The 57,146-nt window shown below is 71.3% G+C and carries 46 protein-coding genes, 2 pseudogenes and 1 riboswitch (1 of these 49 running past the window's edge); of the genes and pseudogenes, 22 read left to right on the top strand and 26 right to left on the bottom strand.

The features are described from left to right. On the bottom strand, positions 1–477 hold the 5' portion of the coding sequence (locus ACPPVO_RS06315) for an N-acetyltransferase family protein (protein ID WP_426510314.1). 18 nt of this gene lie to the left of the window's left edge; only the first 477 of its 495 coding nucleotides appear in the window; its start codon is at positions 475–477; its stop codon lies off the left edge, out of view. 12 nt (positions 478–489) lie between these two features. On the opposite strand from ACPPVO_RS06315, the gene ACPPVO_RS06310 reads away from it, so the two are divergent. Both ACPPVO_RS06310 and ACPPVO_RS06305 read left to right on the top strand, forming a co-directional pair. Beyond that, entirely contained in the window at positions 490–1,224 is a 735-nt protein-coding gene (locus ACPPVO_RS06310; protein ID WP_426510313.1) for a M50 family metallopeptidase, read from the top strand. 124 nt (positions 1,225–1,348) lie between these two features. Next, on the top strand, positions 1,349–1,984 hold the full coding sequence (locus tag ACPPVO_RS06305) for a hypothetical protein (protein WP_360381113.1): 636 nt from the start codon (positions 1,349–1,351) through the stop codon (positions 1,982–1,984). A gap of 126 nt (positions 1,985–2,110) precedes the next feature. Here ACPPVO_RS06305 and ACPPVO_RS06300 read toward each other — a convergent pair. Beyond that, positions 2,111–3,780: pseudogene (locus ACPPVO_RS06300) on the bottom strand (putative bifunctional diguanylate cyclase/phosphodiesterase). A 1,304-nt stretch (positions 3,781–5,084) separates the two neighbouring features. On the opposite strand from ACPPVO_RS06300, the gene ACPPVO_RS06295 reads away from it, so the two are divergent. Both ACPPVO_RS06295 and ACPPVO_RS06290 read left to right on the top strand, forming a co-directional pair. Next, entirely contained in the window at positions 5,085–7,277 is a 2,193-nt protein-coding gene (locus ACPPVO_RS06295) for a vWA domain-containing protein (protein WP_426510312.1), read from the top strand. A gap of 80 nt (positions 7,278–7,357) precedes the next feature. Beyond that, entirely contained in the window at positions 7,358–8,185 is an 828-nt protein-coding gene (locus ACPPVO_RS06290) for a DUF5753 domain-containing protein (protein ID WP_426510311.1), read from the top strand. Positions 8,186–8,222: 37 nt separating this feature from the next. Here ACPPVO_RS06290 and ACPPVO_RS06285 read toward each other — a convergent pair whose 3' ends face one another. The 6 genes from ACPPVO_RS06285 to ACPPVO_RS06260 form a co-directional block, all read right to left on the bottom strand. Beyond that, positions 8,223–9,563, bottom strand: coding sequence for an ABC transporter substrate-binding protein (locus tag ACPPVO_RS06285; RefSeq protein ID WP_426510310.1), 1,341 nt, complete (start codon positions 9,561–9,563; stop codon positions 8,223–8,225). Positions 9,564–9,575: 12 nt separating this feature from the next. Continuing rightward, positions 9,576–10,676 carry a branched-chain amino acid ABC transporter permease gene (locus tag ACPPVO_RS06280; RefSeq protein WP_426510309.1) on the bottom strand — a complete coding sequence of 367 codons (1,101 nt, stop codon included), beginning with the start codon at positions 10,674–10,676 and terminating at the stop codon, positions 9,576–9,578. Further along, positions 10,673–11,560: a branched-chain amino acid ABC transporter permease gene (locus ACPPVO_RS06275; RefSeq protein WP_426510308.1), complete on the bottom strand. Its 888-nt coding sequence runs from the start codon at positions 11,558–11,560 to the stop codon at positions 10,673–10,675. The genes ACPPVO_RS06280 and ACPPVO_RS06275 overlap by 4 nt, the downstream gene beginning before the upstream one ends. Further along, positions 11,557–13,368: an AMP-dependent synthetase/ligase gene (locus ACPPVO_RS06270; RefSeq protein ID WP_426510307.1), complete on the bottom strand. Its 1,812-nt coding sequence runs from the start codon at positions 13,366–13,368 to the stop codon at positions 11,557–11,559. The genes ACPPVO_RS06275 and ACPPVO_RS06270 overlap by 4 nt, the downstream gene beginning before the upstream one ends. Next, positions 13,365–14,132: an ABC transporter ATP-binding protein gene (locus ACPPVO_RS06265; protein ID WP_426510306.1), complete on the bottom strand. Its 768-nt coding sequence runs from the start codon at positions 14,130–14,132 to the stop codon at positions 13,365–13,367. Before ACPPVO_RS06265 ends, ACPPVO_RS06270 begins: the two co-directional genes overlap by 4 nt. A 174-nt stretch (positions 14,133–14,306) precedes the next feature. After that, entirely contained in the window at positions 14,307–15,041 is a 735-nt protein-coding gene (locus tag ACPPVO_RS06260) for an ABC transporter ATP-binding protein (RefSeq protein WP_426514551.1), read from the bottom strand. A 301-nt stretch (positions 15,042–15,342) separates the two neighbouring features. Further along, positions 15,343–15,504: riboswitch (cyclic di-AMP (ydaO/yuaA leader) on the top strand. A gap of 41 nt (positions 15,505–15,545) precedes the next feature. Here ACPPVO_RS06260 and ACPPVO_RS06255 point away from each other — a divergent pair. Genes ACPPVO_RS06255 through ACPPVO_RS06245 form a run of 3 tightly spaced genes read left to right on the top strand, consistent with a single transcriptional unit; the run spans position 15,546 to position 17,766 of the window. Next, complete coding sequence (locus tag ACPPVO_RS06255; RefSeq protein WP_426510305.1) at positions 15,546–16,460, top strand: NlpC/P60 family protein; 915 nt, start codon at positions 15,546–15,548, stop codon at positions 16,458–16,460. A 55-nt stretch (positions 16,461–16,515) separates the two neighbouring features. After that, complete coding sequence (locus ACPPVO_RS06250; RefSeq protein WP_426510304.1) at positions 16,516–17,298, top strand: methyltransferase domain-containing protein; 783 nt, start codon at positions 16,516–16,518, stop codon at positions 17,296–17,298. A gap of 54 nt (positions 17,299–17,352) precedes the next feature. Continuing rightward, complete coding sequence (locus ACPPVO_RS06245) at positions 17,353–17,766, top strand: hypothetical protein (RefSeq protein ID WP_426510303.1); 414 nt, start codon at positions 17,353–17,355, stop codon at positions 17,764–17,766. Between the two features lie 188 nt (positions 17,767–17,954). Here the strand turns inward: ACPPVO_RS06245 and ACPPVO_RS06240 are convergent, their stop codons facing one another. From ACPPVO_RS06240 to ACPPVO_RS06230, 3 genes are all read right to left on the bottom strand, one after another. Further along, positions 17,955–18,878, bottom strand: coding sequence for a sigma-70 family RNA polymerase sigma factor (locus tag ACPPVO_RS06240; RefSeq protein ID WP_360381145.1), 924 nt, complete (start codon positions 18,876–18,878; stop codon positions 17,955–17,957). A gap of 378 nt (positions 18,879–19,256) precedes the next feature. After that, positions 19,257–20,249, bottom strand: a complete 993-nt coding sequence (locus ACPPVO_RS06235) for an NAD-dependent epimerase/dehydratase family protein (protein ID WP_426510302.1) — start codon at positions 20,247–20,249, stop codon at positions 19,257–19,259. Between the two features lie 279 nt (positions 20,250–20,528). Further along, positions 20,529–21,455: a glycoside hydrolase family 16 protein gene (locus ACPPVO_RS06230; RefSeq protein ID WP_426510301.1), complete on the bottom strand. Its 927-nt coding sequence runs from the start codon at positions 21,453–21,455 to the stop codon at positions 20,529–20,531. Positions 21,456–21,681: 226 nt separating this feature from the next. Here ACPPVO_RS06230 and ACPPVO_RS06225 point away from each other — a divergent pair, with 226 nt between their 5' ends. From ACPPVO_RS06225 to ACPPVO_RS06215, 3 genes are all read left to right on the top strand, one after another. Beyond that, positions 21,682–23,532, top strand: a complete 1,851-nt coding sequence (locus tag ACPPVO_RS06225; protein ID WP_426510300.1) for a bifunctional metallophosphatase/5'-nucleotidase — start codon at positions 21,682–21,684, stop codon at positions 23,530–23,532. Between the two features lie 93 nt (positions 23,533–23,625). Beyond that, positions 23,626–24,435, top strand: a complete 810-nt coding sequence (locus tag ACPPVO_RS06220; protein WP_426510299.1) for an SAM-dependent methyltransferase — start codon at positions 23,626–23,628, stop codon at positions 24,433–24,435. A gap of 11 nt (positions 24,436–24,446) precedes the next feature. Beyond that, entirely contained in the window at positions 24,447–26,564 is a 2,118-nt protein-coding gene (locus ACPPVO_RS06215; protein ID WP_426510298.1) for a putative bifunctional diguanylate cyclase/phosphodiesterase, read from the top strand. 19 nt (positions 26,565–26,583) lie between these two features. Here the strand turns inward: ACPPVO_RS06215 and ACPPVO_RS06210 are convergent, their stop codons facing one another. The 3 genes from ACPPVO_RS06210 to ACPPVO_RS06200 all read right to left on the bottom strand — a co-directional run bounded on the left by ACPPVO_RS06210 (position 26,584) and on the right by ACPPVO_RS06200 (position 31,747). Next, positions 26,584–26,955 carry a hypothetical protein gene (locus ACPPVO_RS06210; protein ID WP_426510297.1) on the bottom strand — a complete coding sequence of 124 codons (372 nt, stop codon included), beginning with the start codon at positions 26,953–26,955 and terminating at the stop codon, positions 26,584–26,586. Positions 26,956–27,050: 95 nt separating this feature from the next. Then, a complete protein-coding gene (locus tag ACPPVO_RS06205) occupies positions 27,051–28,133 on the bottom strand; it encodes a hypothetical protein (RefSeq protein ID WP_426510296.1) in 1,083 nt (360 codons plus the stop codon). A 260-nt stretch (positions 28,134–28,393) separates the two neighbouring features. Beyond that, the gene (locus ACPPVO_RS06200; protein ID WP_426510295.1) at positions 28,394–31,747 is read right to left on the bottom strand and encodes a cyclic nucleotide-binding protein; all 3,354 of its coding nucleotides are present in this window, start codon (positions 31,745–31,747) and stop codon (positions 28,394–28,396) included. 106 nt (positions 31,748–31,853) lie between these two features. On the opposite strand from ACPPVO_RS06200, the gene glpK reads away from it, so the two are divergent. Next, positions 31,854–33,329, top strand: coding sequence for a glycerol kinase GlpK (gene glpK / locus ACPPVO_RS06195; protein ID WP_360381170.1), 1,476 nt, complete (start codon positions 31,854–31,856; stop codon positions 33,327–33,329). A 242-nt stretch (positions 33,330–33,571) separates the two neighbouring features. Here the strand turns inward: glpK and ACPPVO_RS06190 are convergent, their stop codons facing one another. The 7 genes from ACPPVO_RS06190 to ACPPVO_RS06160 form a co-directional block, all read right to left on the bottom strand. Continuing rightward, the gene (locus ACPPVO_RS06190) at positions 33,572–34,537 is read right to left on the bottom strand and encodes a S1C family serine protease (protein ID WP_426510294.1); all 966 of its coding nucleotides are present in this window, start codon (positions 34,535–34,537) and stop codon (positions 33,572–33,574) included. Beyond that, positions 34,534–36,006, bottom strand: a complete 1,473-nt coding sequence (locus ACPPVO_RS06185; protein ID WP_426510293.1) for a sensor histidine kinase — start codon at positions 36,004–36,006, stop codon at positions 34,534–34,536. The genes ACPPVO_RS06190 and ACPPVO_RS06185 overlap by 4 nt, the downstream gene beginning before the upstream one ends. A gap of 12 nt (positions 36,007–36,018) precedes the next feature. Beyond that, complete coding sequence (locus tag ACPPVO_RS06180) at positions 36,019–36,708, bottom strand: response regulator transcription factor (RefSeq protein ID WP_344613221.1); 690 nt, start codon at positions 36,706–36,708, stop codon at positions 36,019–36,021. Positions 36,709–36,831: 123 nt separating this feature from the next. Beyond that, positions 36,832–37,473, bottom strand: a complete 642-nt coding sequence (locus ACPPVO_RS06175) for a PadR family transcriptional regulator (RefSeq protein ID WP_426510292.1) — start codon at positions 37,471–37,473, stop codon at positions 36,832–36,834. Then, positions 37,470–38,291, bottom strand: coding sequence for a DUF4097 family beta strand repeat-containing protein (locus ACPPVO_RS06170; protein ID WP_426510291.1), 822 nt, complete (start codon positions 38,289–38,291; stop codon positions 37,470–37,472). The genes ACPPVO_RS06175 and ACPPVO_RS06170 overlap by 4 nt, the downstream gene beginning before the upstream one ends. A gap of 141 nt (positions 38,292–38,432) precedes the next feature. Next, complete coding sequence (locus tag ACPPVO_RS06165) at positions 38,433–39,230, bottom strand: lysophospholipid acyltransferase family protein (RefSeq protein ID WP_426510290.1); 798 nt, start codon at positions 39,228–39,230, stop codon at positions 38,433–38,435. Positions 39,231–39,244: 14 nt separating this feature from the next. Further along, positions 39,245–40,006, bottom strand: a complete 762-nt coding sequence (locus tag ACPPVO_RS06160; RefSeq protein WP_360381189.1) for a GNAT family N-acetyltransferase — start codon at positions 40,004–40,006, stop codon at positions 39,245–39,247. Between the two features lie 92 nt (positions 40,007–40,098). On the opposite strand from ACPPVO_RS06160, the gene ACPPVO_RS06155 reads away from it, so the two are divergent. The 7 genes and pseudogenes from ACPPVO_RS06155 to ACPPVO_RS06125 all read left to right on the top strand — a co-directional run. Then, positions 40,099–40,503: a DUF3052 domain-containing protein gene (locus tag ACPPVO_RS06155; protein ID WP_426510289.1), complete on the top strand. Its 405-nt coding sequence runs from the start codon at positions 40,099–40,101 to the stop codon at positions 40,501–40,503. A 67-nt stretch (positions 40,504–40,570) separates the two neighbouring features. After that, complete coding sequence (locus tag ACPPVO_RS06150; protein WP_426510288.1) at positions 40,571–41,482, top strand: ABC transporter ATP-binding protein; 912 nt, start codon at positions 40,571–40,573, stop codon at positions 41,480–41,482. Further along, entirely contained in the window at positions 41,479–42,387 is a 909-nt protein-coding gene (locus ACPPVO_RS06145) for an ABC transporter permease (protein ID WP_426510287.1), read from the top strand. Before ACPPVO_RS06150 ends, ACPPVO_RS06145 begins: the two co-directional genes overlap by 4 nt. Before the next feature lie 232 nt (positions 42,388–42,619). Further along, the gene (locus ACPPVO_RS06140; protein ID WP_426510286.1) at positions 42,620–46,318 is read left to right on the top strand and encodes a multifunctional oxoglutarate decarboxylase/oxoglutarate dehydrogenase thiamine pyrophosphate-binding subunit/dihydrolipoyllysine-residue succinyltransferase subunit; all 3,699 of its coding nucleotides are present in this window, start codon (positions 42,620–42,622) and stop codon (positions 46,316–46,318) included. 70 nt (positions 46,319–46,388) lie between these two features. Next, positions 46,389–46,568 (top strand): DUF6104 family protein, encoded by a 180-nt coding sequence (locus ACPPVO_RS06135; protein ID WP_360381203.1) that lies wholly within the window; start codon positions 46,389–46,391, stop codon positions 46,566–46,568. Between the two features lie 171 nt (positions 46,569–46,739). Continuing rightward, positions 46,740–47,810, top strand: coding sequence for an alpha/beta hydrolase family protein (locus ACPPVO_RS06130; protein WP_426510285.1), 1,071 nt, complete (start codon positions 46,740–46,742; stop codon positions 47,808–47,810). A 143-nt stretch (positions 47,811–47,953) separates the two neighbouring features. Further along, positions 47,954–49,480: pseudogene (locus ACPPVO_RS06125) on the top strand (FAD-binding oxidoreductase); the annotation flags it as partial. Here ACPPVO_RS06125 and ACPPVO_RS06120 read toward each other — a convergent pair. After that, entirely contained in the window at positions 49,442–50,071 is a 630-nt protein-coding gene (locus ACPPVO_RS06120) for a Pr6Pr family membrane protein (RefSeq protein ID WP_426510284.1), read from the bottom strand. The pseudogene ACPPVO_RS06125 and the gene ACPPVO_RS06120 sit on opposite strands and share 39 nt — an antisense overlap. Positions 50,072–50,323: 252 nt before the next feature. Between ACPPVO_RS06120 and ACPPVO_RS06115 the strand changes: the two genes are divergently transcribed. Further along, positions 50,324–51,433: a chlorophyllase/cutinase-like alpha/beta fold protein gene (locus tag ACPPVO_RS06115; RefSeq protein ID WP_426510283.1), complete on the top strand. Its 1,110-nt coding sequence runs from the start codon at positions 50,324–50,326 to the stop codon at positions 51,431–51,433. A gap of 890 nt (positions 51,434–52,323) precedes the next feature. On the opposite strand, the gene ACPPVO_RS06110 is transcribed toward ACPPVO_RS06115, so the two are convergent. The 3 genes from ACPPVO_RS06110 to ACPPVO_RS06100 form a co-directional block, all read right to left on the bottom strand. After that, entirely contained in the window at positions 52,324–53,268 is a 945-nt protein-coding gene (locus ACPPVO_RS06110; RefSeq protein ID WP_426510282.1) for a zinc-binding dehydrogenase, read from the bottom strand. 20 nt (positions 53,269–53,288) lie between these two features. After that, positions 53,289–54,458, bottom strand: coding sequence for an NAD(P)-dependent malic enzyme (locus ACPPVO_RS06105; protein ID WP_426510281.1), 1,170 nt, complete (start codon positions 54,456–54,458; stop codon positions 53,289–53,291). 118 nt (positions 54,459–54,576) lie between these two features. Next, on the bottom strand, positions 54,577–54,891 hold the full coding sequence (locus ACPPVO_RS06100; RefSeq protein ID WP_426510280.1) for a S26 family signal peptidase: 315 nt from the start codon (positions 54,889–54,891) through the stop codon (positions 54,577–54,579). Positions 54,892–54,960: 69 nt separating this feature from the next. On the opposite strand from ACPPVO_RS06100, the gene sodN reads away from it, so the two are divergent. The 3 genes from sodN (at position 54,961) to ACPPVO_RS06085 (ending at position 56,380) form a co-directional block, all read left to right on the top strand. Beyond that, on the top strand, positions 54,961–55,365 hold the full coding sequence (gene sodN, locus ACPPVO_RS06095) for a superoxide dismutase, Ni (RefSeq protein WP_426510279.1): 405 nt from the start codon (positions 54,961–54,963) through the stop codon (positions 55,363–55,365). 67 nt (positions 55,366–55,432) lie between these two features. Next, positions 55,433–55,918, top strand: coding sequence for an N-acetyltransferase family protein (locus tag ACPPVO_RS06090; RefSeq protein ID WP_426510278.1), 486 nt, complete (start codon positions 55,433–55,435; stop codon positions 55,916–55,918). A 27-nt stretch (positions 55,919–55,945) separates the two neighbouring features. Beyond that, on the top strand, positions 55,946–56,380 hold the full coding sequence (locus ACPPVO_RS06085; protein WP_426510277.1) for an ATP-binding protein: 435 nt from the start codon (positions 55,946–55,948) through the stop codon (positions 56,378–56,380). A 12-nt stretch (positions 56,381–56,392) separates the two neighbouring features. Here the strand turns inward: ACPPVO_RS06085 and ACPPVO_RS06080 are convergent, their stop codons facing one another. Then, positions 56,393–57,085, bottom strand: coding sequence for a FadR/GntR family transcriptional regulator (locus ACPPVO_RS06080; protein ID WP_426510276.1), 693 nt, complete (start codon positions 57,083–57,085; stop codon positions 56,393–56,395). Between the last annotated feature and the right edge of the window lie 61 nt (positions 57,086–57,146).

Raw genomic sequence — 57,146 nt, 5'->3', positions numbered from 1 at the left:
GATATGGAAGTCGACCAACCCGTGTTTCGTGCTCTGAAAACCGTCGGGGACCGTGCCCACGATGAGGAACCCGAGTGAGCGCCAGAGCCGCACCGCCACGGTGTTCGTCGCGACCACCGCGTTGAACTGCATCGCCGTGTAGCCCAGCGCGCGGGCCCGGTCGAGGCAGTGCTCGCCGAGCGTGCGCCCGAGGCCCCGGCCGCGGGCCCGGGACGACACCATGAAGCTCGCGTTGGCCACGTGGGCGCCGAGCCGGCCCTTGTTCGGCCCGGTCTTGTACATCCCGAGCACCTCGCCGCCCTCGACCGCCACCCACTGCTCCCACGGCGGTGCGAGCAGCCAGTGCGCCCGGGCGTCGGCCTCGGTCGAGTCCGGGTCGTTGTCGTAGCTCTCACCGGCCGCGACCACCTCGTGCCACACGTCCCACACACCCGGCCAGTCGGTGTCCGCAAAGCGCCTGATCTCCACGCTGTTCATTCAACACGCGAGATGGCAGGCTCTGCATTCGTGTTCGACGTGTTGCAGGACGCCCTGGGCCGCCAACCGTCCCCGCCGCGCGAGGTGGTCATCGCGACCGCCGCGGCCGCGCTGCTGGCGGTGCTGCTGCGCCCGCTGTGGAAGGTCATGCGCAACTTCGTGACGATCGCGCACGAGGGCGGGCACGCGCTCGCGGCCGTGCTCAGCGGCCGCCGCCTGTCGGGCATCCGCCTGCACTCCGACACGTCCGGCCTGACCCTGTCCCGCGGCCGCCCCAACGGCCCCGGCATGGTCGTCACCGGCCTGGCCGGCTACGTCACGCCGTCGCTGCTGGGCCTGGCCGCCGCGGCGATCCTGGGCGCCGGGCGGATCACGATCCTGCTGTGGCTGCTGCTGGTCCTGCTGGTGCTCATGCTGATCATGATCCGCAACCTCTACGGCGTGATCTCGGTCGTCGTCGCCGGGGCGATCATCTTCGCCGTGTCCTGGTTCGCCGACCCGAAGATCCAGGGCGCGTTCGCGTACGCGTTCGCCTGGTTCATGCTGCTCGGCGGCGTGCGCGCGGTGTTCGAGCTGCAGCAGTCGCGGTTCCGCCGGCAGGCCCCCAACTCCGACGCCGACCAGATCGCGCGCCTCACCCGCGTCCCGGCGATCATCTTCGTCGGCTTCTTCGTGATCGTCGTGCTCGGCTGCCTGGTGTTCGGCGTGCGGCTCATGCTGGGCCCCGTCGAGAACCTCATCGGCTGATCGTTCTCGATCTCACCGAGCGTCATCGGTCACTGTCCCACCGTCCAATCGGGGTGGGCATCCTTGCGCGGATCCATTAGAATGTATGTACGAAAGACGCTCTTGACCTGGGAGGAGAGCGCCAGTGACCGCGCCCGTAACCACCACCGGTTCCGTCCCCTATGCCACCCTGCTCAGCTTCACCCGCTACGTCGGGCGGACCGGCCCGCGCAAGGCGAGCTTCGTCGGCGGCCTGCGCCGGCAGCGCGAGTCGGGGCACGGCTTCAACCCGCACGGCCAGCTCGTGAAGGCCCTGAAGGCGGACATCCAGTTCCGGACCGGCGGCACCTATCTCAACGCCGTCGTCGACCAGGTCAACACCCGGTGGAAGCCGCTGTACGAGGCGGTGGTCCCCGGTGCCCTGCGCTACCTCGAGTCCATTCCGACGCCGGTCGAGGTGACGCCGACGCGCGACGCGCTCGGCATGATCGGAACGCTCCCGGTGAAGATCAACCCGCACTTCGGCCTGCGCTATCCCGACGGGCGCGGCGAGGCGGTGCGGCTGCACTTCGACGAGGACCCGCCCCAGGACGAGGCGGCGGTGGCGACGATGCACCTGATGGCGCGGCACATGGACCTGGTGCTGCCCAACGCGACGCCGGTGCTGGTGGATCTGCGGCGCGGGGAGGTGCTGCGGCCGGCGGCTGGGGTCAAGGTGGATGAGGTGGAGCGGTGGCTCGCTGGGGAGGCGGCGGCGTTCTCGGCTATGTGGGCGGCTTAAGAACCTTTTCTTTCTCCGGTAACGGGGGGGGGGGGGGGGGGGAAGTTTGCCTCTTCCGTGAGCCCCACGCTGGGGTTTGTTAGGGGTTGCGGTCCGTTTGTAGGAACAAGAGCTTTACTCGCCCCCCTAAGTGCGGAAGCGGGTGCGTTCTGCCATCCCCCCGGTGGGCGCGCCCGCTTCCGCATGGGTCAGCTGGCTGGTGCACAGCTGTGGGATTTCGTTTGGGGGTAGTGGGCGGGAGAAGTGGAAGCCCTGGGCCAGGTGGTAGCCCAGTTCCAGCAGGCGGGCCGCCTGTTCCGGGGTTTCCACGCCCTCCGCCACCGCCTCCAGGCGCAGGGCCTGGGCGATCTCGCTGATCGAGGTGGCGATCGCCTCCTGCTCGACCGTGCCCGTCACGCCGTCCACGAAGGACTTGTCGACCTTCAGGACGTCCACCGGGCAGGTGCGCAGCAAGGCCCAGGGACGAGTGGCCGGTGCCGAAGTCGTCCAGGGCGATCTCACGCCCCGGTCGTGCAGGGCGCGCACGGTGTCCAGGGCTCGGCCGCCGCCGAAGACGGCCGTCTCGGTGATCTCGATGTTCAGGCGGGACGGGTCCAGGCCCGTTTCCTGCAGGATGGACTCGACCGCCGGGACGAACGACGGCTCCAGGAGTTGGCGGGCCGAGGCGTTCACGCTCATCTTCGCGGGGGCCGCGGCGCCCAGGGCGGCCGTCCACTCGGCGGCCTGGTGGCAGGCCTCGCGCAGACCCAGGCGCCGATGGGCACGATGAGGCCGGTGCGCTCGGCGACCGGGATGAACTGGGCCGGGGAGATCGGGCCGCGGGTCGGGTGGCGCCAGCGGACCAGGGCCTCGACGCCGCGCACCTCGCCGGCGGGCAGGCCGACGATCGGCTGGTAGACCACGGTCAGCTCGTCGCGGTCCAGGGCCTGGCTCAGCTCCGCGGCCAGTTGGGCGTGCTCGACGGCGTGGGCGTCGAACTCCGGGCGGTACTCGACCCAGCGGCTCTTGCCGAGCTCCTTCGCGGCGTACATGGCCATGTCGGCGCGGCGCAGGAGGTCGCTGGCGTCGCAGTCGGCGGTGTGCCGGGCCAGGCCGATGCTCGCCTGCACCAGCAGCTCGTAGCCGGCCGCGCGGACCGGGGCGGCCAGGGCGTCGATGAAGGCCTCGGCGATCGCGGCGCCGCGGGTGCGGTCGGTGGCCGGCAGGAGCACCGCGAACTCGTCGCCGCCGAGGCGGGCCACGACGTCGGCCGGGCCGACCGTCGTGCGCAGGCGCTCGGCCACCTCGACCAGCAGGGCGTCGCCGACCGCGTGGCCGAGGCGGTCGTTGATGGCCTTGAAGTCGTCCAGGTCGATCAGGGCGAGCGCGAGGTCGCCGGCGCCGGCCCTCGACTCGTCGACCGCCCCGGCGGTGCGGGCCGCGAACAGGGCGCGGTTGGCCAGGCCGGTCAGGCCGTCGTGGGAGGCCTGGTAGCTGAGCTGGTCCTGGTAGCGCCGCGCCTCGGTGATGTCCCGGGCGTTGGCGACCAGGCCGCGGACGCTCGGGTCGTGCAGCAGGTTCGTGGTGACGACCTCGAACCAGCGCCAGGTGCCGTCCGGGCGGCGCAGGCGCAGCTGGAGCGTCGTCGTGCTGCCGGGGGTGGCCAGGGCCCCGATCGCCCGGCCCAGCTGCTCCACGTCGTCGGTGTGCACCATGGCGCGCAGCGAGATGGCGGCGGCCGAGCGTTCGCCGGTGAAGCGCAGCAGGCTCGGGCTCGCGTACAGGACGTGGAAGTCGTCGTCGCAGATGGCCGGCATGTCCGAGGAGTGCTGGACCAGGGAGCGGAACCGGCGCTCGTGGCGGCGCAGCTCCAGCATGCTCGCGTCGACGCGGGCCAGCAGGGGCGAGTTGTCGTACAGCGAGACCAGCTGGCGGGCCACGACGAGCAGGGTGAGCAGGACCGAGCCGCCGACCAGGATGCGGGTGTCGCGCGGGCCGGCGCCGATGCCGGCCAGGACGAAGGCGTCGGCGGCGATGATCGCCACGTACGGCACCAGGCTGAACGGGCGCGCCGGGCGGCGGGTGACGGCGACGGCCGGCTCGCCGAAGGCGCGGCGCTGGCGGATCGCGGACAGGGCCAGGCCGACACAGCAGACCGGGATGGGGATCTGGCAGTCGTTGAGGTACGGCCGCGACTCCAGCAGCGGCGCCGCCGAGCCGGCCGCGGCGCCGACCAGCAGCGTGCCGCCCAGGATCCACAGGGCGCGGCGGTCGAGTGCGCCGAGGCCGGCCAGGGCGACCTTGGCCAGCGCGAGCAGGCCCGCGAAGAGCATGAGCAGGATGCCGAAGAGCGTCCACGAGGAGCCGGTGACGCTGGTCAGGCTCACCGAGGCGCGGACCGCGAAGAACCAGGACACGAGCGCCGCGGCGGCGAGCACGACGGCCATGTCGAGGCCGAAGGTGAGCAGGTCGCGGCGGCTGCGCCGGCCCATCGGCAGGCGCAGCAGGGCCCAGACGAGCACGACGATCGCCCCGAGGTACAGCGCCATCGTCAGCGAGCTGGAGTGCTGCGTGGGCGCGCCGGGGCCGAGCAGGGAGTCGTAGGCGCTGCTCGCGACGGCGGCCAGGAGCATGCCGAGGATCGCCGCGAGGGGGCGCCAGAAGCGGCCGGTGCGGCGGTCGGGCGCGGCCCGGCCGGTCCGGGCGCAGACGACGGCGGCGAGGACCGCGCAGGCCGGGATCGGCAGCCACCCGAGGGCGGGGTGCAGCAGCGGCCTGGGCCACTGGGCCGCCAGCCAGGCGACGCCGAAGGCGGCGAGCCCCGCCGTCCAGCGCAGCAGCCGCAGGTCCAGCGCCATGGTTGTCGATCCCTCCCCGGTGGATGTCACCAGACAAGAGATCGGCGGGATTCGTCCGAACCTGAGCGCCCGGGTTGAGGCCTTCGCCACGATTTCGGGGTTATGCGATAGAGAATCCGGTCTCCAGATACCGCAAGTCGAACTCATGATCAGTACGTAGTCGGGTGGTCACATATCGACGCTTGCCGGTGCTAGGTTGGCCGCATCGCGCTTCCTCACCCTCGCGCACCGTAGCGGGCTCGCAGAAGAGAGAAAGGGATGCCATGACGGAGGGCCGGCATCACAGGCGTCGTGACGACGACGACCTCACGGCCGACGGGATCTATGTCCCGCCCCCGCGCGAGATGCCCCGCCCCCGCTCCGAGCCGCCCGCCGCCGCCCCCTCCCCGTGGGCCCCCGCGGCGCCGGGCGAGCCGGCCGCGCCACCCCCTGCGCCAAGGCCGGCGCCGCCGCCGGAGCGACCCCAACGGCAACCCGAGCAGGCCCCGAGCGATGCACGATCGTCGGCGTGGACCGAGCGCCCCTCCCCCTGGGCGCCGGCCGACGGCGACGAGTACTCCGACGACCACCCCGCGGAGTACGAGGAGGAAGAGCCGTATGCGCCGGTGGAGGACCTCCCCCCGCCTCCACCGGCGCATACGGCCGCGAAGGCGCCCCGGCGCGAGGACTGGCTGCCGCCGCTCTATCCGCAGGAGTGGCCCCCGGCCCCCACCCAGCACGACTGGAAGCCGGCGCCGCCCCCGCCGCCGCCCGCGCCCCCGGCGCCGAAGCCTGAGCACCGGTCCGGCACCCGGTGGTGGGTCGCGGTCGGGGTGGTGATCGTCGCGCTCGCCGTGGCCGCCGGGGTCGCCGTCGGGCTCAACCTCGCCTCGCGCAGCGGCACCGGGCACCCGGAGGGCGCGGCCGGGGCGGCCGGCACGACCTGCGGGGGCCGCGAGGTGCTGCGCGCCACCGTCACCCCCGAGCTCGCCCCGGTCGTGGAGCGGGCCGCCGCGGACATCGGCGTCAACCAGCCGGGCGGCTGCCAGCTCGTCGCCGTCACCGCCACCGACACCTACGCGGGTGGCGAGGCCTGGATCCCGGCCACGGCCGGCTGGGCCAAGCTCGCGAAGTTCGACTACGCGGCCGACCCGGTCTCACTGGCCCGCACGCCCGTCGTCATCGCCTCGACGCGGGCCTACGCCGAGTCGCTCGGCTGGCCCGGCAAGCAGCCGACGTGGGCCGGGCTGGGCGCCGCGCTCAACAACGGCCAGGGCCCGAAGCTCAGCATCGGCAGCCCGCTGCACGACACCGCGGGGCTGCTCGCCGCCATGGAGATCCAGAGCGCGATGGCCCGCACCACGACCGACCCCGGCATCGCCCAGATGCGGGCGCTGTCGGTGCGGGCCCGGCTGGCCGACGCCGAGGCCGAGCCCGCCAAGCTGCTGGAGAAGCTGGCCCAGCAGACCGACGCGGCCAAGGCGCTGCGCGACGTGGGGCTGTTCACGCTCACCGAGCAGGACTTCTGGAAGTACCAGCAGAGCCGCCACCCGGTCGCCATGGCCGCGCTGTACCCGGCCGACGCCATCGCCGAGGCCGACTTCCCGCTGCTGCTGACCCCGAAGGCGGCGGGCGACGGCGAGCTCACCGCGCTCGCGGGCCGCCTCGCCGAACGGATGCACGCCAAGGACTTCGCGGAGCAGCTCACCAGCCGCGGGCTGCGGCCGGTCGGCGACGCGGCGCCGAGCGGCGACGGGCTCACGGCGCAGTACCAGGCGCCGATCGGCCTGCCGGACAACGTGGCCGAGTGGGCCGCCACCTGGGCCCAGTACCGGAGGCTGGCGTACCACACGCTGCTGCTGGTGGACGCGTCCGCCTCGATGAACGACGAGGTGCACGACCGGGCCGGCAACGTGACCACCAAGGCGGGGCTGCTGCGCTCGGCCGGGGTACAGGCGGCCCAGCTCTTCGGCGACGAGACGAGTCTCGGCGTGTGGATGTTCGCCTCGCCCACCGCCGAGGCGCCGCCGTTCACCGTGGTGCTGCCGTTCGGCCCGATCGGCGAGAGGGTCGGCGACGTGCCCCGGCGCGAGGCGATGCGCAAGGTGGCGGAGCAGTACACGGCGCTGCCGAAGGCCGGGACGCCGCTGTTCGAGACGGTCCTGCGCGGCGTGGGCGACCTGAAGGACCGGTCCGCCTCCGACGCGGCGAGCCTCGTCGTGGTGCTCACCGACGGGCGCGACCAGGACTCGCGCTTCGCCATGCCCACCGACCAGTTCCTGGCCCGGCTGACCGGGCTGCGCGACCCCGGGCGGCCGGTGCAGGTGTTCGCGATCGGCTACGGCGGCGACGCCGACATGACCGTGCTGCGCCAGATGGCGCAGCTCACCGGGGGCCAGGCGGTCGCCTCCAACGACCCCGGCGACCTGGCGAGCGCCATGGCCAAAATCTTTCTCGCAGCCCACGCGCCCAGATAGGTGCATCTGCCGCAATCCGGGTAGACAGGCGGAGCCCTCGACCGGGGCGATGCCATCTGTTTGCGATTGGGGTGATGGCCATGAGCGGGCCTATCGTGGGCAAGCGGCGCCTCCGTGCCGAGCTGAGACGGCTGCGGCGCGAGCGCGAGCTGACCCAGGACCTGGTGGCCGCCGAGATGGAGTGGTCGCTGTCCAAGCTCATCCGCATCGAGAACGGTACGGTCGCCATCTCCGTGAGCGACCTGCGCAGCCTGCTGGCCTACTACCGGGTCCACGACCCGAAGACGGTCGACGAGCTGCTGGAGCTGGCCCGGGCGGCCAAGCGGCGGATGTGGTGGGACGAGTACCGCCCGACGTTGTCCGCGCAGCTGGTCACCTACGTGGGCTTCGAGGCCGAGGCGGCCCGGGTCGGCGAGTGGGCACCGATCATGTTCCCGACGCTGTTGCAGACGCGGCGGTACGCGCACGCGACCACCGACGCGGAGTCCCCGGCCGCCGAGCGGCGGGTCGAGTTCCACCTGCGGCGCCAGGAGGAGCTCTTCGCCCGCCCGGAGCCGCCCCGCATCCAGCTCCTGCTGGACGAGTCGGTGCTGCGCCGCGGGCCGGTTCCCGGCGATGAGGCGCTGCTGGTCGACCAGCTCGAGCACACGGTCGAGGTGGCCCAGCGCCCGTATGCCGATATCCGGGTGGTGCCGCTCGACGCCGGCTACCACCCGGGCTGGGACGGCGACTTCACGCTGCTGGAGTTCGGGGCCGACGACGGCGTGCTCTACCGCCAGCACCTGCTCTGGGAGGAGCCGGAGCTCATCACGGCGTACCGCACCGTCTTCGAACGCCTCGTCCAGCGCGCCCTGACGCAGGAGGCCTCGATCGAGCTCATGCGCCAGGTCGCCTCGGATCTCAAGTGACTCGCGGGGCCCCTGCACGGCAGGGGCCCCGCACCGCTCACAGCTTCTCGTAGCAGGGCTTGTCGAGCTTGTAGTCCTTCGCCGTCGGGCCGACGAAGAAGTCCTTGACCATCGGTACGTTCGTGGTGCCGTTGCCGGCGGCAGGGTTGGAGATGATCGACTGGCGGACCTGCCCCTCGACCCCGCCGGCGTAGTTGCCGGCCCCGTCGGGCAGCATGCCCTCGTAGTCGACCTTGGTCAGGGACTTCGCGGCCTTGACCAGGCCGGCCCGGGTCAGGTCGCCGTCGGCCTGGGCCTTCTTCAGCGCGGCGAGCAGCGGGTAGGACCAGACCCAGCCCGAGGTGTACCCGTCGTTCGGCGTGACCGACGAGCCCAGCGCGTCGCGCATCGCCTTGTGCCCGGGCGAGTCGGTGGAGAACGTCTTCCACGGCCCGCTCTGCAGATAGAGGGCCTTGAGCGCCGGGGCGGCCGGGCTCTGCAGCAGGCCCGGGTTCCACGACGGGCTGGTGCCGATGAACTTGCCGGTGTACCCGCGCTGGGCGGCGCCGCCGACGACGGCCGCGGTGTCGGCCGGGCCGGTGGTGATGATGACCAGGTCGGGCTTCTGGGTGACGATCGAGTTGATGGCGCCGGCCTGCTTGTCGGTGCCGGTGTCGGTCTTGACGTCGATGAACGTCATCCCGTTCTTCTCCGCGGCGATCTTGGCGCCGGCGGCGGCGTCGTCGCCGTAGTCGCCCGCCAGGTGTACCGCCATCACGGTCTTGGGCTTGAAGGCGTCCTTGGCGTAGTCGACGGCGTTCATCGACTCGAAGCAGTAGTTGGCGCCGGACTCGAGGATGTTGTCCTCGAACGCGTACGCCGACGTCCACGCGGCCGGAGCGGCCAGGATGTTGTTCTGCTTCATGTCGGGCAGGATCGCGGCCGTGGTCGGCGAGCCCAGCGACTGCGCGAGGGCGAGGATCTTGCCCTTGATCTCCTGGTACACCTCGTTGTGGGTCTGCGGGTTGTACTTGTTGTCGCGCACGTAGGTCTCGGCGTCGATGTCGTACCCGCCGATGCCGCCCTGGGTGTTGACGCGCTTCCAGAACGCCTTCTGCGACTCGGTGATCGGCACCGCGAGCGCGTGGAACGGCCCGACGGTCAGGTCGGAGATGATGCCGAGGTAGATGCAGCCGCGGTCCTTGTGCTCGGACTTGGGGCAGGGCTCCTTGGTGATGCCGACGTCGGTCTTGGTGCCGCCGGCGTTCTGGGTGGTGTTCTTGTCCTCGCCTCGGCAGGCCGAGAGCCCGGCCGCGGCGAGGACCGCGGCCAGGGTGAGGGCGATCGACCGTTTCAAGGGCACCGCCACAGGCGACGGCTGAGCACCGTTGGACTTCATGTGCAGGCTCCTTTAGTACGAGAAGGGCCAGGCTTTCCAGTAGTTGCGAAGCCGTATCCAGATGCCGAACAGCCCCCGTGGCTCGAAGATGAGGAACACGATGATCAGCACTCCGTAGAGCACGGTCTCGAGCTGGTAGGCATTGGGCGACTCCGCCGGGGACGAGCTGATGAACGGCAGGAGCGACGGGAGCTCCCGGGTCAGCCGCGGCAGCAGCGTGATGAGGAAGGCGCCCAGGACCGCGCCGCTGACGGTCCCGGCGCCGCCGATGAGAATCATGGCGATGAACTGCACCGACAGCAGCAGGTCGAAGGAGGTCGGGTCGAAGTAGCCGGCCCCGACGTAGAGCAGCGCACCGGCGCAGCCGGCGTAGAACGACGAGACCCCGAAGGCGACCGTCTTGTAGCGAGCCAGGTTCACCCCGATCACCCCGGCCGCGATGTCGCGGTCGCGGATGGCGGTGAGGGCCCGGCCCACCCGCGAACGCGCCAGGTTGCGGGCGGCCAGCGCGCCGAGCAGCAGCAGGACCAGCATCAGCAGGTACAACTTCTGGTCCCTGGTCAGGAAGGCGTCCGACGTGTTGAGGTCGTAGCCCAGCAGCGACGGCGCCGGCGGCTGGCGGCCCACGCCGGGCCCGCCGGTCAGCTCGGACCAGCCGTTGATGACGTGCCCGCCAATGAAGACCAGCCCGAGGGTGACCACGGCGAGGTAGAGCCCGCGCAGCCGGGTGGCCAGCGGCGCGACGAGCATCCCGGCCAGCGCCGCGACCAGGCCGGCCGCGGGCAGCCACACCAGGATCTCGGTGACGCCGAGACCGATGGTGCGCGCCTCGGGGTCGCCGGCGATGGCGGCCGCCGTGTAGGCCCCGATGGCCAGGAAGAACGCGTGGCCGAGCGACACCTGGCCGGCGAGGCCGGTGACGATGTTGAGGCCGAGCGCGCCGAGCGCCGTCACGCAGGCGAGGGCGAGCAGCTGCAGCATGTCGTCCTGGACCAGGAACGGCAGGGCCAGCACGAGCAGCAGGCCCACGACGACGAAGGTGCGCTGCACGGAGCTGCCGAACAGGGCGAAGTCCTGGGCGTAGGCGGTGTGCAGCAGGGGACGCTTTCTCATACGCGCGTGACCTCCCGGGTGCCGAACAGCCCGTACGGGCGGACCAGCAGGACGAGCAGCATGACGACGTAGGGCGTTACGACCGAGAAGTTGCCGCCGAGCCACGGCAGGTTGCCCTGGTAGGTCGCGGTGACCTCCTGCACCACCCCGACCACCACCCCGCCGATGACCGCGCCGGGCAGCGAGTCGAGCCCGCCGAGGATGATCACCGGCAGCGCGGTCAGCGCGACCAGCCACAGCGACTCGCTGACGCTGCCGCCGACCGCGGCGAAGGTGCCGGCCACGGCCGCGAGGGCCCCGGCCAGCGCCCACGACATCGCGAAGACCGACCCGACGCTGACCCCCTGGGCGAGCGCGGCCTCCTGGTCGTAGGCGGCGGCCCGCATCGCCAGACCGGTTCGGGTGTACCGGAAGAAGGCGAACAGCCCCGCGATGAGCACGGCGGTCGTGAGCACCATCGCCACGTGCCGCTGCTCGACGACGATCCCGCCCGGCAGCTTGAACACCTTCAGCCCCCACGGGTCGCCGACGTGGCGCACGTCGAGGCCGATGAAGGCGTTGTCGGCGACCCGCACGGCGATGTCGATGCCGAGCGTGATGATGGCGACGGTGAACACCGGCCGGCCGATCATCGGGCGCACCGCGAGCCGCTCGACCCCGAGGGCGAGGCCGCCGGTGAGCGCGGCCGCGGCGAGCAGGGCGAGGAAGAAGCCGAGCGGGCCGACGAGGTACGTCACCAGCACCGCCCCGGCCAGCATGAACGACGGCTGGGCGAAGGAGATCACCCGCGTCGCCTTGTAGATGATCACGAAGCCGAGGCCCAGCAGCGCGTACACGCTGCCGGTGCCGACGCCCCGCAGCACGCTCTCGAGCAGATCCTTCACGCGGGACTCCGGTACATCTCGTCGCTCCGGTACATCTCGTCGACCTCGGCGCGGAAGGCCTCGGCGACCGCGGCGCGGCGCACCTTCTGCGTCGCGGTCAGTTCTCCGGTCTCGTGGTCGAGCTCCTTGGGCAGCATCCGGAACTGCTTGAGCTGCTCCACCGGCGCGCGGCCGGCGTTGACCCCGTCGACGATGCCGCGCACGAGGGCCAGCACCTCCGCCTTGGCGGACAGGTCTCGGTAGGTGGTGTAGGCCAGGCCCTGCCGCTGGGCCCACTCGCCGACGGTCTCGAGCTCGATGCCGACGAGGGCGGTGAGGTACGCGCGCCGGTCGCCGACGACGACCGCCTCCTTGATGTACGGGGAGGCCTTGAGCGCGTTCTCGATCTCGCTGGGGGCGACGTTCTTGCCGCCCGCGGTGATGATGATGTCCTTGGCCCGGTCGGTCACGCTCAGGTACGTGCCGTCGAGCACGCCGATGTCGCCGGTGCGCAGCCAGCCGTCCGGGGTCAGGGCGGCGGCGGTGGCGGGCGCGTCCGCGAAGTACCCCGCGAAGGTGCCCGCGTGCCGGGTCTGGATCTCGCCGTCGTCGGCGATGCGCACCTCGACGCCGCGCTGGGGCTCGCCGACGGTGCCGAGGCGGATGCGGCCCGGCCGGTTCGCGGTGGCGATGGCGGCGTTCTCCGTCATGCCGTACACCTCGTGCATCGGCACCCCGATGCCCATGAAGAACCGCAGCACCTCGGGCGCGACCGGGGCGGCGCCGCTGGCCGCGTACCGAATCTGCCGCAGCCCTATCCGCTCCCGCAGCGCGCGGTAGCAGCACAGCCAGCCCAGCGCGTAGCGCAGCCGGCTGCCGGCGGTGTGCCGCCCGCCGTTGGCCGCGAGGGTGGCCCCGATGCCGTCGGCGACCCGCAGCCACAGCCGGGCGTTGGCGCGCTTGAGCCGCGACGCGCCGGCGATGCGCGTGGTGACGCCGGCCAGCATCTTCTCCCAGATGCGCGGGACGCCGAAGAGGATCGTCGGCTGTACCTCACGCAGGTCCGCCTGCACCGTCGCGATCGACTCGCCGAAGTGCACGACCACGCCCGTGGCCGCGCCCAGCCACACGGTGAAGACGCGCTCGGCGACGTGACACAGCGGCAGGTACGACAGCAGCAGGTCGCGCGGGCCGGGCGGCGGGTCGGTGAGGCCGCCGTCGCCCCGCAGCACGTCGACCGCGAAGTCCACATTGGACACGGTGAGCATCGCGCCCTTGGGCCGCCCGGTCGTGCCCGAGGTGTAGACGAGCGTCGCCAGGTCGCCGGGCTCGGCCGCGAGCTCCAGGGGCGGGGCCGGCCCGTCGGCCAGCATGTCGTCCCACGACAGCAGGCGGTCGTTCTGGTACCGGTTGCGGATGCCCTTCGGGTCGAGGTACACGATCCGCTGCAGCTGCGGGCACTCCCCCAGCACCGCCAGGGCCTTGTCCACCTGCTCCTGGTCCTCGGCGATGAGCACCTTCGCGTCGCTGTGGGCCAGCAGGTAGCCGACGTCGCCGGCCGGGCTGGTCGGGTAGAGCCCGACGGTCGCGGCCCGCAACGCCACCGTGGCCACGTCGGCGTAGAGCCACTCGGGCCGGTTCTCGGCCAGGATCGCGACGCGGTCGCCAGGGCCGACGCCGAGCCCGCGCAGCGCGTGCGCGACCGACTGCGCCGAATCCCAGTACTCCCGCCAGGTGATCTCGCGCCAGATCCCGCGGTGCTTCTCCCGCAGCGCGACCGCGTCCGGGGTCCGGCCGGCCCGGTCGCGCACGAGGGTGGCGATTGTCATTTCGTCTCCCCCAGGTACGCCCGGATCACGTCCGGGTTCTGCTGGACCTCTTTCGGGGTGCCGCACGCGACCGGCACGCCGAAGTCGACCACCAGCACCCGGTCGGCGAGGTCCATGACCAGGCCCATGTCGTGCTCGACGAGGATCATCGGGATGCCCAGCTCGTCGCGGATGTCGAGGATGTACCGGGCCATGTCCTCGGTCTCCTCGAGGTTCATCCCGGCGACCGGCTCGTCCAGCAGCAGCAGCCGCGGCTCCATGGCCAGGGCCCGGCCGAGCTCCACCCGCTTCTGTACGCCGTAGGGCAGCAGCCCGACCGGCATCCGGCGCCACTGGGCGAGCTCGAGGAAGTCGACGATCTCCTCGACCCGGGCCCGGTTGGCCAGCTCCTCGCGGCGGGCCCGGCCGACCCAGGCGATGGCGGCCAGGGTGCCGTAGCGCATGTGGTGGTGCCGGCCGAGCATCAGGTTCTCCACGACCGTGAGCTGGCGGAACAGCTCGACGTTCTGGAAGGTGCGGGCGACGCCGAGCCGGGCCACCTTGTCCGGGCGCGCGCCGGTGATGTCGGTGTCGCCGAGCAGGACCCGGCCCTCCTGCGGGCGGTACACCCCGGAGATCACGTTGAAGATGGACGTCTTCCCGGCGCCGTTGGGGCCGATCACGGCGAAGAGCTCGTCGGCGCCGACGGTGAAGTCGACCCCGTTGATGGCCTTGACCCCGGCGAAGCTCAGCCGCACATCACGGAACGTCAGCACATCGCTCATGCCGTCACCTCCGCTTCGCTCCGGTAACGGCATGACGAGAGCTGAGCTTCATGATGAGCGGCCCCTCCGCTGCGCTCCGGACCGCTCATGCCGTCACCTCCGCTTCGCTCCGGTAACGGCAGGACGAGAGCTGAGCTTCATGATGAGCGGCCCCTCCGCTGCGCTCCGGACCGCTCATGACAACCACCGCTTGCGGCGCTTGTAGTGCTTGACGTCGCGGAACGAGTGGGCCGCGTGCGAGCCGAGGTAGAACTCGCGGATGTCGTCGTCGGCGAGCAGCTCCGCGGCCGGCTTGTCCAGCACGACCTTGCCGTTCTCCAGCACGTAGCCGTGCTCGGCCACGGACAGCGCCATTGTCGCGTTCTGCTCGACCAGCAGCACGGCGGTGCCGGCCCGGTTGATCTCCACGATCAGGTCGCGCACCTGCTCGACCAGGCGCGGGGCCAGGCCCAGGCTCGGCTCGTCCAGCAGCAGGTAGACCGGGTCGGACATGAGCGCCCGGCCCATCGCGAGCATCTGCTGCTCGCCGCCGGAGAGGTAGCCGGCGACGGCGCCGCGCCGCTCCTTGAGCACGGGGAAGAGCGTGTACATGCGCTCCATCGCCTCGGCCACGCCGCGGCGGCGGGTGTGGGCCCCCAGCCGCAGGTTCTCCTCGACGGTGAGCTCGGCGAAGGTGCGCCGGCCCTCCATGACCTGGCTGATCCCGCGCCGGACGATGGCGGCCGGGCGCAGGCGGTGGATGGGCCTGTCGCCGAGGGTGACGCTGCCGCGGGTGACGGCCCCGTCGTGCACGCCGAGCAGGCCGGACAGCGCCCGCAGCAGCGTGGTCTTGCCGGCGCCGTTCGCGCCGAGGAGGGCGACGATCCGGCCCTCCGGGACGTCGAGGCTCACGCCCCGTAACACCAGCATCACGTCGTCGTAGACGACCTCGAGGTTCTGGACCCGTAGCACGTTGCGGACCCCCGAACTATTTGCACCGGCGGTGTAAGAAGTTACGTGTATTTAACCCGCTCCAGAGGAGGAATCAAGTCCCGAATTCGTAACCGTCCGGCACCAAAGTCACGGTGTGGTACCGCCGATGAACCGGTAGTAATCCGGACTTTTAGGTTATTAGATATCGAGGGGGGCGCACGCCTTCCGCCCGAGGGGTGATCACGTTAAGTTAGGCCCTGGCCTGCTCGGCAGTCCGCCGTCCACCCCGGATGGCGCCGGGCAAGCGCCGCCGAATCGAACCCGCGCGCACCCGCCCTCGGGCGCGCGCGTCGAACCGGGGACCCACGCAATTCGGGGTGAATCCGCGACGCTGCGGTAGGGCGCTTCTCTTCCCGCCCGAACCCGTCAGCTAACCCGGTAGGCGGTTGGTGCAGAAGGGTCTACCCTCCCTTGTCCACTGGACATCGTGCCTGCCGGTCGGTGCTGCGGACCCTGCTGATCGGGTTCCTGTCACTCGCCGTGCTCGCACCCGCCACGGTCGCGCACGCCGACCCGTCGCTGGCCGAGATCGAGGCCCAGCTCGACAAGCAGAACAAGGACCTCGAGGCCACGATCGAGTCGTGGAACAAGCTCAACATCGACATCGCCGACTCGCAGGCGAAGGCCGCCGACCTCGAGAAGCACGTGACCGCGGCCAACGACGGCGTCCAGGCGATCGCGATCGAGGCGTTCAAGAGCAACGGCAAGCTGCGCAACCTCAACGCCATACTGAACGCGACGTCGTCGGGCTCACTGATCGACCAGATGTCGATGCTGCAGCAGATCACGCATCAGCAGCAGAAGAGCATCGAGGAGTACCGGGCGGCCAAGGCCACCCTGGACCAGACGATCGCGACCCAGAACACGCAGAAGGCCGACTTCGAGAACCAGCGCAAGCAGATCGAGGGCGACGTCAAGAAGCTCGAGGATCTGCAGAAGAAGGCCAAGAACGCCGGCAGCACCAAGGTCACCGGGGCGAACTACAACCCGGGCACCCTGCCGGCCGTCTCCGGCAACGCCGGCGCCGCGGTGAACTACGCCAAGAGCAAGCTCGGCAAGCCGTACGTGTACGGCGCCGCCGGTCCGAACTCGTTCGACTGCTCCGGCCTGACGATGGCCGCATGGGCGGCCGCGGGTGTGAGCCTGCCGCACAACGCCGCCAGCCAGTGGAGCAAGGTGGCCCACATCCCGCGCAGCGCGCTGGCCCCGGGCGACCTCGTCTTCTACAACGGCCTCGGCCACGTCGGCATCTACGTCGGCAACGACACGATCATCCACGCGCCGCACACCGGTGACGTCGTGCGGTATGCATCGGTCAGCGTCGACAGCATCTACGGGTACGGCCGCGTCAAGTAACGCCGCGTCGCGAAGGGCCGCTCTTTTCGAAGGGCGGCCCTTCATCATTGGCACCATGGCTTCCTGGGACCCTCAGCAGTACGAGCGCTTCGCCGAGGAGCGCGCCCGGCCGTTCCGCGAGCTCGTCGCCCGCATCCCGACGACCTCCGCGGTCGCCGTCGTCGACGTGGGCTGCGGCCCCGGCACGATGACCGCGACGCTCGCCCAGCGCTGGCCCGACGCGGCGATCCTGGGTCTGGACTCCTCGCCGTCGATGATCACGGCCGCCGATGAGCGGCGCACCGCCCAGCTGACCTTCCAGCTCGCCGACGCGGCCGGGTGGCGGCCCCAGCGCGGCTCCCTCGACGTCATCGTGGCCAACGCCTCGCTGCAGTGGGTCGACGACCACGAGACGCTGCTGCCGCGCTGGGCGGCCGCGCTGGACGACGGCGGCACCCTCGCGTTCCAGGTGCCGAGCCCCGGCTTCGACCCGGGCCTGGCCGGCGTGGCCGCCCGGGAGCGGTGGGCGCCCGGGCTCGCGGGCGCGCTGGGGGCGACCGGGCCGCGCTCGGCGACACCGGTGCTCGACGCGGCCGAGTACGTGCGGCTGCTCTGCGCGGCCGGGCTCACCGTCGACGCGTGGGAGACGACCTATTACCACGTGCTGCCGGGCGACGACCCCGTGTTCGAGTGGTTCAAGGGCACCGGGCTGCGCCCTTACCTCGACGCACTGTCGGGCGAGGACCTCGAGGAGTTCAGTGCGGACATCCGGACCGAACTGCGGCGGCTGTACCCGCGCGAGCCGTTCGGCACGATCCTGCCGTTCCCGCGCCTCTTCGTGGTCGCCCATCGGCCATGATCCGCGTCGGGTGGTTTACATCTCGGCGGGCCCGGCGTTCCTACGCTGGCGCGCGTGAGCAAAACCTGGAAGATCATTATTTTCAGCGCGATCGGCGCCTTCCTGCTGTGTTGCGGGGGCGGCGCGGCCGGGCTGTACTTCATCGTCAACAGCGCCACGAAGGCGCCCAAGGCCGCGGCCGGGGACTTCCTGACCGCCCTCGAGTCGGGTAGGACGCAGGCCGCCTACGACATGCTGTGCTCCTCGGCGCAGCGGCAGTACGGGCCGGAGGCCTTCGACACGTACGTCAAGAAGGACCCGGTCACCGGGCACGACCTGGGCTGGGGCGGCTCCTACAGCAACGACAACGGCACCGAGACGGCGTCGATCGACGCCAGCGTGACGTACAGGAGCAGCGGCAAGTCCAAGCACACGTTCGAGCTGCTCAAGGAGAGCGGGGCGTGGAAGGTGTGCGGCGACCCGTACTAGGAGCAGACAAAGGCCCCGGGTCCTCATCGACCCGGGGCCTTTCGCCGTCTTGAGTTGGGCTGCCTTTTGGCTGAGCGGCCTGTCGTTTGGCCAGGTGGCCTGGCGTTGGCTGGGCGACCCGTCGTTGGTTGGACGGCCCGTCGTTTGGTTGGGCGGCCTGTCGTTGGGTTGGGCGGCCTGTCGGTTGGCTAGGCGGCTTGGAGCCCCTCGGCCCGGGCCAGCTCGCGCAGCCGGCCGAGCGCCTGGATCTCCAGCTGGCGGATGCGCTCGCGGGACAGCGAGAACCGCGAAGCGACCTCGGTCAGCGAGTGCTCGCGGCCGTCCTCGAGGCCGTAGCGGGCCCGCATGATGCCGGCCGAACGGTCGTCGAGGTGGTTGAGCAGGCCCTCGATCCGCTGGCGCTCCAGCGCGGCCAGGACCACGTCCTCCGGCGACGGGGCGTCGGAGTCCGCGACCAGGTCGCCCAGGTTGGTGTCGCCGTCGTCACCCACCGGGGTGTCGAGCGACACGGTGTCCTGCGACCAGCGCATGAGCTCGTGCACCCGCTCGACGGGCACCCCGAGCGCGGTGGCCAGCTGCTCCGGCTCCGGGTCGTTGCCCAGCTCACGGGTGAGCTGCCGCGCGACGTTGCGCATGCGGTTGACGTCCTCGACGAGGTGCACCGGGAGCCGGACCGTGCGCTCCTGCTGCGCGATCGCCCGGCTGATCGCCTGGCGGATCCACCACGTCGCATATGTCGAGAACTTGTATCCACGCACGTAGTCGAACTTCTCGACGGCCCGCACGAGGCCGGTGTTGCCCTCCTGGATCAGGTCGAGCATCGGCATGCCGGACCGCACGTAACGCCGCGCGATCGACACCACGAGACGCAGGTTGGCCCGGATGAACCGGTCCTTCGCCCGCTCGCCGTCCGCCACAAGGCGGTGCAGCTCCGCGGCCGTCACGCCGTCGGGGATCTCGTCGCTGTCGAGTAGGTGCTCGGCGTAGAGCCCAGCCTCGACCGCCTTGGACAGCTCGACCTCAGAAGCGGCGTCGAGCAGCGGCGTGCGGGAGATCTCATGCAGGTACACGCCGACCAGGTCACGCTCCTCGGCGCCTGTGTCGGTTCGCATCTCCACTTTCACGTTCTCCACCTTCGGGCCCCTCCCCGCTCCATCCTTCGCCTTCCCCGTTCCACCCTGCTAAAACGGGTGCCCCCCGGGTATGCCCCCTACACAACAGTCAAAGCGCCTTCCGAATTCCGCCCTCAGGGGCGATTCGGTGACGACCCCTGAGAGTTGCACCACTTACCTAGACGCTCGGGAGACTGCTCCGGTTCGCTTCGGTTGCAACAAGTGATACGTGCTCTACCTGCCCGTCAGACGCCTGAATTCGCTGTGAGTTCCCTGGGAACGCCCGCGCGGGGGACGGCGGACGCTGCTCGGGCACGGTGGTTATCGGCAAGGGTCGGGCACACGACAGCGTTTTCCCACCGGCGGGCGACGTGATGCTTACCGCTCGTGCCATTCCCGCAACAACTGCGCCTCTTCTTCGATACCCAGTCCGTTCTTCGCATCGATGTGGGGTGCGTCACGAATTGCGGCGACGGTGTCCCGGACGGTCTCGTCCAGCGGCCGCGTGCGCAGGCCGGCGGCCAGGGACGGGGTGACGTCCCGGCTGAGGAACCCCGCGTACTCCGGCAGGGGCAGCCAGAAGGGCAGCGAGCGCGGCCCGGCCCACGGGGCGACCTCGCGTTCGAGCAGGAAGTCCTGGTCGACCCAGGTGAGCTGCTGCGGTACACCCGCGCCTTCGGCAAAGCCGGCATGGAACGCCGCCCGGCTCATCGGCGCGCCGATCCCGTCGAACGCGCCCGCGAGCCCGGCCCCGGCCGCGTCCACGATCCACTCGGCGAGGTCGCGCACGTCCACGAGCTGCACCACCTCGTCCGGCCCGCCCGGAGCGAGCACCTCCCCGCCGCGCAGCGCCCGGCGCACCCAGTACTCGAACCGGTACGTGGGGTCCTCCGGCCCGACGATCATCCCGGCCCGCAGCAGGAACGTCCGGTCGGCGCCGAACCCGTCCGCGGCGAGGCGCTCGCAGGCGACCTTGGCCCGCCCGTACGACTCCGCGTCGGTCCAGGGGTCCGCGTCGAAGTCGGCCGGGAGCAGCGGCGCGGCGCCGGCGGTCTGACCGGGGGTCTCGGCGTCGGAGTACGCGGAGCAACTGGAGACGAACGTGTAGTGCCCGACGCGACCGGCGAGCGCGGCGACGGCGTGCCGGACGTGCAGCGGGTGCCGGCCGACGTCGACGACCGCGTCGAACTCGCCCGTGACGGCGTCGAGGCCGTCGGGGCGGTCGCGGTCGGCCCGCACGAAGGCGGCGCCCTCGACGGGCGTGCCGGACTCGCCGCGGGCGGCGCAGACCACGTCGTGGCCGGCGTCGAGCGCACGCCGCGCGACGGCGCGGCCGAGGAAGACGGTGCCACCGAGTACGAGGATTCTCATCGGCCGATGATTTGCTGTCGGGCGCGGGTTGGACAGGGCGTTTCGCGTCGGGCGGATCCGCTGTGAGACGAAATGGTCCGACACTCCGTGATCGGACATTTCGGATTTTTCGCCTGACGGGGTTTATGTCGGCTTACCTGGACTTTGGGGCTGCCAAACGACGCTCGGCCGATGGCGGCGGGAGCTTGCGCTCCCGCAACGTGTAAGCGTGGTCCTGGTTCGTTGTTGCGTACCGTTATTCCTAACTCGACGCGGCGTGCCATTGACGTCTTGAAGCCTTTATGCGCGGTGCGAGGACTTCGGGCGGTGCGGGCGCGTCTTGTGGATTACCAGGGCGAAGAGCGCAAAGGCCGCCGTCACCACCGCGGACATGGCCAGCCACAGCGACCAGTGCCGGTTCGACGGCGGGCCGGCCGGCATCGCGCCCTCCCTTGTGGACGGTTTGGTGACCGGCGCCGGGGTGGCCGGGTCGGTGGGCTCGAAGGACCAGATGCGCAGGTAGTCGACCTGGAACTCGGCCGGTAGTGCGGTCGACGAGCCCGGTGTGCCCGCCCGGTCGCCGGTCGTCACGGCGAAGCCGAACCAGCGCGGCTCGGTCGACACCGCGGGGTCCAGGGAGCGCTGGGTGCCGTCGACGAAGACCTTGAAGCCCGAGGGGGCCCACTCGATGACGTACGTGTGCCAGTCCCGGAACGGGCCGGTCAGCACGTTCGTGGTGGTGCCCGCGCCGTCGGAGTTGCTCACCACGGCCTGCTCGGCGCCGGGCTTCGCCATGATCTCCAGTTGTGAGCCGTGCTGGGCCGCGGCGCGGTCGACCGGGCGTAGCAGGGCCATCGAGTCGATGCCCGCGCCGACCGGCACGCGGGCCTTGAACTCGTAGCGGCCGAACTGCTGCGCGGCGCCCACGCAGCGGACCTCGCCGGTGACGAAGGGCTTGCCGCCGTAGGTGCGCCGGTGCAGGGCCAGGCTCAGGTGGCCGCCGGAGACCGTCACCGCCTCGGGGCGGAAGTAGCTGGCCTGGGCGCCCTCGGGGGCGCCGTCGTACGCGGAGCAGCCGGTCGGCAGCGTGCCCGCGTCGTCGAAGGAGTTGGAGAAGACCGGGCGCCAGCCGTCCGGAGCGGCGGCGTTCACCCGTTCGGGGAAGATCAACCCACTCAGCGCGGCCGATGTGAGGACGACCAGCACGGCCGAGAACCGCCTCAGCATCGTGACCGCCTCCGTACGCGCGGTGTACCTTCCCCGGCAACGTACTAGATACCCACGGATAGTGCACCGTCGCGCAGTGTGCACTGCCCGTTCGGAGGGTCCGTTCCGGCGAACCCTCGCCTTTACCCGTACGACATTTATCCGACGGCAAGTCCTGCTCGCGCGCGGTCGATGCGATCGACAAGGATGGCGACCGACGCATGTTTCCCTGCTACTAGGAGAGATCATGGCCCAGCCAAGCGCCCGCGGCTGGCGGATCGCGCAGCACCTCGCGGTGCCCGCACTCGCCGTCGCGGTCGTCGCACTGCTGCCCTTGGCCAAGACGGGCGGTTCGCAGGCGTCGGACCAGTGGACCCCGCTGACCCCGGCCAAGGTCTCGTTCGCTCAGAAGACCGGGCCGACGACGACCGCGCAGCTGCTCGGCTTCAACGATTTCCACGGCAACATCGACCCGCCGACCGGCAGTGGCGGGCTCATCAACGGCGTCCCCGCCGGTGGTTCGGAGTACCTCGCCACCTACCTCACCAAGCTGCGCGAAGACGCCAAGAAGGCCGGCGTCAAGTACAGCGACACGGTGGCGGCGGGCGACAACATCGGCGCCTCGCCGCTGGTGAGCGCCGCGTTCCACGACGAGCCGGCGATCGAGGTGCTCAACGCGATGGGCCTCGACCTCGCCTCGGTGGGCAACCACGAGTTCGACGAGGGCGTCACCGAGCTCTACCGGATGCAGTTCGGCGGTTGCCACCCGACCGACGGCTGCCAGGACGGCGACGGGTTCTCCGGGGCGAAGTTCCCGTACCTCGCCGCCAACGTCACCCAGAAGTCCAACGGCCTGCCGATCCTGCTGCCGTTCACCATCCGCTTCTACGACGGCGTGCCGGTCGCCTACGTCGGCATGACGCTCGAGGGCACGCCCGGCATCGTGAACCCGGCCGGCATCAAGAACGTCGACTTCCACGACGAGGTCGAGACGGCGAACAAGTACGCCACCATCCTGGGCTGGCTCGGCATCAAGTCGATGGTCCTCGTGGTGCACGAGGGCGGCTCGCAGAGCAGCCCGCCCGCGCCGCTGGACCCGTCCGGCTGCGCCAACTTCGCCGGCCCGATCACCGACATCACCAAGGGGCTCAACCCGGCCTACGGCGTGGTCGTCTCCGGCCACACCCACCGCTTCTACAGCTGCGAGCTGCCCAACTCCTCGGGCGCCAACTCGCTTGTCACGAGCGCGGGCACGGCCGGCACGCTGGTCACCGACATCCGGGTCACCCTGGACAAGAAGACGCGCAAGTTCGTCGACGCGTCGGCCACCAACGTGATCGTCGACAACGGCGTGAAGAACCCCGACGGGACGTACCAGAAGGACGCCGCCGGCAACCCGGTGCGCAACCCGGCCCTGGTCGACCCGAAGGTGAAGAAGATCGCGGACAAGTACCGCGTCGCCGTCGCCCCGCTGGCCAACAAGGTCGTCGGCAGCATCAGCGCCGACATCACCACGACCCAGGTCGCCTCCGGCGAGACGCCGCTCGGCGACGTCATCGCCGACGGGCAGCTGGCCTACACCAAGGCCTCGGCGGGGGCCCAGATCGCGTTCATGAACCCGGGCGGCATCCGGGCGTCGCTGACGTACGCGAACTCCCCCGGCGGCGAGGCGCCCGGCCAGGTCACGTACGGCGAGGCGTTCACCGTCCAGCCGTTCAACAACCTGGTCGTCACCCAGTCGTTCACCGGCGCGCAGATCAAGGACGTCCTCGAGCAGCAGTTCGTGGGCTTCCAGGGCCAGACCGTCCAGCGCATGCTGCAGGTCTCGGCCGGCTTCACGTACACCTACAGCGCCGCGGCACCGGCCGGCTCCAAGGTCAGCGACATCAAGCTCAACGGCGTCGCGCTCGACCCGGCGGCCACCTACAAGGTGACCACGAACGACTTCCTGGCCAACGGCGGTGACGGCTTCCTCAACCTCGCGAAGGGGACGGGCCGCGTCACCGCACCGGGCTTCGACATCGACGCCCTGACCTCCTACCTGGGCACCGGCCCCATCGCTCCGGGCCCGGCCGACCGCTACACGAAGATCGCTTGATCGATAGTCGTCTGGGTGGGCGGCGAGTTTGCTCGCCGCCCACCCGCACGTATGCTTCAGGCGCAGCGAGCCGAGGTCGAGGAGTGTTGATCCGTGGATCGTCCCAGCTGGGCCCCGGCGGACGTCGATCTCGACCGGCCGAGCGTGGCCCGGGTCTATGACTACTACCTCGGCGGCTCCCACAACTTCGCCGCCGACCGCGCCTTCGCCGAGCAGGTCCTCAAGGTCATGCCGGCCGTCGCCGGGCTCGCCCGCAGCAACCGCTCCTTCCTGCGCCGCGCCGTGGGGGACCTCGCCGCGCAGGGCGTGCGGCAGTTCCTCGACCTCGGCTCGGGCATCCCGACCGTCGGCAACGTCCACGACGTGCTCAAGGACGCCGGCATCACCGACGGGCGCGTCGTCTACGTCGACCACGACCCGGTCGCGGTCGCGCACAGCCGGGCCATCCTCGCCGACGTGCCCGGCACCGCGGTCGTCGCCGGCGACCTGCGCAAGCCGGTCGAGGTGCTGGGCCAGCCGCAGGTCCAGGGCCTGCTGGACTTCACCCGCCCGGTCGCCTTCCTGCTCGTCGCGGTGCTGCACTTCGTCCCCGACGAGCAGCGCCCGGCCGACATCGTCGCCGGGTACGCCGCCGCCGGAGTCCCCGGCAGCCACGTCGTGCTCTCCCACGCCGGGCTCGACCGGCCGCTCACGCCCGCCGAGGTCGAGGCCTGGGAGATGTACCGCAAGTCGCCGACGCCGCTCATCCTGCGCACCAGCGGGCAGGTCGCGGCCCTCTTCGGCGACCTGACGGTGCTCGATCCCGGCGTCGTGTCGCCCCACGCGTGGCGCCCCGACGGCGACGAGGAGTCGCCGCCCGAGGGCAACACGATCGGCTGCGCGGCCGTCGCGCGCAAGGATTAACGCCGCCGATCATGACCGCCATCAGCCCCACGCCGACTTCGTGGGACCGCCCCCACCGCGCCGCCGAGCGAATGGCGCGCGCCTGGTCGCTGGCCATCGCCGGGACCAGCTACGTGTCGATGAACGGCCTGGAGGTCCAGGACTTCCTGACCAGCCTCTCGACGCGGGTCATCCACGCGCTGACCGCCGAGACCTTCGACCCCACCGACGTGCGCGAGGTCGGCTCGACGCTTGTCGCCGCGCACTTCACCGAGCCCACCACGCTGGAACGCACCCTCGCCGTGCTCGCCGAGCAGTTCGGCAACGCCCCGGTCAAGCGGGTCGCGCAGATCCAGGGCGCGCTCGCGTCCGGCTACGCGCTCGCCCTGCGCGACCGGGTGCTCGACGAGCAGGAGGAGATCCGCACCGCGGCGCTGTGGGCCCGGGCCCGCGCCGAGGAGGGCCGGCGGGTCAGCGAGGCCCGGTTCCAGGCGATCTTCGCCGGCGCCGCGATCGGCATGAGCGTGAGCACCATCGACGGCCAGGTGATCGAGGTCAACCAGGCGCTGTGCGACATGCTCGGGTACACCGCCGAGGAACTGCGTGCGATGTCCTTCGACGACTTCGTGCTGCCCGACGACCCGCCCAGCGCCGGGGCCATGTTCGACGAGGTGCTCGCGGGCGGCCGCGACCAGTTCCGGATCGAGAAGCCGTACGAGCACAAGGACGGCCACCGCGTCTGGACCGACCTCGTCGCCTCGATCATCCGAGACGAGGACGGCCGCCCCCGGTGGCTCGTGGCCATGTTCGAGGACATCACGGAGCGGTACCTGCTCCAGGTGCGCCTGCGCCACCAGGCCCTGCACGACCCGCTGACCCAGCTGCCCAACCGCACGCTGTTCTTCGAGCGGCTCGGCGCCCTGCTCGAGGGGGCCGACGGCGAGGACGGCGCCGACGCCCGGGTCGGCGTCTGCTACCTCGACGTCGACGGCTTCAAGGTCATCAACGACACGCTCGGCCACGACGTCGGCGACCAGCTGCTGCAGACCGTGGCGCGGCGGCTGGCCCGCTCGATCAGCGGCGAGCGGCAGCTCGTGGCCCGCATGGGCGGCGACGAGTTCGTGGTGCTGGTGGAGCGGTGCGGCGGCATCGGGGACGTGGTCGCGGTCGCCGAGAAGGCGCTGGACACCGTGCGGGCCCCGGTCCACGTCGGCGGCCACGAGATCAGCATCTCGGCCAGCATCGGCGTGGTCGAGCAGCCGCTGCGCGGCACGAGCACCGGCGAGCTCATGAAGGCCGCCGACACGACGCTGTACTGGGCCAAGGCCGACGGCCGCAACCGCCTCGCGCTCTTCGACGCCGAGCGGCACGCGCGCGAGGTCAAACGGTACGAGCTGTCCGCCTCCATGCCCGCGGCGCTGGAGCGGCGGGAGTTCTTCGTGGAGTACCAGCCGCTGGTCCGCCTCGGCGACGGGGTCACCATCGGCGTGGAGGCCCTGGTGCGCTGGCGGCACCCGCGCTTCGGCGTGCTCGGGCCGGACGCGTTCATCGGCATGGCCGAGGAGACCGGGCTCATCGTGCCGCTGGGCCGCTGGGTGCTGCACGAGGCCTGCCGGCAGGCCGCCGAGTGGCGCCGCACGGCCGGCGACCGCGCCCCGATCATGAGCGTCAACCTCGCGGTACGCCAGATGCGGGACCGGACCATCGTGCGCGACGTGCGGACGATCCTGGAGCAGACCGGCCTGCCCCCCGAGGGCCTGCAGCTGGAGCTGACCGAGAGCGCCGTCATGAGCACCGGCGACGACCCGATCGAGGCGCTCAACGCCCTCGCCGCGCTCGGCCCGCGCATCGCGATCGACGACTTCGGCACCGGGTACTCGAACTTCGCGTACCTGCGCAACCTGCCCGTGCACAGCCTCAAGCTGGCCGGCTCGTTCGTCGCCGGCCTGCGCCCGCCGGAGGGGGCGGACCCGGTCGACCAGGAGATCATCGCGGCGGTCATCGGCCTGGCGCACACCCTGAAGCTGAGCGTGACCGCGGAGGGCGTCGAGACCGCCGAACAGGCGACGCGACTGCTGGAGCTGGGCTGTGACACCGCCCAGGGCTGGTACTACGCGAGCTCCGGTCCGGCGAGCGCGATCAAGCTCTGACCGCGCGCGCCGGCCCGGATCAGTTCGCGGCGTACGGATTGACTTCTTCGTGCATGTCGCTCATCAGCTGCGACCACATGTCGTTCTCGTCCGGGTCGGCGCCGACCAGGTCGTAGTGGCCGTCCAGGAAGTCGGTGTCCAGCTGCCAGTCCGGCAGGTCGATGTCCTGCTCGTCCAGGGTCGGCGCGTCGTCGTGCTGGGCGTCGGCGTCCACGACGGTGTCGTGGTCGGCGTCGCCGGCGTACTCGTGGTGCTCGTGACCTTCGTTGTATGCGTCGTGGTGCTCGTGTCCGTCGTAGCCGTGGTCGCCGGCCAGGACATGCTCGACTCCGCCGTCGTGGTCGACGTGGAGATCGTGCTCCATGCCCCAGTCGAGGTCAAAGTCGCTCATAACCTGCTCCCGGATTTCTCGGTGCACCGCTGCTATGCGGTACCTCTAGAACGGTAGGGAACAGCGGGAGCGACCGGCTCCCGGAAACGTGCCACTCAGCGCGCGCGGCGGTCCAGCCAGCCGTCGCCGTCGACGTCCTCGTAGCGCGTGTCCATGACGCCGTCGCGGTTCGTGTCGACCTCGGAGGAGTTGATCAGGCCGTCCCGGTCGGTGTCGTGCCCGACGAACTCGGCCCGCCCGTCACCGTCCGTGTCGACCACGATATCGACGCCGCCGTCGGCGCGGTTGACGTAGGTGTGCTGGTCCCAGCGCCCGTCGCCGTCCCAGTCCACGCGCGTGTGGTAACCGTCGGTCGGCGCCGCGCCGGGCACCTGCGCATGTCCGGCATGCTGCGCAAAATCGGACAGACCCCCGCCCACTCCCCCGCCGGCCGGACCCAGCCCGGCGCCGCCCGCGCCCGCCTGCTGCCCGACATCCGACAGCCCGGCCCCGAACCCGCCGCCCGACCCGCCCGGCTGGTACCCGGCCAGGCCACCGGCGACGCCCGAGGCGCCCGCCTGGTGATCCGCCACGCCGGCCACGCCACCCGCGACGCCCGAGGCGCCCTCCTGATAGCCGGCCAGGCCACCCGCCACGCCGGACGCGCCCGCGGCCTCGTGCGGGGCGCCGCCGGTCGCGCCGGTGTACGTGCTCGCGTGGTACACGGTGCCCGAGCTGTGCGATTCGGAGTGGTACTCGACGTGCGACGAAGACACCGAGTGCCGCCCGTCGCCCGCTTCCTGCAGCGCGTCGCCGAGCGAGTGCCCGCCGCCCTGGTCGACCGGCTCGACGGCGGCGTGGCGGGCGCCGTACTGCTGCTCGACCACGTCGTGCATGCGCTGGCCCATCTCGGTGCCGCCCGAGCCGAGGGCGTGCCCGCTCACCCCCGCGCCGTGGCCGTGCAGCACGTCGCCGAGGCCGGAGCCGATCGAGGAGAAGACGCCGAACATGCTCGCCTTGCTGGTCCGCTGCTCCACGTGGGTCGGCCCGCCGCCCTCCCCGAACTGGGTCTGGAGGATGTCCAGCTCATCGGGGGTCAGGTGGTAGCCGGCCAGGGTCCCCGCCGGGTCGGCCGCCAGCCGCGCCTTGAACGCGGGGTCGCCGAGCAGGCGCTCCAGCACCTCATCGAAGTCGGACATCGCAATTCCCCCAGATTGTGTACCGCCCGAGCTCAGTCGAGCTCAGGCATCGGTATCGGCTGCGGCCGCGGGCGACAGGTCCCGCACTGCACCGCGTCCTCCACCACGAGCCCTTCGGCCCGCCCGCGGCGCTGCGAACGGTGCACCTCGAGCAGGTAGGGGCCGAACTTCGCATGGTCCTCACACAGCCCACGGCCGCAGAACCGGCACGACCCCCGCGCCGCCTTGGCGCAGAACCAACAAAGCACGCTTTCTCCTCATTAGCTAGGCGGGCTGCATTTCAGGACCGTGACCTGTGATCCGGGCCTGGAGCCGCTCTTTCCGTTCGTGTCGGTGGCGGTCACGGTCACGCTGAGTGTGCCGCCGCCGTTGACCTTGCCCGGGTAGTTGACCGGGCCGATGCTGCCGTACCAGTTGCCGTCGCGGGACATGGCCTTGGACCCTGAGGCGAATCCGCTCCACGACACGGTCACGCCCCGGATCGGCGCGTCGCCCGCCTGGACCACGGCGCTGATCGACAGCGTCACCGAGCCGCCGTTGCACGTTCCCCCGGTCACCATGGTCTGGTCGATCGAGCCGGTCGACTGGTTGGTGCTGACCACCACCGGCAGGTTGTACGGCGGCGCGGTCGTGGTGGTCGGTGGTGGGCCGGCCGTGGTCGGGGGCCGCGGGCCGGCCGTCGTGCGGGTCGGGGTCGGGGCCCGCGTCGTGCGCGTCGGGGTGGCCTCCGGCGTCGACGAGGCCGACGCCGAGGCCGACGGGGACTCGCTCGGCGACGGCGACTCCGACGGCGTGTCCGACGCCGACGGCACGACCGTCGGCGTCCCGCCCGGCTTCGGCAGCGCCACCCCGTCGCCGCAGGTCAGGTCGGCCGCGGCCGAGGGATCCACGACGGTGCCGTCGAGCTTCACCACGCCGCGGCCCACGTCGGGGTCGCCGCCCGCCGGCAGTGCGAAGCGGGCCGAGCCCTCGTTGGTGACCCCGCCGACGGTGAGGCGCAGCGGTCCGAACGCGGTCGTCGTGCTCGTGGTGTCGACCAGGAGGCGGCCCCGGTCGAGGGTCAGCGCCGCGGTCGGCTCGATCGGCGTCTGCTGGCCGCTGACCAGGGGGCCGACCCGCAGGTCGACGCCGGCGCAGAGGACCGTCGCGCTGCCGCCGCGGAAGGTCAGCGACGCGGTCGACTTCGCGCCGATGTGGACCGAGTCGCCCTGCTGGACGTACAGCTTGGCGTTGCGCGCCAGCCGGCGGTCGGTGCCGTTGACCCGCACGGTCGCCTCGCCGCGGGTCACGGTGACGAGCGCGCTGTCGGTCGGCATCTCCGCCCACACCGGGCCGGTGAAGAGGTTCGCGCCGGTCAGGAACACGGCGAGGAGCAGCAGCAGGATCAGCAGCCACCACAGCCGGCGCTCGAAGCGGCGGTCGACGCTGTCGTCGACGGGTGCGGGCACGCCGGGCGGCGCGGCCAGCGGCGGGTAGGTCGAGGGCGGGTGGGCACCCGACATCGGGCGGCGGCCGCCGGCCGGGGTGGCATCGGGCGCGCGGCCCAGCAGCAGCGGCAGCCCCGCGACGGCGGGCAGCAGCCAGGCGCGGGCCGGGGTGCGGGCGGTGGCCACCTGGCCGGGCGAGCCGTCGCCGTACGGGCCGATCATCGAGCCGCGGTGCAGCTCGGTGCCCTCGGGCAGCTGCAGCGAGCCGGACTCGACCACGAGCGCGTCGTTGCCGGTGCGCAGCACGACCGGCTGGCCGGGGCCGAGGTGCATGGGGCGGGCGCGGGTGAGCAGGCCGAGGCGGTCCTCGTGGCCGAGGCCGGCCAGCGCCGGGGTCTCGGCGAGCAGCCGCTCCAGCTCGGCCCACTCCACCGGCGGCGGGCCGGGCAGCGGGCCGATGGCCGCGGAGACCGTCGAGGACGGGATGGCCAGCAGCGTGGTGCCCGCGGTCATCCAGCTCAGCGCGGCCGGGGCGCCGGTCAGCGCGTTGGCGAGGCCGACGACACCGCCGCGGCCGACGCGCTCCCGGACGCTGCCGGTGGGATCGCCCGGACGCCTCGCCTCCAGGGCCCCGTCGACCACGACGTACACCGACGGCTGCGCGGCCCCGGCGATGACGAGCTGGTCGCCGGTGCGCGGGTGCACCCAGCGGGCGTCCCCGGCGAGCCGGGCGAGGGCGTCCGGCGGCAGGTTGGACAGCGCCGAGGAGCTCAGCGCGGCGAACCGGCGCGGCTCGTCGCGCACCAGCTTGCGCTCGCCGAGCTGGTCCCGCACGCGGCGGCCCCGGCGGCGCAGCCAGCCGAAGAAGAGGTACACGACGGGCGCGAGCAGCCCGACGACGATCACGGCCAGCAGCCCCCGGGCGAGCCACCCGGCGTTCCACAGGCCGGTCACGACGCCGGCCACGCGGTCGGTGTACACGCGGTAGACGAGGTTGACCGCGATCGCGATCCAGACGACGGCGAGCATGCCGTACAGCGCGACGAGCCGCCCCTCCCGGTCGAGGTCGGAGAAGCGCGGCGGCCGGCGGCGCAGGCGGGCGAGCACCCAGGCGAGCCCGCGGGCGCGCAGGTTGGGCACCTCGAGCCAGTCCATGAGCAGGTAGTAGCCGTCGAGGGCCATGAACGGGTTGAGGTTGAACAGCGCGTTGAGGTACCACGCGAAGGCCAGCTTGAACGTCCAGGGCTGCAGCTCGGGGAAGAACACGCCGACGAGCTGGCAGATGCCGGCGAGCACGAGGCCGGTGGCCGGCCCGGCGGTGGTGGTGACGAGCCGGGCCCGGCGGCCGGCCATCCACACGTCGGTGGTGTCCACGAAGACCGACGGGATGCCGAAGTACACCAGGAAGCCTGCGGCGGGCACCCGCCGACCGGCGTGTTTGGCGCCGAGCGCGTGCCCGAGCTCGTGACAGGCCAGCGCCACCACGTTGAGGCCGAGCAGGACGAGGGCGCCGGCGAAGTACGAGTCGTTGGTGAGGAACACCGACTGGTCGGCGCGGAACCAGTTCCACACGAACACGCCGAGGCCGGCCAGCGCGACGAGCCCGCAGAGCACCGCCACGACCCGGGTGAAGAAGAGCCGGCCGCCCGCCTTGTACAGGAAGGTCACGATCGGGTCGACCCGGGCGAGCACGACCCGGCGGCCCTGGGCGGTGGCCAGCAGCGCCTTGCCCAGCCGGATCGGCCACGGCCGCCGGTGCACCCGCTCCAGCTTGCTGAACGCGTCCACGGGCAGCTCGGCCAGCATCCGGTTGCCGGCGAGGTCGGCGACGATCCGGGTCACCTGGTCGGGCGCGAGCCGTCCGGAGATGCGGGCGAACTCCGCGACGAGGCGGGCGACGGTACGGCTGCCGTCCATGAACTGCGCGAGCCGGAACTCCTCGGGCGTCAGGCGCAGGTAGCTCGACTCGCCGTGGTCGGGCGAGCGCAGCATGACGTACTCCACGCCGCGGGCCGAGGTCAGCGTGACCGCCTCGACCCCCTCGCGCAGGATCGGCCGGGCCCGGGCCGGGTTGAGCCGGTCCGATACGGCATGCCACAGGCCGACGTCGGCAGGGCCGAGCGGTACACCCGGGGCGCGCCCGGCGAGGGCCTCCCAGACACTGATGCGCGTCTCGATGACGGCCACTGTCGCTCCTGTTCGGACACGGTTCCGGCCACGGACTCTAGGCCCCCGGGCAGACGCCGGAAAGGTTCCGTCCCGAACGTGACAGAGCTTCGGCGAAGATGGCACTGTGTACATCCTCGCCATCGACCAGGGCACGACCTCCACCCGTGCGATCGTGTTCGACGCCGACGGCGCCATCGTGGCGCTTGACCAGCGCGAACACCGTCAGAGCTTCCCCCGCCCCGGCTGGGTCGAACACGACCCGGTCGAGATCTGGCACAACGTCCAGGCGGTGTCGACCCGCGCCCTGGACCAGGCCGGGCTCTCCCGCGCCGATGTCGCCGCCATCGGCATCACCAACCAGCGCGAGACCACGATCCTGTGGGACGCCCGCACCGGCGAGCCGGTGCACCCCGCCATCGTCTGGCAGGACACCCGCACCGACGCGCTGATCCGCACGCTGGCCGGGGACGCGGGGCCGGACCGCTTCCGCGAGCGCTGCGGGCTGCCGCTGGCCACGTACTTCGCCGCCCCCAAGGTGGTCTGGCTGCTCGACAACGTGCCGGGCCTGCGCGCGCGGGCCGAGGCCGGCGAGATCCACTTCGGCACCGTCGACACCTGGCTCATCGAGAAGCTGACCGGCCGGCACGTCACCGACGTGACGAACGCCAGCCGCACGATGCTCATGAACCTGACCACGCTGGACTGGGACGACGAGCTGCTCGCGGCGTTCGGCATCCCGCGGGTCATGCTGCCCGAGATCGGCTCGTCGTCGTACGTGTACGGCGAGGCGAGGACCCTGCTGCCCGGCGTGCCCGTGGCCAGCGCGCTGGGCGACCAGCAGGCGGCCCTGTTCGGCCAGGCGTGCTTCGCGCCGGGCGAGGCCAAGTGCACGTACGGCACCGGCTCGTTCCTGCTGCTCAACACCGGGACCCGGCCGGTGTCGAGCGAGCGGGGCCTGGTGACAACGGTCGGTTACCGCATCGGCGACGCGGATCCGGTGTACGCGCTGGAGGGCTCCATCGCCATCACCGGCTCGCTCGTGCAGTGGCTGCGCGACAACCTCGGCCTGATCGCCTCCGCGCCGGAGATCAACGACCTCGCCGCCACCGTGTCGGACAACGGCGGCTGCTACATCGTGCCGGCGTTCGCGGGCCTCTTCGCGCCGCACTGGCGCCCGGACGCGCGGGGCGTCATCACCGGGCTCACCGGGTATGTCACAAAGGGGCATCTGGCCCGCGCCGCCCTGGAGGCCACCGCCTGGCAGGTCAAGGACGTGGTCGACGCGATGATGGCGGAGTCCGCGGTACCCCTGGAGACGCTCAAGGTCGACGGCGGGATGACCGCCAGCAACCTGCTCATGGCCTTCCAGGCCGACGTGCTGGACGTGCCCGTGGTACGCCCGACGGTCGCCGAGACCACGGCGCTGGGCGCGGCCTACGCGGCCGGGCTGGCCGTCGGGTTCTGGCCCGACACCGACACGCTGCGTGCGAAGTGGAAGCTGGACAAGCGCTGGGAGCCCGCGATGGCCGCCGAGCAGCGGGACCGCGGCCACGCCCTCTGGCTGCGGGCGGTCGAGCGCTCGTTCGGGTGGGCCGACTAGGGGCTGTATCGAAGTGCGGTTCGGAGCGAGGCGAGGCTCAGACGTCGGCTGAGGCCGCGCCGGGCGCGCCCCGATACCGGGGTTGTATCGGGGTGTGACCGGGGTGGTTCCAGGCGGCGTCTAAGTCCGCCGCAGCCCGGCCATCCACTTCGATACAGCCCCTAGGAGCCGTGGCACAGAAAGGCGGCGCACTCCGCCAAGTGCGCCGCCCTTTTTCTGGGAGGGAACCAGCCTTTGCGGTACTAGCCGATGATCTGCTGAGCGACGGTCTTGGCGGTGTTGCTGGAGATCGCGAAGCCGACGCCGATGTTGCCGGCCGTCTCGCTCGTCGAGGCGATCGCGGTGTTGATGCCGATGAGCTGCCCGGCGGTGTTGACCAGCGCGCCGCCCGAGTTGCCCGGGTTGATCGCGGCGTCGGTCTGGATGGCGCCGGGGATCTTCGCGCCGGCCGAGGTCTGCTGCGTGCCGCGGCCGTTCTGGCCCTCGCCGGAGCCCTCGTCGATCTCGCGGTTGAGTGCGCTGACGATGCCGGAGGTCACGGAGGCCTCCAGGCCCAGCGGGCTGCCGACGGCCAGGACGGTGTCGCCGACGTGGACGTTGCCGCTGTCGGCGAAGGCCAGCGGCGTGAAGGTACCGCCGCCGACGATCTTGACGACGGCGAGGTCGTTGTCCTCGTCGGTGCCGACGATCTGGGCGGTGCCCGTCTTGCCGTCGGAGAAGCTGATCTGGACCGTGGTGCCGCGGGCGGTCGCCACGACGTGGTTGTTGGTCAGGATGTTGCCGTCGGTCGTGATGATCACGCCGGAGCCCACCGCCGAGCCGGTGTTGATGGAGACCACGCTCGGCAGCACCGCGGCGGCCACGTCGGCGAGGTTGGCGGTGCCCGCCGACGAGTTGCCGGTGTTCTGCGCGCTGACGACGGTGTTCGTCGAGGTCGCCGGGCGCAGCTCCAGGGCGGCGACCCCGCCGCCGACGGCCGAGGCGATCGAGAGCGCGACCGCGGCGACCACGGCGACGACGCCCTTGCCCAGCCGGCGGCTCTTGAGGGGGGCCGGAATGGCGATGGCAGGCGTCACGAAGGGTGACGTCGGCGGGTACCACTGCGGCGGGTGTTGCATGTGCGGGACGTGTGGCGGCACGTGGTTCGTGGGCATGTGCTGCGGTACTTCGGCGGCCGGCGTCTGCGCCCATCCCTGCTGTTCGCTCATGATTTGAGCTTGGCCGCGGCAGCTTGCGGGCCACCGGGAGCGGCCTGGGAACCGCCTGTGAGGGGAAGCCGAACCTGAAAAGTCGCCCCGCCACCGGGAGTGACGAAGACCGAGACCGTGCCCTGGTGCACCGCCACGAGCGCGGCGACGATCGCCAGGCCCAGCCCGCTGCCGCTGTGCGAGCCGCCGGCCTGCTGGCGGGTGCGCGCCTTGTCGACGCGGTAGAAGCGCTCGAAGACGCGGGCCGCCTGCTCGTCGCTCAGGCCGGGCCCGTGGTCCACGATCTCGATCAACGCATCGGTACCGTCGCGGCGCAGCCGGAGCTCGACGGGCGACCCGGCGGGCGTGTGGGTCAGCGCGTTGGTCATGAGGTTGCCGACCACCTGGCGCAGGCGCGCCTCGTCGCCGTTGACCTCGACCGGCTCGTCGGTCTCGAGCTCCATCGCGATCTCGCGGTCGGGGGCCACCGCGGAGGCGGCCGCGACCGCGTCGCCGGCGATCACGCGCAGGTCCATGTCGGCCAGGCTGAGTGGGCGCTCCTGGTCGAGTCGGGCCAGCAGCAGGAGGTCCTCGACCAGCAGCCCCATCCGGGCCGCCTCGTCCTCGATGCGGCGCAGCAGGGCCGAGGTCTGCTCCGGCTCGCGGGCGGCGCCCTGGCGGTACAGCTCGGCAAATCCCCGGATCGTGGTCAGCGGCGTGCGCAGCTCGTGGGAGGCGTCGGCGATGAACTGGCGCATGCGGTCCTCGGACGCCTCGCGCACGCGGAAGGCGCCCTCGATCTGGCCGAGCATCGTATTCAGCGCGCCCGCCAGATGGCCCATCTCCGTCTCCGGCGGGCTCTCGGGCACGCGTTTGGTGAGGTCGCCGGCGGCGATCGCGGCGGCGGTGCGCTCGATGTCGCGCAGCGGCTGCAGGCTGGTGCGCACGATCGTGACCCCGACCGCGGCGATGACCACGAGCACGCCGGCCCCGATGAACAGCTCGGCCGCGACGAGCTCGTCGACCGCGTTGTCGATCATCGACAGGTTCTCGGCCACGCCCAGGATGCTCGCGCCGTTCGGGTTGGCCCGCTGGATGATCAGCACCCGCCAGCGCTCGTGGGTGCCGGAGGCGCGCACGGTGTACGGCTCGCCGAGGTGGTCCGCCAGCTCGCCGGTGGTGGTGGGCAGCGGCGGGCGGGCCCCGCTGTCGGCCAGGCCGACCGTGCGCAGCCCGAGGTTGTCACCGTCCTGTTCGAGCCAGAAGTAGAAGTAGTTGGACTGCACGACCGACGTCTCGGTCTGCTTCAGCAGGCGGTTGAGGTCGACGGTGCCGGCCAGCTGGCGCAGCTGCCCGTCGACCTTGTCGATCATCGAGCTGCGCATGACCAGCGCGCTCGCGACGCCGATGATGAGCAGCGCCATGGTGACGAGGGTCAGCACGGCCGCGACGAGCTTGACTCGCAGCGGTACGTCGGAGATGAACCGCACGGGAGCGGCCCGTCAGACGGGCAGTCGCAGGACGTAGCCCACGCCGCGCAGGGTGTGGATGAGCCGCGGCTCGGCGATGTCGACCTTGCGGCGCAGGTAGGAGATGTAGGACTCCACGATGCTGTCGTCGCCCCGGAAGTCGTAGTTCCACACGAAGTCGAGGATCTGGGCCTTGGACAGCACGCGGCCGGCGTTCAGCATGAGGTACCGCAGCAGCTTGAACTCGGTCGGGGACAGCGCGATGGTCTGTCCCGCCCGGCTCACCTCGTGGGTCTCCTCGTCCAGCTCCAGATCGTGGAAGACCAGGCGGTTGGGGCCGGGGTCGCCCGCGGTGCGGCGCAGCACGGCCCGGATGCGGGCGGTGAGCTCCTCCAGGCTGAACGGCTTGGTCACGTAGTCGTCGCCGCCGAGCGTGAGGCCGCGGACCTTGTCCTCGGTGCCGTCGCGGGCGGTCAGGAAGACGACGGGGAGCCGCACCCCGCCCTCGCGCAGCCGCCGGATCACCTCGAAGCCGTCGAGGTCGGGCAGCATCACGTCGAGGACCACGAGGTCGGGCTTGCTTTCGCGGGCCGCGGTGACCGCCTCACTTCCAGTGGTCACCGCGTCGACCGCAAAACCGGCGAAACGCAGGCTGGCCGAGAGGAGCTCGCGGATATTCGGGTCGTCCTCGACCACGAGCAGCCTCGCCTCAGCCTGCGCCACGCCTGGCGACATTGCACCCCCGGATTGTGCGACGCCGCCTCGTACCCCCATGTGCATATCTTTCCGCCCTCCGCTGATGTAGGGCTGGTGGTTGCCTGGGAAGTTCCTGGGCACCGGCCCGGCCTACCGCAGCAAGCGTCTCACCTGGTCGATCGCGCCGTCCAACACCACGAGGGTGGCCCGCATGGTCTCCTGGCTGGCCCGGCCGGTGCGGGCGAGCCGGCGCACCTCGGACAGCAGCAGCGCGGCCTTCTCCTCCAGCTCGCCGACCACGTCGGCGGGGGGCGGCGCGGCCGAGCGGGTACCGGCGGCGCCGGGGCGCGGCGGGTAGCCCCAGCCGAACGAGGTCGGGCCGACCGGCGGGGCGTTGCGCACCTGGCGGCTGGCCTCCTTCAGCTCGCGCTTGAGGTCACGCACGGAGCCGCGCACGCCCTGCTCGACCTCGTCGGCGAGCGTCGAGAGGTCGGCGAGCGAGGCGTTGATGTCGGCCTCGAGCGACTCCAGCTCCCGCGCGCGCCGGTCGAGCTCGGCGCGGCCGGCGTCGGTGATCTCGTACACCTTCCGGCCGCCCTCGGCCGTGTGCGAGATGAGGCCGTCGGCCTCCATGCGCTGCAGCCGGGGGTAGATGGTCCCGGCGGAGGGGGCGTAGAGGCCGTGGAACCGGTTCTCGAGGAGCCGGATGAGCTCGTACCCGTGCCGCGCACCCTCGTTGAGGAGCTTGAGCAGGTACAGGCGGAGCCGGCCGTGGCTGAACACCGCGCTCATGCTGACATCTCTTCCTCGTCGTCCACCGGTCTGCGCAACAGCGAGATGGTGCCAGACGTCGCGTTGGCGGCCAGACGGCCACCCGACCCGGAGCCGAGGCGGCCGGTGACGGTGTTGCGCGCGTGCTGGTCGAGCTCGGGGAACGCGTTGATCACGTGCCCGGAGATCGCGTGCAGGCTCACCCGCAGGTCGCTGTCCTCCCGCACGCGCGCCGTGATCTCGCCGGACACCGTGTCGAGGCTGACCTCGGTGCCGGCCGGCGGGTTGTCGAGATCGCAGGTGACGGAGCCGGAGATGGTCCGCGCGCTGACCTTCCCGGCCGTCGAGTCGGCCACGACGATCTCGCCCGACACCGTCTCGAACGCGACCTCGCCGCCGAGCGTCAGCCCCTCGATCGAGCCGGACACGATCCGCCCGGACACGGTGCCGTCGATCCCCAGCAGCGTGATCCGGCCGCTGGTGACGTCCACGGTCGCCCCGTTGCGCAGCGAGGACGCGATGACCGTCCCCGACGCGAGGTGCAGGCGCACCGCGGCCCCCGTCGGCACCACGACCGAGATGTCGACCTTGAACCGCTGGCCGAAGATCCACCAGAGGAACCCGGGCCAGCCCTTGGGGAAACGCTGCGACACGTCGAGCCGCCCGCCGCCGATCGCCACGTGCACGGGCTGGTCCCTGATCTCGGCGACCTCGACCCGCGGGGGCCCCTCGTCCGACCCGACGACGTTGAGCCGCCCGGACACGAGCGACACACTGAGGTCGGTGACCTCCTCGTCGAGCGCGAGCCGCTGCGGCTCGCTGATCTTCCACGCCGTCATGACGCGCACTCCTCGCTCCCGGTCCAGCAGGGAGAGCGTAGCGCGAAACGCGATACATCGCGACTGTCTCGCGTGACTGCGTCACGCGAAAAAGCCGGCCGGGTCGAGATGCTCGACCCGGCCGGCTCCGTAACGCGACGGTCAGGCGGCCACCACGGCGGTCGCGGCCCGGGCCAGCATCCGGCGGGAGTGCGTGTGCTGGTCGCACGGGGCCGGGTGCAGCTTCGGGTGCGCGCGCAGGCTGATCGACAGGTCGCGGGCCGCCACGACCCGCTTGAGCGACGCCAGCAGGGTCTCGTCGCCGATGAAGGCGGCCACCGTCGTCACCACCCCCTGCTGGGCGAACGTGAGGCGGACCGGAACGACCGGTACACCGGCATCCACCGCGGCCTGGAACATCGCCGGCCGGAAGGTCCCGCCCATGCGCCCGCACCAGGTCGTGCCCTCGGGGAAGACCGCCACGACGCCGCCCGCGGCGATGTTGCGGCGCACCTCGGCGACGGTCGCGGGCAGGCTCTTCGGGCGCGAGCGGTCCACGAACACGGTGCCCAGGGTCGCGGCCAGGCGGCCGATGAGGGGCCACGCGCGAACCTCGCGCTTGGCCAGCAGGCGGGCCGGCGCGTGGGCGAGGATCACCACGACGTCCAGCCAGCTCACGTGGTTGGCCACGAGCAGGGCGCCGGACTGCGGGATGCGGCCCGTGGCCGAGTGCTTGATGCCGAGGCCGGCGAGCACGGCGCGGGCGAGGCCGCGCTGGAAGCGGACCAGGCCGCGCTGGGGCAGCAGGGCCAGCACCGGCAGCGCGAGGGCCGCGAGCAGCAGCACCAGCCCGGTGGCGACGATGCGCTTGGCCATGAGCAGGCGCGACGCGTGCCGGTCGGAGGCGGCCGGCAGGCAGTCCGCGCCGCAGGTCGAGCGGGGCAGCCAGAGGCTGTCCATGACCGCCATGGAGCTCACTCCTGTCCGAGGAAGTGGCGCAGGTACCGCGGGTTGATCCGATCCAGCGACAGCAGCACGTAGAAGTCGGCGCAGTCGAAGTCGGGGTCGTGGGCCGGCGCGCCGCCGACCCAGGCGCCGAGGCGCAGGTAGCCCTTGAGCAGCGGCGGCACATTGACCTTGGCCGGCGGCTCGGCGGTGGTCGTCCACGGGTTGCGCGGACGCACCCGCCAGGCGCTCGGCACCAGGTGCTTGCGCTGAGCCAGGTCCCACACGCCCGCGGCGGTCTCGCCGCCGTCGGCCAGCGGCACCGACGCGCAGCCGCCGAGCCAGCGGTGCCCGTGCAGGTGCATGTAGCGGGCGATGCCGGCCCACATGAGGTTGATGACCGCGCCGCTGCGATGGTCGGGGTGCACGCAGGAGCGGCCGGTCTCGACCAGGCCCTCGCGCAGCTGGGCGAGGCCGGAGAGGTCGAACTCGGTCTCGGCGTAGAGGCCGCCGGCCGCGGCCGCGCGCTCCGGCGGGAGCATGCGGTAGGTCCCGACGACCTGGCCGGTGAGCTCCTCGCGGATGATGAGGTGGTCGCAGAACTCGTCGAACGCGTCGACGTCGAGGCCGGCCTCGGTGCTGTGCAGGGTGGCGCCCAGCTCACCGGCGAAGACCTCGTGGCGGAGCCGTTGTGCGGCCCGGACCTGGGCGCCGTCGGTGGCCACCAGCAGGGTGTAACGCTGCAAGTCGCCCAGCTCTTGCGGGCCGGCGGCGACGGCGAGAATCGTCATGCGTTCGGTGTAAGCGTCGACCCCTGCGGATGGCTGACGCTCACAGGTTTCCCTGATGGCGCGCGGGTGAACTGTGGTTACCGTGGTCAGCCATGGCGGGATATTCAGGCACACCGTTACCCAAGAAGCTCGGTGTCCATGCGGGACATCGCGTTCTGCTCGACGGCGCTCCGGACGGGTTCGAGCTCGAGGAGCTGCCCCCGGACGTCGTGCTGCACCGGCGCAACACCCCCGGCCTGTACGACGTGATCGTCCTGTTCTGTCCGGACTTCGCCAGGTTGCGGCGCCGGTGGCGGGTGCTGCACCGGCTCACCCCGCCGGCCGGGGCGCTCTGGGTGGCGTGGCCGAAGCGCGCCTCGGGCCTGGCGACCGACCTCGACGAGAACGTGGTCCGCGAATACGCCCTGGCCAACGGCCGAGTGGACGTTAAGGTGTGCGCGATCGACGAAACCTGGTCGGGGCTCAAACACGTCATCAGGGTGTCGGACCGGGGCTAGATCGCGGCTACTTGTCCTGACGTGCCATATTGACGCCTTCACTTGTTCTCATGGAGGGAGCGGCGCCTTGTCCAACGGGCAGATCGTCGTCTCCGGCCTGACGAAGCAGTACCGCAACGTCAGAGCCGTCGACAATTTGTCGTTCGTGGTCGAGCCGGGCCGCGTCACGGGGTTCCTCGGGCCGAACGGCGCCGGCAAGACCACAACGCTGCGCATGATGCTCAACCTCGTCACGCCGACCGCGGGCACCGCCACCATCGGCGGGCACCGCTACGCCGACGTCGCCGAGCCGCTGCAGCTGGTCGGAGCGATCCTGGAGGCCTCCGCGGCGCACAAGGGCCGCACGGCGCGCAACCACCTGCGGTGCGTGGCCGCGGCCGGCGGCTTCCCCAACAGCCGCGTCGACGAGGTGCTCGAGCTGGTCGGGCTCACCACGGCGGCCAAGCGCAAGTTCCGGGGGTACTCGCTGGGCATGAAGCAGCGCCTCGGCATCGCCCAGGCGCTGCTGGGCAACCCGCAGGTGCTGGTCCTCGACGAGCCGGCCAACGGCCTCGACCCGGAGGGCATCCGCTGGATGCGCGGGCTGCTGCAGGGATTGGCCCAGCAGGGGCGCACGGTGCTCGTCTCCAGCCACCTGCTGTCGGAGATGGAGGTCCTCGCCGACGACGTGGTCATCATCGCGGCGGGCAAGCTCGTCACCCAGGGCCCCGTGGACCAGATCATCGGCCAGGGCTCGACCCAGGTCACCGTGCGGGTCCGCACACCCAACATCCAGGAGCTGGTCACCGCGGTGCGCGGGGCCGGCGGCGCCGTCAACCCCAACGGCAACGGCGCCCACCTGATCACCGGCCTCGACGCCCCGGCCGTGGGCAAGCTCGCGCTGCAGGCCGGGGTCGAGCTGCACGAGCTCGTCGCCGAGCGCCCCGACCTGGAGCACGTGTTCCTCGAACTGACCCAGGGAAGGGCGGCCATCCGATGATCCGGCTCATCCGCAGCGAGCTGATCAAGCTGCGCACCACGCACATGTGGTGGATCTTCCTGCTGTGCTCGGTGGCGTTCGTCGGGCTCGCCCTGCTCATCAACACCGCGCAGGCGGACTCCGACCTGCAGACGCCGGACTACCTCAACCAGGCGCCGCCGCCCGGGATGTCGAGCCAGGAACAGGCCGACTTCCTGGCCCAGCAGCAGGCCGAGAAGGACCACGTGGCGGCCGCCCACACCGGCGCCGGCCTGGCCCGCATCGCCGCCAACGTCTACACCTCGGGCCAGTTCTTCGGCCTGATGATGGTGATGCTGCTGGCCATCCTGCTGATCACGAACGAGTTCTACCACCAGACCGCGACGGCGACGTTCCTGGCGACGCCGAAGCGCACCAAGGTCATCGCGGCCAAGCTGATCACCGGCGGCATGATGGCGCTGGCCTTCTGGCTGATCGCCACCGTGATCAACCTCGTGGTCGGCACGATCTTCTTCTCCAGCGAGGGCGTGAGCAACAGCCTCGGGCACTGGGACGCGCAGCAGGCGATCCTGCTCAACCTGCTGGTGTACGTGCTGTGGGCGGTCTTCGGCATCGGCATCGGCGTGCTCATCCGCAGCCAGATCGGCGCGACGATCACCGCGGCGGTCGTCTACACGATCGGCACCTACGCGGCCCTGGCCGTCCTGGCGCTGATCCGCACGTACCTGATCAAGGACGACTGGGTGCTGCAGGCCGCTGTGTACATCCCGCCACTCGCCTCCGAGCATGTGGTCGGCACGCTGCAGAACCAGATGGGCGACACACACCTGCCCGCCCGCTGGGTCGGCGTCGCGGTGCTCGTCGGCTGGGCACTGGTCCTCGGCACCATCGGCACCTTGATCACCCGCCGCCGCGACATCGCGTAACCGGACGGTCGCAGCAGCACCTCAAGAGTTACGCAAGATATAACTGCAAGATCTTGGACAACTGTGGCCGCCCGCGGGCGGCCACAGTTGTAAGGGTGAGACGTCAGACCGCTCGTCTACATGGTCACTCCGGCGGCGTCGGCGACGAACGAGCGTTAGGCAGCGCGTAGCCTGAATACCCGGACATCCGTAACCCCTAGCAACTCGCGTTTGGAAGAGGCGATCAAGAGCCGTGTCGACCCAAGCGACCAACTCGCAGGAGAATCCGCTGGCGGGATTTGGCCCGAACGAGTGGATCGTCGAGGACATGTATCAGCGGTACCTCGCGGACCCCGCCAGCGTCGACTCGGCGTGGCACGACTTCTTCGCCGACTACAAGCCGGCCCCGGACGCCGCCCCGGCCGAGGCCGCCGCCAAGCCCGCCGAGCCGGCCGCCGCGAAGCCGGCCGAGCCGAAGGCGGCCAGGCCCGCCGCGCCGGCCAAGCCGGTCGAGAAGGTCGAGAAGGTCGAGAAGAAGGCGGTCCCGGCGACCAAGCCCGCTCCGACCAAGGACGCCCCCGCCCCGGCCGGCGGCGCCAAGCACGTCCCGCTGCGCGGCGTGGCCGCCCGGATCGTGCAGAACATGGACGCCTCGCTGGAGGTGCCGACCGCCACGAGCGTGCGCGCCGTGCCGGCCAAGCTGCTGTCCGACAACCGGATCGTGATCAACAACCACCTCGCCCGCGGCCGCGGCGGGAAGGTGTCGTTCACGCACCTGATCGGCTACGCGCTGGTCCGCGCCCTGGCCGCGCACCCGGAGATGAACAACAGCTTCGCCGAGGTCGAGGGCAAGCCCAACCTGGTCCAGCCCGAGCACGTCAACCTCGGCATCGCGATCGACCTGGCCAAGCCGGACGGGTCGCGCGCGCTGGTGGTGCCGAGCATCAAGGGCACCGAGGACATGGACTTCCGCCAGTTCTGGTCCGCGTACGAGGACATCGTGCGCCGGGCCCGGCGCAACGAGCTGACGATGGACGACTACAACGGCACCACGGTCTCGCTGACCAACCCGGGCGGCATCGGCACCGTGCACTCGATGCCGCGGCTGATGACCGGGCAGGGCACGATCGTCGGCGTCGGCGCGATGGAGTACCCGGCCCCCTACGCCGGCATGTCCGACGAGACCCTCGCCGAGCTCGGCATCAGCAAGATCATCACGCTCACCAGCACGTACGACCACCGGATCATTCAGGGCGCCCAGTCCGGCGAGTTCCTGAAGGTCATGCACGAGCTGCTGCTGGGCGAGCACGGGTTCTACGACCAGATCTTCACCGCGCTGCGCATCCCGTACGAGCCGGTGCGCTGGGTGCGCGACGTGGCCCGCACGTCCGAGGGCCAGATCGACAAGGCGGCCCGGGTCGTGGAGCTCATCCACGCCTACCGCGTGCGCGGCCACCTGATGGCCGACACCGACCCGCTCGAGTTCCGCATCCGCCGCCACCCGGACCTCGACGTGCTCGAGCACGGCCTGACCCTGTGGGACCTCGACCGCGTCTTCCCGGTCGGCGGGTTCTCCGGCAAGCAGAAGATGAAGCTGCGGGCCGTCCTGGGCGTGCTGCGCGACTCCTACTGCCGCCGGGTCGGCGTGGAGTACATGCACATCATGGACCCCGAGGAGCGGCGCTGGATCGCCGAGCGGGTCGAGAAGCCCTACGAGAAGCCCACCACGCAGGAGCAGAAGCACATCCTCAACCGGCTCAACGCCGCCGAGGCCTTCGAGACCTTCCTGCAGACCAAGTACGTCGGCCAGCGCCGATTCTCGCTGGAGGGCGGCGAGTCGCTGATCCCGCTGCTCGACGAGATCCTGCAGAACTCGGCCGAGGGCCGCCTCGACGAGGTCGTCATCGGCATGGCCCACCGCGGCCGGCTCAACGTGCTGGCCAACATCGTCGGCAAGCCGTACGAGAAGATCTTCTCCGAGTTCGAGGGCCACCTGGACCTCAAGTCGGCGCACGGCTCGGGCGACGTGAAGTACCACCTGGGCATGACCGGCAAGTACACGCACCCGGACGGCGAGAACGCGACCACCGTCTCGGTCGTGGCGAACCCCTCGCACCTGGAGGCCGTGAACCCGGTGCTCGAGGGCATCGTGCGGGCCAAGCAGGACAAGATCGACCTCAAGCTCGAGGGCTACACCGTGCTGCCGCTGCTCATCCACGGCGACGCGGCGTTCGCGGGCCAGGGCGTGGTCGCCGAGACGCTGAACCTGTCGCAGCTGCGCGGGTACCGCACCGGCGGCACGGTCCACGTCGTGGTCAACAACCAGGTCGGCTTCACCACCGCGCCGGAGTACTCCCGCTCGTCGCTGTACTCGACCGACGTCGCCCGGATGATCCAGGCGCCGATCTTCCACGTCAACGGCGACGACCCCGAGGCCGTCGTGCGGGTGGCGCGGCTGGCGTTCGAGTACCGCCAGGCGTTCAACAAGGACGTCGTGATCGACCTCGTCTGCTACCGCCGCCGCGGGCACAACGAGGGCGACGACCCGTCGATGACCAACCCGCTGATGTACGCGATCATCGACCAGAAGCGCTCGGTGCGAAAGATCTACACCGAGGAGCTCATCGGTCGCGGCGACATCCCGATCACCGAGGCCGAGGCCCTGCTCAAGGACTACCACGAGCAGCTCGAGACGGTGTTCAAGGCGACCCGCGACGCCTCCTCCACCCCGGCCGCCCGGCTCACCCGGCTGCGCGCGCCCGAGGCGGAGCCGGTGGTCGAGACCAGGATCGACGAGTCGGTGCTGCGGGCGATCGGCGAGGCCCACGTCAAGCTCCCCGACGGCTTCACCCCGCACAAGCGCGTCCAGCAGCTGCTCGACCGCCGCGCGAAGATGGCCGCCGAGGGCGACATCGACTGGGGCTTCAGCGAGATCATCGCGTTCGGCTCGCTCGTGCACGACGGCGTCACGGTGCGCCTCTCCGGCCAGGACTCGCGGCGCGGCACGTTCGTGCAGCGCCACGCCGGGATCGTCGACGCCGAGACCGGCGCCGACTACATGCCCGTGTCGGCGCTGATCAAGGACAACGCGAAGCTCTTCATCTACGACTCGCTGCTGTCGGAGTTCGCGGCGATGGGCTTCGAGTACGGCTACTCGGTCGAGAACCCCGACGCGCTGGTCATGTGGGAGGCGCAGTTCGGCGACTTCGTCAACGGCGCCCAGTCGATCGTGGACGAGTTCATCTCCTCCGGCGAGGTGAAGTGGGGCCAGCTGGCCTCGCTCACGCTGCTGCTGCCGCACTCGCACGAGGGACAGGGCCCGGACCACACGTCCGGGCGCCTGGAGCGGTACCTGCAGCTGTGCGCCGAGGACAACATGCGCGTGGCGGTGCCGACGACCCCGGCGAACCACTTCCACCTGCTGCGCCGCCAGGCGCTGTCGCCGAAGAAGAAGCCGCTCGTGGTCTTCACGCCCAAGTCGCTGCTGCGGCACCGGCTGTGCGTGTCGGGCGTCGAGGACTTCACCACCGGCACGTTCCAGACGGTGCTGGCCGACCCGGGCGTGAAGGGCACCGCACTCGACCCGGCCGCGGTGAAGCGGGTCCTGCTCTGCTCGGGCAAGGTCTTCTACGACCTGCTCCAGGCGCGCGCCGAGCGCGGCATCACCGACACCGCGATCATCCGCGTCGAGCAGCTCTACCCGATGCCGATCGAGGAGCTCAAGGCGGCGCTGGGGCAGTACCCCAACGCCGAGGACTTCGCCTGGGTCCAGGAGGAGCCGGCGAACCAGGGCGCCTGGTCGTTCATCGCGCTCAACCTGCTCGAGCAGCTGCAGGGCGTCGGCCTGCGCCGCATCTCCCGGCCGGCCGCGGCCGCGCCGGCGGTGGGCTCGACGAAGCTGCACGACGCCGAGCAGCAGGCGCTGATCGAGGCGGCGCTGCCGAAGCAGTAAGGCGCGTTCGGTACGTTTCCAGGGGCACGGCGGCGACGCCGTGCCCCTGCGTCTTTGTCTGGAGGTTCCCGTGTACTTCACCGATCGCGGCATCGAGGAGCTGGCCCAGCGCCGCGGCGAGGAGGAGGTCACGATCGAGTGGCTCGCCGAGCGGCTGCGCGACTTCGTCGACCTCAACCCGGAGTTCGAGACGCCGATCGAGCGGCTGGCCGTCTACCTGGCCCGGCTGGACGACGAGGACGACGCGTAACCGCCGGGCAATTCGGACCTTTTACGCATTTCTCCCGGTCGATCGCGTTGCAGCATAGCGTTGTCGTCCAAATGGGTCATCCAGTGACATCCTGGTGTAGTCCGGCAAGACATTCGAATGTCCCCAGTCGGGCGATATGGATTTAGCACGAGCGACCCTTACATTTCTCCCGTGCCTCCGCGTCGCACCCGAACCGCAACCGTCACGCTGCTGACCGCCGCCCTCCTGATCCTGGGCGGCGCCTTTGCCGCGTCCGGTAGTGACGACAGCGGGACCCCGTTCACCACGCCGGTCGGTGCCGCCACGGTCGACACCAGCGCCAACACCCCGCACGCGGTCGGCGTGCGGCACCTGACCTTCGCCCGCGGCAAGGACCGGCCGCTGCCGACGACCGTGTGGTACCCGGTGCGCGGCTCCGCCCGCCAGACCCGCGGCCGCGTGCAGGTCGACGCGACGCCCCTGCCCGGCGAGTTCCCGCTGATCCTGTGGAGCCACGGCTTCTACAGCAACCCGCAGATGCAGGAGGGCATGACGAAGTTCCTGGCCGAGTCCGGGTACATCGTCGCCGCCCCGGCATACCCGTTCACCAAGAAGGACGGGACGAAGTTCGACAAGACCGACGTGCCCAACCAGGCCCTCGACGCCTCGTTCGTGATCACGCAGCTGATGAAGGCCGGCAGCCCGCTCGCCGACAACATCGACGCGGACCGGATCGGCGCGATCGGGCACTCCGGCGGCGGTACCACCACGGACTGGCTCTTCACCGGCAAGCGCGACCCGCGCCTCAAGGTCGGCGTGATCTTCGCCGGCCGGCCGACCACGGCCTACAAGGGCGCCCCGGTGCCGATGCTGTTCGTCCACGGGGACAAGGACCCGGTCGTCGCCTACAGCCAGGGCCGGGAGTCGTACGGCAAGGACCCGTGGCCCAAGGCCTTCCTGACCATCGAGGGCGGCGAGCACGGCGCCGGCACCAACGACCCGGAGCGCGGTCACGTGCAGGTGCTGGCCACGCTGCTGGACTTCCTCGACTTCGCGCTCAACGGCGACGACGTGGCCCGGATGCGCCTGACGAGCGACGCGACGCTACCGGGCTACACGCACTTCGAGTCGTCGGGGATCGACACGGACTCGAGCGCTCAGCCGAGTGCGACGAACAGCACGAGCGCGGCCACGGCGACGACGGCCACGCCGACGCCGACCCAGAGTAAGGTCCTCGACCTGGCGGGTTCTTCGACCGGCTGACTGCTGCTGTTGTCCACCCACGCCTGAAACGCCTGAGTGTTCTGACTTGGGTCAATACGCTCATCGGGCATGGCCGACAGAATACCGACGTGTGACTTGCCGACAGTGGCCATGCAGTGTCGGATTGTGGCACTCTCCCCCGGGTGGGGTACCGCGAGCGTTCCTGGTGGGGCTGGGGCCATGCCGACGAGGCCCTCGACGATGCCGCCTGCCGCCGGCTCGCGGAGCGCGCGCTGCGGCCGTGGCTGCCGATCGACGGCTCGGTCATCCCGCTGCCGTTCGACCCGCTGCTGCCGCCGCCCCGGCTGATCCCGCCGTCGATCATGGCGGAGGCGTTCCTCGCCGACTCGATGAGCCGGGCCGCGCACGCCTACGGCAAGGCCTTCCGCGACGTCGTGCGCGCCCTGCACGGCGAGCTGCCCAACCCGCCCGACCTCGTGTGCCTGCCGCGCACGGTGCACGACATCGTCGCCGCGCTCGACTGGGCCGAGGCGGCCGGCGCGGCGATCGTGCCCTACGGGGGCGGCTCGTCCGTCGTCGGCGGGGTGGAGTACCGCGGCGAGCGCCCGTGGGTGTCGCTCGACCTGAGCCGGCTCAACCGGATCGCGGAGATCGACGAGGTCAACCGGGCGGTGCGGGTGCAGGCCGGCGTCTTCGGCCCGGCGCTGGAGGAGGCGCTGCGCCCGCACGACCTGACGCTGCGGCACTTCCCGCAGAGCTTCGAGTTCTCGACGGTCGGCGGCTGGCTCGCGACCCGCTCCGGCGGGCACTTCGCGACCGGCCCGACCCGCATCGACGACTTCGTCGAGGCGCTGCGCGTGGTCACCCCGCAGGGCCCGGTCGAGTCGCCCCGCCTGCCCGCCACCGGCGCCGGGCCCGACCCGAACGGGCTCTTCCTCGGCTCCGAGGGCGCGCTGGGCGTCATCGTGGAGGCGTGGCTGCGGGTGCAGCGACGACCGACCCGGAAGTCCTCCGCGGCGGTCGGTTTTCCGGTGTACTCGCACGGCGTCGCGGCCGTCAAGGAGATCGTGCAGGCCGGGCTGCGCCCCGCGAACTGCCGGCTGCTGGACCCGGTCGAGGCCATGCTCAACGCGGGCGCGACCGACGGCCAGGCGCGGCTCATGCTGGGCTTCGAGGGCCCCGACGCGGTCCTGCTGCCGGACGCGCTCGAGATCTGCCGGCATCATGGCGGTACCGAGGCCGAACGCTCTTCCGGCTCGTTCCGGGACGCCTTCCTGAAGGCGCCCTACACCCGCGACGCGCTGGTGCGCCTCGGGCTCGTCGTGGAGACCGTCGAGACCGCCTGCACCTGGAGCCACTTCGAGGCGCTGCACGCGGACGTCCTGGCCGCGGCCCAGCGGGCGGCCCCGGCCCGCGTCGCGGTCGTGACGTGCCGGTTCACGCATGTGTACCCGGACGGGCCGGCCCCGTACTTCACGATCATCACCCCGGGCCGCCGCGGCGCCGAGGTCGCGATCTGGGATGAGATCAAGGCCGCGGTCAGCGACGCGATCACGAGCAACGGCGGCACCATCACGCACCACCACGCCGTCGGCCGCGACCACCGCCCGTGGTACGAGGGCGAGCGCTCCCCGCTCTTCCACGACGCGCTGCGCGCGGCCAAGCGCACGCTAGACCCGCGCGGGATCCTCAACCCGGGGGTGCTCGTCTGACCCGCCGCGGGTGAGCAGCCGGCGCAGCAGCACGCCGAGCCCGATGAGCGCCAGGCCGAGCAGGAAGAACGCGACCGTGAAGCCGAGCGACGTCTCGGTGACGCCGACCCCGCCGAGCTTGTTGACGTCGATGAACGGGTACGGGTACTCGTGCACGAACGCCCCGCGCACCAGGGCGAACACGAGGTAGGCCAGCGGGTAGCCCAGCCACACCGCCGCGTACCACCAGCGCACCCGCTCCCGCTCCAGGACGAGCCACGTGACCGCGGCCAGGATCGGCACGGCCGAGTGCAGCAGCAGGTTGTGCAGCGTGTGCGCCCCGGAGTCCTCCTGGTAGAACGGGCTCGACGGGTTGGCCAGCAGCGTGTGGTACACGATCCCGGTGATGCAGCTGTAGAGCGTGGCCGCGCCCCGGACCCACGCGGGCACGGCCCGGAACACCGCCACCGCGGACACCGCGGCGATGATCACGGCGCTCTGCACGGTGAAGTAGACGAACGCGCCGAAGTCCCCGTGGTTCCACACCAGCAGCGCAACGATCCCGGCCACCGCGCACACGGCGGTCAGCGCGCGGAACACGACAGTCATGCCGCGGAAGGTAGCCGGAATTCGCCCCGCGGGAAAGCGGTCGTTCGACAGAGCCGCTCGTACCGTTGGGGCCATGCTGGGTGCTGCATCTCTGGCTCGCTTCGCTCCCGCGCCCCCTCGCAGTCTGCGCCGGGGGCTCCGGCGGCGAACAGGCACGCTACGACGCGGCCGGCCGGCGCCGCGCCGGGAGCGCATCGGCTGCGAGCGCTCATCGACGTCCGGGTCCGCTGGCCTGTGCCCTGGGCTCGCTTCATGAATCAGGCCCTCCCCGGCGCCGCGCGCACGCGGCCCTTCACCGCCGCTGCGCGCACGCGGCCGTTCGCCGCTGCCCTGCGCTCGCGGCCTCTCGCCGCCGCCCTGCGCTCGCGGCCTCTCGCCGCCGCCCTGCGCACGCGGCCGTTCGCCGCTGCCCTGCGCACGCGGCCTCTCGCCGCCGCCCTGCGCACGCGGCCTCTCGCCGCCGCCCTGCGCTCGCGTGCGCTTGTCGCCGCTCTCGGCGTGGCCGTCCTGCTCGGTGGTTGCACGACCGCCCCGGCGCCCGCTCGCTCCGTCAGCGCCCCGCCCTCGGCCGCGGCCACGGTCCGGCCCGAGCTGGCCGCGGTACAGCTGCCGCCGCCCCTGACGTTGCCCCCGTCGGGCCTGTCGGTGTCGTCGCAGCAGGTGACGTACGCCCGCCAGGGCCGAAGTCTGCGAACCGTCATCTGGTCGCCGGACCGCCCCGGCCGCTACCCCGCGGTCCTGTTCAGCCATGGTCTCAACGGCACCCCGGAGTCATTCGCCCCGCTGCTGAAGAGCTGGGCGGCCGCCGGCTTCGTGGTGATCGCCCCCGCCTACCCGAACACCTCCAGGGGCGCGGCCAACTTCGACGTGTACGACGTGCTCAACCAGCCCGCCGACGCCACCTACGTGCTGAGCCAGGTCCTGTCCGGCCAACTGAGCAAGCGCATCGACCCCGACCGCCTGGCCGCCGCGGGCCACTCCGCGGGCGCGATCACGACGGTGGGCCTGTTCACCGCGTCCCGGGACACCCGCCTGCGAGCCGGCGTCATCCTGGCCGGCAGCGGCCTGGGCGTAGGAACGGCCTTCCAGGGCACCCCGGCGGCCCTGTTCTTCATCCACGGCGACGCGGACCCGCTGGTGACGTACGAAAGCGGCAAGGCAACCTACGACCTCGTCCCGTGGGCCAAGGCCATGCTGACCATCCCGGGCGGCAACCACAACGACCCATACCTGAGCCCCTCGGCGTCCGCATACCAGACGGTCACAAAGAGCACGCTGCAATTCCTGCGCCTGGAACTGTACGGCGACCAGGCCGCGCGCTCATCATTCACCCCCACGGCGGAGCTGGACTCGCACCTGTAGTGCCTTTTCACGCACAATGCGGAGGCCCGCGAGAAGGCGGCTTTCGGCGGAATGCACCACGGTCGTTTGTTCCGAACATTGGCGCACCGACGGGCCGACGCGAAAGTGATATCAACGCAAAGCGGTGCGAACGCGTGGGCCCGGGCCACTCGACGCCATTAGTACGGTGTCGCGGAGGAAGATCGCCAACGACGGCAGCATCCGGCGGGACGGGACATTCGGGCTGCTCTACCGACCGGGCAGGGCATTCGACCTGCTCAACCATGGGGCCAGGGCGGCCGATCTCTTCAGCCACGGGAACGGGCGCAAGGGCAGCTGCCGCCCGCCGCTCATAGTTCGCCTTCGCCTCCGCCGCCCGCCGAGCGAAGCTCGCATACCCAGCCGCCTCGCTCCCATATTCCCGCCGAAGCTTCTCCGCATACCGCCGCCGAAGCCCCCAGTAGCGACGCTCCGCATGCTCCCGCCGAAACGCATCCCGAGAAGGCGACCAATTCCGCGCCCGAGTCCGATCCCGCATAGCAGCCACTTGCGCCCGACTGAACAACGATATCTGCCCCACCACCCCACAATTATCCCAACCCACCCCCGAACCTCGCCGCCCCACTTCATATAGCGCACAAATCCGGGACCACCGAATGACGACCCGCACGAACCCGCCGGCAAACCACGGCCAAGAGGAATAACCGTACGCAACAACGAGCAGGGACCACGCTTACACGTTGCGGGAGCGCAAGCTCCCGCCACCATCGGCCGAGCGTCGTTGGGCAGCCCCAAAGTCCAGGTAAGCCGACATAAACCCCGTCAGGCGAAAAATCCGATATGTCGCGGCGCGAAGCGCCCGACATATCGAAAGCCGGCGGCCGCAACCAGCGTCGCGGCCGCCGAAGCCCTCAACTCGTGTGATCCAGCACAACCTTGCCGAACACATCCCCGGAGTGCAGCAGCTCGAACGCCTTCCGCGCCTCCGAGAACGGCACCACCGAGTCGATCACCGGGCGTATGCCGGTGCGCGCGAGCAGCTCCATGAGCCCCGCCAGCTCCTCCGGCGTCCCCATGCTGGTCCCGAGGATCTCCAGCTGGAGCGCGAACATGCGCCGCAGGTTCACGCGCGGCAGGTGACCGCTCGTCGCCCCCGACACCACGATCCGGCCGCCCAGCTTCGCGCACTTCATCGAGTGTTCGAACGTGGCCTCGCCCACCGTCTCCACCACGACGTCGACGCGCTCGGGCAGGCGGGCGCCCGGCTCCACCGCCGTCGCGCCCAGGGCCGCGATGCGCTCGCGCTTGGCGGCGTCGCGGCTGGTGGCGTACACCCGGGCGCCGAGGGCCGTGCCGATCAGCACCGCGGCCGTGGCCACGCCGCCGCCGGCGCCCTGTACGAGGACCGCGCCGTCGGGTTCGAGCCGGCCCTTGGTGGTGAGCATGCGGTACGCCGTGAGCCAGGCCGTCGGCAGGCACGCGGCCTCGGCGAAGGTGAGCTCCGCGGGCTTGGGGACCAGGTTGTACGCCGGGACGGTGACCCGCTCGGCCACCGTCCCCGGGTAGTACTCGGACAGGATCGTGAAGTCGCCCTTGTCGGTGTACACCACCGGGTACACCACGACGTCCGACCCGTCCGGGCCGATGCCCGCGGCGTCGCAGCCGAGGGTCATCGGCAGCTGCTCCTCGCGGAGGCCGACGCCGCGCAGGGACCACAGGTCGTGGTGGTTGAGCGCACTTGCGCGCACCTCCACCACGGCCCAGCCGTCCTTGGGCGCCGGCTCCGGGGCGTCGCCGATCTCGAGCACGGAGAGCGGGTCGGCATCGTTGAACGCGGTTGCGAATGCGGCACGCATGTCCGTGACCTTAACCCTCGTTAACGGATGACGCCGTCGCGGACGGCGGCCTCGGCGACCGCGGCCGCCACGGCCGGGGCCACCCGCGGGTCGAGGGCGCTCGGCACGATCGCGTCGGGCGCGAGCTCGCCGGCGCCGAGCACGGCGGCGATCGCCTCGGCCGCGGCGACCTTCATGCCGTCGGTGATGCGGGTCGCGCCGGACTCCAGTGCGCCGCGGAAGATGCCGGGGAAGGCCAGCACGTTGTTGATCTGGTTCGGGAAGTCGCTGCGGCCGGTGGCCACGACGCTGGCGTACCGCGCCGCGATCTCCGGGTGCACCTCGGGCGTCGGGTTGGCCAGCGCGAAGATCGCACCGTCCGGCGCCATGCCCGCGAGCGCCGCCTCGCCGATCGTGCCGCCGGAGACGCCGATGAGCACGTCGGCGCCGCGCAGCGCGGAGGCGATGTCGCCGGTCACGCCGCCGGCGTTGGTCTGCGCGGCGAGCGCGGCCTTGGCCGGGTTGAGGTCGGTGCGCCCGGGGTGCAGGCAGCCGCGCGAGTCCAGGACGATGACCTCGCCCGCGTCCGCGCCGCCGTTGATCAGCATGCGGGTCACCGCGATGCCGGCCGCGCCCGCGCCGCTGACCACGATGCGCAGGTCGCCGAGGCCGCGCCCGAGCACCTTGCAGGCGTTGCGCAGGGCGGCCAGCACCACGATCGCGGTGCCGTGCTGGTCGTCGTGGAAGACCGGGATGGGCAGCGACTCCTCGAGGCGCCGCTCGATGTCGAAGCAGCGCGGCGCCGAGATGTCCTCGAGGTTGATCCCCCCGAAGGACGGCGCCAGCGCGGTCACGATCCGCACGATCTCGTCCGGGTCCTGGGTGTCGAGGCAGATCGGCACCGCGTCCACGTCGCCGAACTGCTTGAACAGCACGGCCTTGCCCTCCATCACCGGCATCGCCGCGCGCGGGCCGATGTTGCCCAGGCCGAGCACCGCGGAGCCGTCGGTCACGACGGCGACGGCCTTGCCGACCCAGGTGAGCTGGTGGACGAGCGACTCGTCCGCGGCGATCGCTTCGCAGACGCGGGCCACGCCGGGCGTGTACGCCAGGGAAAGGTCCTCGCGAGTGGACAGCGGGACCGTCGACTGCACCGCGAGCTTTCCGCCGGTGTGCAGCGCGAAGACGGGATCGGAAACGGAATCGGACACGGATGTAAGCACGGGGGCTCCTTTGCCACGGCTTGCGATACAGGAAGGACGCGCGGCGCGGGTGAAAGCGCGAAAGAATGTGCGACTGCGGCCGGGGGTCGCCCGTATCCGCCTCACCTTAGCGTGGGACGCGGCGGAGGCGCACCGGTTGTGGCCACCAGCGAAATGTCACACGGCCGACGATGTCGGCGCGGCCGTACCGCGCGGAATCATCGCTGCCGAAGGGATTGTCACCGACCACCCACCACCCGTCGGCGTCGGCCCGTTCCACGCGCTTGACCACGAGCAGCCCGGGCCGGCCGCGGAACTCGGCGACCACCACGTCGCCCGGGCGCGCAGATGCCGTGCGCCGCACCAGAATCCGGTCTCCGGAACGCAGCGTCGGCACCATGGACGGGCCCGACACGAGTGCCGCAAACCACGGCAGGCGCATGAAATCCCCGAACTTGGATAGGAGTAGGGTCAGCACTGAGGATCATCGCAAATCACCCTGGAGGGTTCGATGCGACTGTCGCGGCTTTTCACCCCGCGCACCGTGGTGAGCGCCCACTGCGACCTGCCGTGCGGGGTCTACGACCCGGCGCAGGCCCGAATCGAGGCCGAGTCCGTCAAGGCAATCAGTGAGAAATACCAGGCGAACGACAATCCGGAGTTCCGCACCCGCGCCCTCCTGATCAAGGAGCAGCGCAGCGAGCTCGTCAAGCACCACCTCTGGGTGTTGTGGACCGACTACTTCAAGCCGCCGCACTTCGAGAAGTACCCGCAGCTGCACAGCCTTTTCAACGAGGCCACCAAGCTCGCCGGGGCCTCGGGCGCCAAGGGTTCGGCCGACCCGGCCGTCGCCGAGCAGCTCCTCGCGAAGATCGATGAGATCGCGAAGATCTTCTGGGAGACCAAGCAGGCGTAACAGAGCTGAAGAACCCCCCATCCCGCAGCCGCGGGATGGGGGTCGTTTTTTGACCCGGGAGTTGTACATGATCCGCCCTGCCGAGCCGCACGACGTCCCCGCGCTCGTGGAGATGGTCTACGAGCTCGCCGACTTCGAGCGCGCCCGCGACCAGTGCCACCTCACGGAGGCCCAGCTGCACGCGGCGCTCTTCGGCCCCTCCCCCGCGGTGTTCTGCCACGTCGCCGAGGCCGGCGGGCGGCCCGTGGGCCTGGCCCTGTGGTTCCTCACGTACTCCACCTGGGAGGGCGTGCACGGCATCTACCTCGAGGACCTCTACGTGCGCCCGGACGCGCGGGGCACCGGCACCGGCAAGGCCCTGCTCGCCACGCTCGCCGCGGTGTGCGTGGCGCACGGGTACCGCCGCCTGGAGTGGGGCGTCCTGGACTGGAACCCGGCGCGCGAGTTCTACGACCACCTCGGCGCCGAACCGAAGAGCGAATGGGTGCCGTACCGCCTCAGCGGCGCGCCGCTGGCAGCACTCGCCGCGTCATCAGGTGCGCCGACGTCGTAGAGTCGCGGGCAAGGGGGTTCGATTTCGTTGACTCAGGTCGTTTCGAAGAGGTCCGGCGCCGACGGCGACGACGTGGTGCTGCTGGCCGTGCCGGCGTCGCCCGCCTACCTCGGCGTGCTGCGCACGGCGACCGCCGGCCTGGCCGCGCGCCTGCAGTTCACCCTGGACGAGATCGAAGACCTGCGCATCGCGGTCGACGAGGCGTGCGCGATGCTGCTCGCCGTCGCCGCCGCCACCCCTCAGCTGGGCGACACCGTGGAGCTGTCCTGCCGGTTCACCGTCACGAACGACGCCCTGACCGTGTACACGACCGTGCCCCTGGGTTCGCCGGACGAGAAGCTGCCGGGCAACGAGTCGTTCGCGTGGCAGGTGCTCAGCGCCCTCGCCGACGAGGTCTCCGCGAGTGTGGACGCGCACCAGGCCGGCATCCGGCTGACCAAGCGCCGCCCCTCGCACACCTGAGCGGCCCCGGGCTCAGGCGACGACGACCACCTCGGCCGGCCTGATGTTGTCGATGTGCGCGCGGGCCAGCTCCATCGCCCGGGCCACGTCCTGGGCCCGGATCGCGGCCAGCAGGTCCCGGTGGTCGCGGTCGACCGCACGCCAGAACGGCGGCGGCGAGACCCGCTCGACCGCCTCGCGGTTGGCCAGGCTGTAGAGCGGGCGCACCACGAGCCCGAGCAGCGAGTTGCCGGTGGCCGCCGCGACCGCCAGGTGGAACGCCGCGTGCGCCTCGATCAGCCGGCCCAGGTCGTCGCGGTCCGGGTCGAACATCGCGTCCTCGAGGTCGGCCAGGTGGCAAGGCTCGCGCCGGGCGGCGGCCAGACCCGCGGCCGGCACCTCGAGCATCCGGCGTACCTCCAGGAAGTCGTCGCCGGTCACCGCGCCGCTGGCCAGTAGCAGTCCGACGCCGTCGGCGAGGGTCTCGCCCAGGGCGTGCGCGTCGGGCTCGGCGACGAAGCTGCCGCCGTTGACCCCGCGCATCGTGACGATCAGGTGCTGGCTGCTCAGCAGGCGCAGGGCCTCGCGCACCGTCGAGCGGCTCAGGCCGGACTGCTCGCACAGCTGCGGCTCGGTGGGCAGGCGCTCACCGGGGCGCAGCTGGCCGGAGATGATGTCGTCGCGGAGACGCTCGGCGAGGACCTGGTAGGCGGGAGCGACCGTCACGACAACCGAGCGTAAAGCACCGAAACCGTTAAAGGATCGGTCACCGTGAGATGACGGACTA

The sequence above is a fragment of the Dactylosporangium sp. McL0621 genome, from assembly GCF_049995355.1.
Taxonomy (GTDB): Bacteria; Actinomycetota; Actinomycetes; order Mycobacteriales; family Micromonosporaceae; genus Dactylosporangium.
Note: the sequence above shows the minus strand (reverse complement) of the source record. Positions and strands in the feature narration are given on the sequence as shown.

Bases quoted from the DNA above. Each gene is read 5' to 3' on its own strand.
- ACPPVO_RS06310 (WP_426510313.1), top strand. From the start codon at position 490: ATGGCAGGCTCTGCATTCGTGTTCGACGTGTTGCAGGACGCCCTGGGC.
- ACPPVO_RS06295 (WP_426510312.1), top strand. From the start codon at position 5,085: ATGACGGAGGGCCGGCATCACAGGCGTCGTGACGACGACGACCTCACG.
- ACPPVO_RS06290 (WP_426510311.1), top strand. From the start codon at position 7,358: ATGAGCGGGCCTATCGTGGGCAAGCGGCGCCTCCGTGCCGAGCTGAGA.
- ACPPVO_RS06285 (WP_426510310.1), bottom strand. From the start codon at position 9,563: ATGAAGTCCAACGGTGCTCAGCCGTCGCCTGTGGCGGTGCCCTTGAAA.
- ACPPVO_RS06280 (WP_426510309.1), bottom strand. From the start codon at position 10,676: ATGAGAAAGCGTCCCCTGCTGCACACCGCCTACGCCCAGGACTTCGCC.
- ACPPVO_RS06270 (WP_426510307.1), bottom strand. From the start codon at position 13,368: ATGACAATCGCCACCCTCGTGCGCGACCGGGCCGGCCGGACCCCGGAC.
- ACPPVO_RS06265 (WP_426510306.1), bottom strand. From the start codon at position 14,132: ATGAGCGATGTGCTGACGTTCCGTGATGTGCGGCTGAGCTTCGCCGGG.
- ACPPVO_RS06260 (WP_426514551.1), bottom strand. From the start codon at position 15,041: ATGCTGGTGTTACGGGGCGTGAGCCTCGACGTCCCGGAGGGCCGGATC.
- ACPPVO_RS06250 (WP_426510304.1), top strand. From the start codon at position 16,516: ATGGCTTCCTGGGACCCTCAGCAGTACGAGCGCTTCGCCGAGGAGCGC.
- ACPPVO_RS06240 (WP_360381145.1), bottom strand. From the start codon at position 18,878: ATGCGAACCGACACAGGCGCCGAGGAGCGTGACCTGGTCGGCGTGTAC.
- ACPPVO_RS06235 (WP_426510302.1), bottom strand. From the start codon at position 20,249: ATGAGAATCCTCGTACTCGGTGGCACCGTCTTCCTCGGCCGCGCCGTC.
- ACPPVO_RS06230 (WP_426510301.1), bottom strand. From the start codon at position 21,455: ATGCTGAGGCGGTTCTCGGCCGTGCTGGTCGTCCTCACATCGGCCGCG.
- ACPPVO_RS06225 (WP_426510300.1), top strand. From the start codon at position 21,682: ATGGCCCAGCCAAGCGCCCGCGGCTGGCGGATCGCGCAGCACCTCGCG.
- ACPPVO_RS06215 (WP_426510298.1), top strand. From the start codon at position 24,447: ATGACCGCCATCAGCCCCACGCCGACTTCGTGGGACCGCCCCCACCGC.
- ACPPVO_RS06210 (WP_426510297.1), bottom strand. From the start codon at position 26,955: ATGAGCGACTTTGACCTCGACTGGGGCATGGAGCACGATCTCCACGTC.
- ACPPVO_RS06205 (WP_426510296.1), bottom strand. From the start codon at position 28,133: ATGTCCGACTTCGATGAGGTGCTGGAGCGCCTGCTCGGCGACCCCGCG.
- ACPPVO_RS06190 (WP_426510294.1), bottom strand. From the start codon at position 34,537: ATGAGCGAACAGCAGGGATGGGCGCAGACGCCGGCCGCCGAAGTACCG.
- ACPPVO_RS06175 (WP_426510292.1), bottom strand. From the start codon at position 37,473: ATGAGCGCGGTGTTCAGCCACGGCCGGCTCCGCCTGTACCTGCTCAAG.
- ACPPVO_RS06170 (WP_426510291.1), bottom strand. From the start codon at position 38,291: ATGACGGCGTGGAAGATCAGCGAGCCGCAGCGGCTCGCGCTCGACGAG.
- ACPPVO_RS06165 (WP_426510290.1), bottom strand. From the start codon at position 39,230: ATGGACAGCCTCTGGCTGCCCCGCTCGACCTGCGGCGCGGACTGCCTG.
- ACPPVO_RS06160 (WP_360381189.1), bottom strand. From the start codon at position 40,006: ATGACGATTCTCGCCGTCGCCGCCGGCCCGCAAGAGCTGGGCGACTTG.
- ACPPVO_RS06155 (WP_426510289.1), top strand. From the start codon at position 40,099: ATGGCGGGATATTCAGGCACACCGTTACCCAAGAAGCTCGGTGTCCAT.
- ACPPVO_RS06145 (WP_426510287.1), top strand. From the start codon at position 41,479: ATGATCCGGCTCATCCGCAGCGAGCTGATCAAGCTGCGCACCACGCAC.
- ACPPVO_RS06120 (WP_426510284.1), bottom strand. From the start codon at position 50,071: ATGACTGTCGTGTTCCGCGCGCTGACCGCCGTGTGCGCGGTGGCCGGG.
- ACPPVO_RS06115 (WP_426510283.1), top strand. From the start codon at position 50,324: ATGAATCAGGCCCTCCCCGGCGCCGCGCGCACGCGGCCCTTCACCGCC.
- ACPPVO_RS06110 (WP_426510282.1), bottom strand. From the start codon at position 53,268: ATGCGTGCCGCATTCGCAACCGCGTTCAACGATGCCGACCCGCTCTCC.
- ACPPVO_RS06100 (WP_426510280.1), bottom strand. From the start codon at position 54,891: ATGCGCCTGCCGTGGTTTGCGGCACTCGTGTCGGGCCCGTCCATGGTG.
- sodN (WP_426510279.1), top strand. From the start codon at position 54,961: ATGCGACTGTCGCGGCTTTTCACCCCGCGCACCGTGGTGAGCGCCCAC.
- ACPPVO_RS06090 (WP_426510278.1), top strand. From the start codon at position 55,433: ATGATCCGCCCTGCCGAGCCGCACGACGTCCCCGCGCTCGTGGAGATG.